Source organism: Fusibacter sp. QWL-12 (assembly GCF_058683495.1).
Window position 1 is genome coordinate 1,438,659 of the sequence record NZ_CM178745.1, and the last position, 57,671, is coordinate 1,496,329.

Annotated in this window: 59 protein-coding genes and 1 riboswitch (2 of these 60 cut by a window edge); of the genes, 4 read left to right on the top strand and 55 right to left on the bottom strand. The window is 37.5% G+C overall.

The window, feature by feature from the left end; all coding sequences use genetic code 11:
- Both AC4PID_RS07255 and AC4PID_RS07260 read left to right on the top strand, forming a co-directional pair.
- Window positions 1-370, top strand: the final stretch of a protein-coding gene (locus AC4PID_RS07255; RefSeq protein WP_492134903.1) for a glycosyltransferase. The gene continues 1,166 nt to the left of window position 1, outside the view; only the last 370 of its 1,536 coding nucleotides appear in the window; the start codon falls outside the window, past its left edge; its stop codon occupies window positions 368-370.
- A gap of 105 nt (window positions 371-475) precedes the next feature.
- The gene (locus tag AC4PID_RS07260) at window positions 476-2,161 is read left to right on the top strand and encodes a flagellin N-terminal helical domain-containing protein (RefSeq protein ID WP_492134904.1); all 1,686 of its coding nucleotides are present in this window, start codon (window positions 476-478) and stop codon (window positions 2,159-2,161) included.
- 57 nt (window positions 2,162-2,218) lie between these two features.
- Here the strand turns inward: AC4PID_RS07260 and AC4PID_RS07265 are convergent, their stop codons facing one another.
- The 19 genes from AC4PID_RS07265 to metK all read right to left on the bottom strand — a co-directional run bounded on the left by AC4PID_RS07265 (window position 2,219) and on the right by metK (window position 21,383).
- Complete coding sequence (locus AC4PID_RS07265) at window positions 2,219-3,349, bottom strand: N-acetyl sugar amidotransferase (protein ID WP_492134905.1); 1,131 nt, start codon at window positions 3,347-3,349, stop codon at window positions 2,219-2,221.
- An 8-nt stretch (window positions 3,350-3,357) separates the two neighbouring features.
- Window positions 3,358-4,110: an AglZ/HisF2 family acetamidino modification protein gene (locus AC4PID_RS07270; protein WP_492134906.1), complete on the bottom strand. Its 753-nt coding sequence runs from the start codon at window positions 4,108-4,110 to the stop codon at window positions 3,358-3,360.
- Window positions 4,104-4,673 carry an imidazole glycerol phosphate synthase subunit HisH gene (gene hisH / locus AC4PID_RS07275; protein WP_492134907.1) on the bottom strand — a complete coding sequence of 190 codons (570 nt, stop codon included), beginning with the start codon at window positions 4,671-4,673 and terminating at the stop codon, window positions 4,104-4,106. The genes AC4PID_RS07270 and hisH overlap by 7 nt, the downstream gene beginning before the upstream one ends.
- A gap of 86 nt (window positions 4,674-4,759) precedes the next feature.
- Window positions 4,760-5,305, bottom strand: a complete 546-nt coding sequence (locus tag AC4PID_RS07280; RefSeq protein ID WP_492134908.1) for an acyltransferase — start codon at window positions 5,303-5,305, stop codon at window positions 4,760-4,762.
- Window positions 5,295-6,428, bottom strand: coding sequence for a DegT/DnrJ/EryC1/StrS family aminotransferase (locus tag AC4PID_RS07285; protein WP_492134909.1), 1,134 nt, complete (start codon window positions 6,426-6,428; stop codon window positions 5,295-5,297). Before AC4PID_RS07285 ends, AC4PID_RS07280 begins: the two co-directional genes overlap by 11 nt.
- A gap of 17 nt (window positions 6,429-6,445) precedes the next feature.
- Window positions 6,446-7,444, bottom strand: a complete 999-nt coding sequence (locus AC4PID_RS07290; RefSeq protein ID WP_492134910.1) for an NAD-dependent epimerase/dehydratase family protein — start codon at window positions 7,442-7,444, stop codon at window positions 6,446-6,448.
- Window positions 7,434-9,491: a glycosyltransferase gene (locus AC4PID_RS07295; protein ID WP_492134911.1), complete on the bottom strand. Its 2,058-nt coding sequence runs from the start codon at window positions 9,489-9,491 to the stop codon at window positions 7,434-7,436. Before AC4PID_RS07295 ends, AC4PID_RS07290 begins: the two co-directional genes overlap by 11 nt.
- 92 nt (window positions 9,492-9,583) lie before the next feature.
- Window positions 9,584-10,765, bottom strand: a complete 1,182-nt coding sequence (locus tag AC4PID_RS07300) for a flagellin N-terminal helical domain-containing protein (protein ID WP_492134912.1) — start codon at window positions 10,763-10,765, stop codon at window positions 9,584-9,586.
- A 164-nt stretch (window positions 10,766-10,929) separates the two neighbouring features.
- Window positions 10,930-11,157 carry a carbon storage regulator CsrA gene (gene csrA / locus AC4PID_RS07305; protein ID WP_492134913.1) on the bottom strand — a complete coding sequence of 76 codons (228 nt, stop codon included), beginning with the start codon at window positions 11,155-11,157 and terminating at the stop codon, window positions 10,930-10,932.
- Window positions 11,158-11,159: 2 nt separating this feature from the next.
- The gene (gene fliW / locus AC4PID_RS07310; protein ID WP_492134914.1) at window positions 11,160-11,606 is read right to left on the bottom strand and encodes a flagellar assembly protein FliW; all 447 of its coding nucleotides are present in this window, start codon (window positions 11,604-11,606) and stop codon (window positions 11,160-11,162) included.
- Between the two features lie 9 nt (window positions 11,607-11,615).
- Window positions 11,616-12,185 carry a DUF6470 family protein gene (locus tag AC4PID_RS07315; protein WP_492134915.1) on the bottom strand — a complete coding sequence of 190 codons (570 nt, stop codon included), beginning with the start codon at window positions 12,183-12,185 and terminating at the stop codon, window positions 11,616-11,618.
- Window positions 12,186-12,193: 8 nt separating this feature from the next.
- Window positions 12,194-13,792 (bottom strand): flagellar hook-associated protein FlgL, encoded by a 1,599-nt coding sequence (gene flgL / locus AC4PID_RS07320; RefSeq protein WP_492134916.1) that lies wholly within the window; start codon window positions 13,790-13,792, stop codon window positions 12,194-12,196.
- Window positions 13,793-13,802: 10 nt separating this feature from the next.
- Entirely contained in the window at window positions 13,803-15,455 is a 1,653-nt protein-coding gene (gene flgK / locus AC4PID_RS07325) for a flagellar hook-associated protein FlgK (RefSeq protein WP_492134917.1), read from the bottom strand.
- Window positions 15,456-15,551: 96 nt separating this feature from the next.
- On the bottom strand, window positions 15,552-16,046 hold the full coding sequence (locus tag AC4PID_RS07330) for a flagellar protein FlgN (protein ID WP_492134918.1): 495 nt from the start codon (window positions 16,044-16,046) through the stop codon (window positions 15,552-15,554).
- Window positions 16,047-16,117: 71 nt separating this feature from the next.
- A complete protein-coding gene (flgM, locus tag AC4PID_RS07335; RefSeq protein ID WP_492134919.1) occupies window positions 16,118-16,405 on the bottom strand; it encodes a flagellar biosynthesis anti-sigma factor FlgM in 288 nt (95 codons plus the stop codon).
- Between the two features lie 74 nt (window positions 16,406-16,479).
- Window positions 16,480-16,896: a hypothetical protein gene (locus AC4PID_RS07340; protein ID WP_492134920.1), complete on the bottom strand. Its 417-nt coding sequence runs from the start codon at window positions 16,894-16,896 to the stop codon at window positions 16,480-16,482.
- A gap of 9 nt (window positions 16,897-16,905) precedes the next feature.
- Window positions 16,906-17,676 carry a ComFC family protein gene (locus AC4PID_RS07345; protein WP_492134921.1) on the bottom strand — a complete coding sequence of 257 codons (771 nt, stop codon included), beginning with the start codon at window positions 17,674-17,676 and terminating at the stop codon, window positions 16,906-16,908.
- 15 nt (window positions 17,677-17,691) lie between these two features.
- Window positions 17,692-19,911 (bottom strand): SF1B family DNA helicase RecD2, encoded by a 2,220-nt coding sequence (gene recD2, locus AC4PID_RS07350; protein WP_492134922.1) that lies wholly within the window; start codon window positions 19,909-19,911, stop codon window positions 17,692-17,694.
- Between the two features lie 278 nt (window positions 19,912-20,189).
- Window positions 20,190-21,383 (bottom strand): methionine adenosyltransferase, encoded by a 1,194-nt coding sequence (gene metK / locus AC4PID_RS07355; RefSeq protein WP_492134923.1) that lies wholly within the window; start codon window positions 21,381-21,383, stop codon window positions 20,190-20,192.
- Window positions 21,384-21,496: 113 nt separating this feature from the next.
- Window positions 21,497-21,596, bottom strand: a riboswitch (SAM riboswitch).
- A gap of 199 nt (window positions 21,597-21,795) precedes the next feature.
- Here metK and AC4PID_RS07360 point away from each other — a divergent pair.
- Complete coding sequence (locus AC4PID_RS07360; protein ID WP_492134924.1) at window positions 21,796-21,999, top strand: hypothetical protein; 204 nt, start codon at window positions 21,796-21,798, stop codon at window positions 21,997-21,999.
- Window positions 22,000-22,145: 146 nt separating this feature from the next.
- Here AC4PID_RS07360 and AC4PID_RS07365 read toward each other — a convergent pair whose 3' ends face one another.
- The 35 genes from AC4PID_RS07365 to rho all read right to left on the bottom strand — a co-directional run bounded on the left by AC4PID_RS07365 (window position 22,146) and on the right by rho (window position 55,340).
- Window positions 22,146-23,276: a hypothetical protein gene (locus AC4PID_RS07365; protein WP_492134925.1), complete on the bottom strand. Its 1,131-nt coding sequence runs from the start codon at window positions 23,274-23,276 to the stop codon at window positions 22,146-22,148.
- Window positions 23,276-24,946: a phospho-sugar mutase gene (locus tag AC4PID_RS07370; RefSeq protein ID WP_492134926.1), complete on the bottom strand. Its 1,671-nt coding sequence runs from the start codon at window positions 24,944-24,946 to the stop codon at window positions 23,276-23,278. The genes AC4PID_RS07365 and AC4PID_RS07370 overlap by 1 nt, the downstream gene beginning before the upstream one ends.
- Before the next feature lie 61 nt (window positions 24,947-25,007).
- On the bottom strand, window positions 25,008-26,243 hold the full coding sequence (locus AC4PID_RS07375) for a patatin-like phospholipase family protein (protein WP_492134927.1): 1,236 nt from the start codon (window positions 26,241-26,243) through the stop codon (window positions 25,008-25,010).
- A gap of 100 nt (window positions 26,244-26,343) precedes the next feature.
- Window positions 26,344-26,754 carry a rod-binding protein gene (locus tag AC4PID_RS07380; protein WP_492134928.1) on the bottom strand — a complete coding sequence of 137 codons (411 nt, stop codon included), beginning with the start codon at window positions 26,752-26,754 and terminating at the stop codon, window positions 26,344-26,346.
- A 54-nt stretch (window positions 26,755-26,808) separates the two neighbouring features.
- Entirely contained in the window at window positions 26,809-27,603 is a 795-nt protein-coding gene (gene flgG / locus AC4PID_RS07385; protein ID WP_492134929.1) for a flagellar basal-body rod protein FlgG, read from the bottom strand.
- A 12-nt stretch (window positions 27,604-27,615) separates the two neighbouring features.
- Window positions 27,616-28,689 (bottom strand): flagellar hook-basal body protein, encoded by a 1,074-nt coding sequence (locus AC4PID_RS07390; protein WP_492134930.1) that lies wholly within the window; start codon window positions 28,687-28,689, stop codon window positions 27,616-27,618.
- A gap of 487 nt (window positions 28,690-29,176) precedes the next feature.
- Complete coding sequence (locus AC4PID_RS07395) at window positions 29,177-29,728, bottom strand: GNAT family N-acetyltransferase (RefSeq protein WP_492134931.1); 552 nt, start codon at window positions 29,726-29,728, stop codon at window positions 29,177-29,179.
- A gap of 52 nt (window positions 29,729-29,780) precedes the next feature.
- Window positions 29,781-30,602: a carboxylating nicotinate-nucleotide diphosphorylase gene (gene nadC, locus AC4PID_RS07400; protein WP_492134932.1), complete on the bottom strand. Its 822-nt coding sequence runs from the start codon at window positions 30,600-30,602 to the stop codon at window positions 29,781-29,783.
- A complete protein-coding gene (locus AC4PID_RS07405) occupies window positions 30,589-32,070 on the bottom strand; it encodes an L-aspartate oxidase (protein WP_492134933.1) in 1,482 nt (493 codons plus the stop codon). Before AC4PID_RS07405 ends, nadC begins: the two co-directional genes overlap by 14 nt.
- 9 nt (window positions 32,071-32,079) lie before the next feature.
- Window positions 32,080-33,030, bottom strand: a complete 951-nt coding sequence (nadA, locus tag AC4PID_RS07410) for a quinolinate synthase NadA (protein WP_492134934.1) — start codon at window positions 33,028-33,030, stop codon at window positions 32,080-32,082.
- A gap of 135 nt (window positions 33,031-33,165) precedes the next feature.
- Entirely contained in the window at window positions 33,166-34,194 is a 1,029-nt protein-coding gene (locus AC4PID_RS07415; RefSeq protein ID WP_492134935.1) for a rod shape-determining protein, read from the bottom strand.
- Window positions 34,195-34,259: 65 nt separating this feature from the next.
- Window positions 34,260-35,522: a UDP-N-acetylglucosamine 1-carboxyvinyltransferase gene (gene murA / locus AC4PID_RS07420; protein WP_492134936.1), complete on the bottom strand. Its 1,263-nt coding sequence runs from the start codon at window positions 35,520-35,522 to the stop codon at window positions 34,260-34,262.
- A gap of 333 nt (window positions 35,523-35,855) precedes the next feature.
- A complete protein-coding gene (locus AC4PID_RS07425; protein ID WP_492134937.1) occupies window positions 35,856-36,269 on the bottom strand; it encodes a F0F1 ATP synthase subunit epsilon in 414 nt (137 codons plus the stop codon).
- Between the two features lie 11 nt (window positions 36,270-36,280).
- Entirely contained in the window at window positions 36,281-37,687 is a 1,407-nt protein-coding gene (gene atpD, locus AC4PID_RS07430; RefSeq protein WP_492134938.1) for a F0F1 ATP synthase subunit beta, read from the bottom strand.
- A 21-nt stretch (window positions 37,688-37,708) separates the two neighbouring features.
- A complete protein-coding gene (gene atpG, locus AC4PID_RS07435) occupies window positions 37,709-38,566 on the bottom strand; it encodes an ATP synthase F1 subunit gamma (RefSeq protein WP_492134939.1) in 858 nt (285 codons plus the stop codon).
- A gap of 27 nt (window positions 38,567-38,593) precedes the next feature.
- On the bottom strand, window positions 38,594-40,105 hold the full coding sequence (gene atpA / locus AC4PID_RS07440; RefSeq protein WP_492134940.1) for a F0F1 ATP synthase subunit alpha: 1,512 nt from the start codon (window positions 40,103-40,105) through the stop codon (window positions 38,594-38,596).
- 16 nt (window positions 40,106-40,121) lie between these two features.
- The gene (locus tag AC4PID_RS07445; RefSeq protein WP_492134941.1) at window positions 40,122-40,664 is read right to left on the bottom strand and encodes a F0F1 ATP synthase subunit delta; all 543 of its coding nucleotides are present in this window, start codon (window positions 40,662-40,664) and stop codon (window positions 40,122-40,124) included.
- Entirely contained in the window at window positions 40,652-41,185 is a 534-nt protein-coding gene (atpF, locus tag AC4PID_RS07450) for a F0F1 ATP synthase subunit B (protein WP_492134942.1), read from the bottom strand. The genes AC4PID_RS07445 and atpF overlap by 13 nt, the downstream gene beginning before the upstream one ends.
- Before the next feature lie 28 nt (window positions 41,186-41,213).
- Complete coding sequence (gene atpE / locus AC4PID_RS07455; protein WP_492134943.1) at window positions 41,214-41,483, bottom strand: ATP synthase F0 subunit C; 270 nt, start codon at window positions 41,481-41,483, stop codon at window positions 41,214-41,216.
- A gap of 100 nt (window positions 41,484-41,583) precedes the next feature.
- The gene (gene atpE, locus AC4PID_RS07460; RefSeq protein ID WP_492134944.1) at window positions 41,584-42,129 is read right to left on the bottom strand and encodes an ATP synthase F0 subunit C; all 546 of its coding nucleotides are present in this window, start codon (window positions 42,127-42,129) and stop codon (window positions 41,584-41,586) included.
- Window positions 42,130-42,153: 24 nt separating this feature from the next.
- Window positions 42,154-42,882 carry a F0F1 ATP synthase subunit A gene (gene atpB / locus AC4PID_RS07465; RefSeq protein WP_492134945.1) on the bottom strand — a complete coding sequence of 243 codons (729 nt, stop codon included), beginning with the start codon at window positions 42,880-42,882 and terminating at the stop codon, window positions 42,154-42,156.
- Complete coding sequence (locus AC4PID_RS07470; RefSeq protein ID WP_492134946.1) at window positions 42,863-43,282, bottom strand: ATP synthase subunit I; 420 nt, start codon at window positions 43,280-43,282, stop codon at window positions 42,863-42,865. Before AC4PID_RS07470 ends, atpB begins: the two co-directional genes overlap by 20 nt.
- A gap of 124 nt (window positions 43,283-43,406) precedes the next feature.
- Window positions 43,407-43,763 (bottom strand): AtpZ/AtpI family protein, encoded by a 357-nt coding sequence (locus AC4PID_RS07475; protein ID WP_492134947.1) that lies wholly within the window; start codon window positions 43,761-43,763, stop codon window positions 43,407-43,409.
- 94 nt (window positions 43,764-43,857) lie between these two features.
- A complete protein-coding gene (gene wecB / locus AC4PID_RS07480) occupies window positions 43,858-44,967 on the bottom strand; it encodes a non-hydrolyzing UDP-N-acetylglucosamine 2-epimerase (protein WP_492134948.1) in 1,110 nt (369 codons plus the stop codon).
- 88 nt (window positions 44,968-45,055) lie between these two features.
- Window positions 45,056-46,075, bottom strand: a complete 1,020-nt coding sequence (locus AC4PID_RS07485; RefSeq protein ID WP_492134949.1) for an MraY family glycosyltransferase — start codon at window positions 46,073-46,075, stop codon at window positions 45,056-45,058.
- Between the two features lie 12 nt (window positions 46,076-46,087).
- On the bottom strand, window positions 46,088-46,717 hold the full coding sequence (upp, locus tag AC4PID_RS07490; protein WP_492134950.1) for a uracil phosphoribosyltransferase: 630 nt from the start codon (window positions 46,715-46,717) through the stop codon (window positions 46,088-46,090).
- A 10-nt stretch (window positions 46,718-46,727) separates the two neighbouring features.
- On the bottom strand, window positions 46,728-47,174 hold the full coding sequence (gene rpiB / locus AC4PID_RS07495) for a ribose 5-phosphate isomerase B (RefSeq protein WP_492134951.1): 447 nt from the start codon (window positions 47,172-47,174) through the stop codon (window positions 46,728-46,730).
- A 67-nt stretch (window positions 47,175-47,241) separates the two neighbouring features.
- Entirely contained in the window at window positions 47,242-48,345 is a 1,104-nt protein-coding gene (locus AC4PID_RS07500) for an L-threonylcarbamoyladenylate synthase (protein WP_492134952.1), read from the bottom strand.
- Between the two features lie 271 nt (window positions 48,346-48,616).
- Window positions 48,617-49,777 carry a cation:proton antiporter gene (locus AC4PID_RS07505; RefSeq protein WP_492134953.1) on the bottom strand — a complete coding sequence of 387 codons (1,161 nt, stop codon included), beginning with the start codon at window positions 49,775-49,777 and terminating at the stop codon, window positions 48,617-48,619.
- 78 nt (window positions 49,778-49,855) lie between these two features.
- Window positions 49,856-50,926, bottom strand: a complete 1,071-nt coding sequence (gene prfA / locus AC4PID_RS07510; RefSeq protein WP_492134954.1) for a peptide chain release factor 1 — start codon at window positions 50,924-50,926, stop codon at window positions 49,856-49,858.
- A gap of 18 nt (window positions 50,927-50,944) precedes the next feature.
- The gene (gene prmC, locus AC4PID_RS07515; protein WP_492134955.1) at window positions 50,945-51,781 is read right to left on the bottom strand and encodes a peptide chain release factor N(5)-glutamine methyltransferase; all 837 of its coding nucleotides are present in this window, start codon (window positions 51,779-51,781) and stop codon (window positions 50,945-50,947) included.
- Between the two features lie 2 nt (window positions 51,782-51,783).
- Window positions 51,784-52,719, bottom strand: coding sequence for a DUF1385 domain-containing protein (locus AC4PID_RS07520; protein WP_492134956.1), 936 nt, complete (start codon window positions 52,717-52,719; stop codon window positions 51,784-51,786).
- Window positions 52,716-53,312, bottom strand: coding sequence for a thymidine kinase (locus AC4PID_RS07525; protein WP_492134957.1), 597 nt, complete (start codon window positions 53,310-53,312; stop codon window positions 52,716-52,718). The genes AC4PID_RS07520 and AC4PID_RS07525 overlap by 4 nt, the downstream gene beginning before the upstream one ends.
- Window positions 53,313-53,538: 226 nt before the next feature.
- Window positions 53,539-53,739, bottom strand: a complete 201-nt coding sequence (gene rpmE, locus AC4PID_RS07530) for a 50S ribosomal protein L31 (protein WP_492134958.1) — start codon at window positions 53,737-53,739, stop codon at window positions 53,539-53,541.
- Between the two features lie 110 nt (window positions 53,740-53,849).
- Window positions 53,850-55,340, bottom strand: a complete 1,491-nt coding sequence (gene rho / locus AC4PID_RS07535; protein ID WP_492134959.1) for a transcription termination factor Rho — start codon at window positions 55,338-55,340, stop codon at window positions 53,850-53,852.
- A 235-nt stretch (window positions 55,341-55,575) separates the two neighbouring features.
- On the opposite strand from rho, the gene AC4PID_RS07540 reads away from it, so the two are divergent.
- Complete coding sequence (locus tag AC4PID_RS07540; RefSeq protein WP_492134960.1) at window positions 55,576-57,450, top strand: stalk domain-containing protein; 1,875 nt, start codon at window positions 55,576-55,578, stop codon at window positions 57,448-57,450.
- A gap of 116 nt (window positions 57,451-57,566) precedes the next feature.
- On the opposite strand, the gene kce is transcribed toward AC4PID_RS07540, so the two are convergent.
- Window positions 57,567-57,671 carry the final stretch of a 3-keto-5-aminohexanoate cleavage enzyme gene (kce, locus tag AC4PID_RS07545; protein ID WP_492134961.1) on the bottom strand. 708 nt of this gene lie beyond the right edge of the window, so only the last 105 of its 813 coding nucleotides appear in the window; its start codon lies off the right edge, out of view; the stop codon is at window positions 57,567-57,569.

Consider the following 57,671-nt stretch of genomic DNA (forward strand, 5'->3'; position numbering starts at 1 on the left):
AAAAAAATATGCAATCGACTATCATAGAATTGAGAAAACAGATCACGATGAGGCCATGAAACAGTATGGAAATGCAGACATCGTCTTAGATGAGCTAATTATAGGTACTTATGGTAGCTTAACAATGGAATGCTTATCAATGGGAAGATGTGTTGCTACTTTTATTAATCCTTCTTTCCAGACCCCTCATAATGAAACGATTCCTGTTTTAAATGTAACGGTTGATACGGTTGAAGCTCAACTTGAAAAACTAATCCTCTCCTTTGACCTTAGAAGTGAGCTTTCTAAATTAGGTCGCCAATACGTTGAAAGAAACAACACATTAGAAACCATTGGTGCTCAATTGCTTAAAATTTACAAGTCTATATAATGATCAGATTTTGATAAATTTTGATAAAAAAGATATTACCTTAATTTAAAAATATGCCGATAATATCTTATAGGGTTTTGCTTAAGCCGCTACAAGGAGGTAGAGATGAGAATAGTCAATAATCTCAGTGCGCTAAACGCCCAAAGGATTGGGACCTTAGCAGTTAAAGCCCAAGCAAACTCGATAGAAAAGCTCTCTTCCGGGTATCGAATCAACCGAGCATCAGATGATGCAGCTGGTCTTTCGATATCAGAAAAGATGCGAGGTCAGATCAGAGGTTTAAGTCAGGCTTCAAGAAATGCTACAGATGCGATTTCGATGATTCAAACTGCTGAAGGTGCTGCATCAAGTGTTCACGATATGCTTCAAAGAATGAGGCAACTCGCTGTACAAAGTTCAAATGGCACCCTAACAGAAAGTGATCGAGGTCAAATCAACATTGAAATTCAGCAGTTGATTAAACAGGTTGATGTAGTAGCTAACACAACTGAGTTTAACACCATCAAATTACTTGATTCAAATACCGCGTCTAGTTTTGCAGGTATTTCTCAATCCAGTTTAGATGTGTTATCCTCAAAGCTACCAGGTTGGATTAATGATGGTTTGGTTGCCATAAGCAATCAACTTGGAATTGATCTCCCAGATAGCCCGGTCAATAGACCAATGAGCATAAGTTATTATTATGATTCTGGTTCTACAACTGGCGCTTCAATGGGAACAGCTGATGGTGGGGCTACTTTAACATTGAGTGTTAATCTCTACGCATTTTTCGATGGCTCTGGCAACTTAAAATCTGAAGGTGTTCTGGATACTCTGATCGCACATGAAGTTGTTCATGCGCTTCAGTTTACTGAAATGCCTTATGCAACAACTGGTGGTGGTGAAGCCAATGAAAATTGGTTCACTGAAGGTTTAGCAATGACAATCCAAGGTGGAAACTTATTTGCTGTAACTGATCATAATGTCAATTTAGTTGATCCATTTGATGGTGATTATCGCTCTGCTTTTGAAGCTGTAAAAGTATTGCATGAGATCACCGATGGTGGTATTTCGGCATTTATTGATCGACTTGAAGCTGGAGACACTTTAGATCAAGCATTTGCAAACACGACTCAGAATATTGCAGGAACTGAACTCGCAGCTGCAACCGGCTCTGCTGATTTTGGAACAGTTGCCGCATTTATCGCCTGGTATAACAACAATGGTGCAAACGGTGTCCTCAGTTATCTTAATACGAGTGGCGACTTTTTAAACACTGTTTCTGGAGCGATAACAAATGGTTCTGTAAAAGGATCAACAAGTGCGCTTACACTTGATCAGACCATTACCAATGGTACTGGTCTCTCTGATGTCAACACGCATTATGCATTGAACTTTTTGAACAAGGGCAGTAGTAACCCTGATTTTTATTATCAGGTTGGTGCGAACTCCGGTCAAAACGTCACAATGGTTAAAGCGAATATGACTGCAAAGGGACTGGGAATCGACCAATTGGACTATACCACTGTAACTGGTTCGCAAAGTGCTATTGGCGCAGTTGATTCTGCAATCAGCATTGTATCGGGGATTAGAACCGTCTATGGAGCAATGCAAAACAGGCTGGAACACACTATTAAAAATTTAGATAATGCGACAGAAAATATTCAGTCTGCAGAATCTAGAATTCGTGATCTCGATATGGCTAAGGAAATGATGACGTTTACTAAAACGAACATCTTAACTAGCACATATCAAGCGATGCTATCGCAAGCTAATCAGGCACCTCAAAGTATATTACAACTCATTAGATAGCAAAATAAGCATGGGAGCTAGCTCCCATGCTTACATATTTTTTTGATAAATCACTATTTAGTCATGCTTAATCGTATATTTCTCATAAAATGATTTTGGAACCAATTCAAGTTTTTGCATAACGTAGAAGAACGGTCTTAATCTTTCAAATAATTGTTTATACGTTTTAAAATCCTTATAAGTTTTAATAGGCAGATTCATCACTTCTTCAAACTCGTCATCTGAAAAACCAAGTCTTTTCTTAACCAGCTCAAACACACCATCTTCTAAAAAAGGCGCCTCTGCCAACATCGCTTTGCCTTCTTCTTTCGTCATTTGACCGTGTCGAACTAAAGCAGCAACCTCATTTACCCTTTGATCTAATTTAAATCGCTTAGGCATAAAATAGCTATGATAAAAAGCAGTAAATCGATTTTCTAAATGATGACCGCCATACCATTGCCATCCATATTTTTCTTGTAAGAATTTTTTAGCCTCTGCTTTGTTATAGTCAATATAATACAGTGGCCTTACTCTTTTTATCCTATTAAAAACCATCCATTTCAAGAATTTATGAAACCACAGATTCGGAAATGTTTTCATAGGTAGTTTGCCGTATGCTTTGTGAACACTTTCAATATACTTGCCATCCATGTACAAGTGACCCAAAGGGGTAATGCCTTCTGTTCTAAATGAATGCCCATCAATTACATACTTAATTTTATATTTTTCACAAGCGATGTACATCGTCGTAGCGAGTCCAATATCAGTTGGTGTTTCTATATCTGGAACACCCGCAAGTAAAAATGAACGATATAAATCATCATACTCTTTATTATCAACTACTAAAGTAAATAACTCTATATCCAGTTGGTCTAGCATCGTTTTAATATTTTGTGTTGCTATGGCAGAATTCCAAGTATTGTCAAAATGTACCGCAAGAGGTCTAAGGCCCAGCTCCTTCATTAAATGTAGTAGATACGAAGAATCACAGCCACCACTAACGCCTATTGCGCAGTCAAACTGCTTGCCTTTACCTGCTTTCTTGATGTCTTCAGCTAACTTTTCTAATCTTTGTCTACCTTCTGCTCCAATGGGATAAGTTTCATCAAAGAGATCAGATTGTTTGCAATAGTTGCACACACCTTCTTCATCAAAAACAATATTTGGCATTGCATCTGTATACGTGCATCTTGTACATTCTTTCATAGGTTACCTCATCTCATTTTTTCGATTTCTGCATTTGGATAATTGATTAAAACGCCTCTAAATTGGCTTTTATATACGAATAAACTCCCAGCTGCTAATGCTTGTATGCCCAAATTAAAAGCTTTTTCTAAATCCGACAATTCACCTGCACCGCCAATAGCAATAACGGGCATATTTAGTTTTTCTAAAGCATAAGCAATTAAGTCCAAATTATAGCCTTGCATCATACCATCTCTAGAAATATCATTGATAAGTACCTCACCTACATTCAACTGATTTAGTTGAGATAATACCTCTTCGAATGATTTTGATGCTTTTTTCTTGCCATTATAGAGAAACACCTCATATTTACCAAACAAGTTTTTCTTAACATCAATAGATACGACTACGCTTTGAGCACCAAAGTACTCAATTGCCTTAGCTATCATTCCAGAATCTTCAAATAAAAGACTGTTGATAATAATTTTTTCAACACCAATTTTAAATATTTTAGCCATTTGCTCGATTGTTTTTACACCGCCACCATATGCAAGGGGGACAAAGCTTTCATCGACAATCTTTGCAATCAAATCAAAATTTGGTTCTCTTCCTTCAGTAGTAGCTGTTATATCTAAAAGCACAAGTTCATCAACTTCGCAGTCATTAAAGATCTTAACTGCATTAATGGGATCACCAATATAGTTATAATCCTTAAACTTTACACTTTTAACAAGTGACTCACCTTTTAATAGTAAGCAAGGCATTACTCTTTTTTTTAGCATATGCCCTCCATTCTTGCAAAGTTATCCAATAATTTTTTACCGAACCGATGACTCTTTTCAGGATGAAATTGAACGCCTATGATATTGTCTTTTTTAAAACCAGAAACAAATGGGTTACAATACTCTGTGATCAAAATGATATCACTTTGATTCTTACATTTGACATAGTACGAGTGTACAAAGTAATATCTAAAAGTCTTATCAAACCCCTCTGTAATTACAGAGGCATTTTCAACACTCACTTCATTCCATCCCATATGTGGGATACGATACTGATTATTATCAAAGTCAAACTTTACAGTCTCAGCGTCAATCCAACCAAAACCTTTTAGTTTCCCTTCTTCACTTGACTTAGTCATCAATTGCATACCTAAGCAAATTCCTAGAATCGGCTTTTTATCTTTAAGGACAAGTTGATTCAAAATATCTATCAAGCCGCAATCTTCAAGCGCCTGCATTGCAGAATCAAAGCTGCCAACACCCGGCAAAATTAATTTGTCTGCCATCGATAACACTTCATAATCCTTTGTGATTACAGACTCATGTCCTAGTTTTTTTAGCATATTTTTTATTGATCCTGTATTTCCAAAACCATAATCAATTATTGCAATCATGCCCTTCATCTCACTTTATCGCTATATTTAGCTCATTATTTAAAAAACTTATATCGGGGTACACCATCACTGATTTCAATGGTACCGATTAATTTTGCTGGCGTACCTGCAATGATGCTATAATCAGGAAACGATTTATTCACATAGCTATTTGCACCAATCACAGAATGATTACCAATTTTTACACCTTTGTCAATGACACATTGACTCCCAATATAAACACAATCACCAATTTCAGTCTTACTATGGACATACTCTGCATTGCCTCTTGTGATTACCCAATCTAAAGAACTGTGCGTATAAATTTGAACCCCTGAGGAGATGTTACAATATGCACCAATTTCAAGGCCTCCAGTTCCATCCAATAATGTAAATGGACCAATCCAAGTCTTTTCACCTACTTTGACATCTCCAAAAACATATGACGAATCATATATGTTTGCCCCTTTCGAAAAGCCTAAGCGTTCTGCTTTTTCCCAACGGTCATTGAGATACTCATTTCTAGGTAAAACACGGTTGTACTTCTTCTCTAGTTCAGATTCTTTTATCTCAATTTGTCTGATCAGTTCATTAATATCCATAGCTTGCCTCTAGACATAGTAGCACTTCATTACAAATCGTCTTAATGTCTTCTTCACTTAATCCTTGATGCAAAGGCAAACATAGCCCTTGCCTGTAAAGCTTTGTACTAATTGGCGTTTTTTCAGCATATAAATTGCCATATTTTTCTTTGTAGTATTGTGTTTCTAGCAATGAATAGGCACCGTAATTGCTTTCAATTTCTTTCAATTTTAGGTTTTCCTTTAGCATATCTCTATTAACTCGATCGTCTAAAACAATCATAAAGGATTGCCATGTATGTCCCTCTTGATCCTTTGGTAAATGAATCATTGGGTGCTTTAAATACGTTCTATAAATTAATTGTAGTGCTCTTCGCTTTGAAATCCAGTCATCAAAATGCTGTAGTTGACCAATGCCTAATACCGCTTGAAAATTTGTCAATCTATAGTTAAGTCCTGGGACGACAAAATCAATATGACCGTTTACCATATCCATACCATGATTTCTAAAAGTTTTACACTTTTTTATCAAGTCTTTGTTATTAGAAACGACTGCGCCACCTTCGCCAGTCGTAATCGCTTTTCTGGGATGAAATGAAAAACAGCCTATATCTGAAAGCAATCCAACCTTACTTTTTTCAAATTCAGTACCGAATGCACAAGCTGCATCCTCAATTACAAACAGTCCATTTCCTTTTGCAAATGCAATAATTTGATTCATATCTGCTGATGCACCAAATTCATGTACTACAATAATACCAACAATGTCATAATCATTTTTAAATGAATCATAAGTGTTTCTCAACGATTTGACAGACATCGTATAATCATCCTCATTGACATCAACAAAAATTGGTATTGCCCCTATCTGCTCAACCACATTGACGGTTGCAGGGAAAGTGAAGCTAGGTACCATGATCGCTTTATTCTTAGGTACATTTAAAGAAAGTAAAGCAAGATGTAAGCTTGCTGTACAAGATGAAGTTACCGCCACTTGTTCTTTCTCTACACCAAGATATGACGCTATGTCTGCTTCAAAGGTTTCACATGACGCACCATGCACCAACATTTTTGACTTCAAAACATCTTCAACCATTTTAATCTGATGGTCATCTATCCTCGGGTCTGCTAATCTATATTTCATACGCTCACCTTTTCAATCTAAGCTTTAAACATTTCAGGATAATCCGGCATTAAAATATTATTTGCTTTATACCATTCGCTCGTTCTTCGTATACCTTCTTCTAGATCAACTTGTGCTTCTATTCCCAATAAATGATTCATTTTGTCCACTTTGGGGATTCTAAGATCAATATCAGCAGACAAAGGACTTCTGAAGACGATTTTTGATTTAGAGTTTAATACTCTACAAACTGTTTGTGCTAACCCGTATATTGTAGTAATATCTCTGGCATTTCCAATATTAAATGATTCTCCAATCGCCTCTGGCTTTGTGATACATGCGAGCAATCCATTAATCATGTCATCTATATAGCACCAAGCTCTAATCTGTGTACCATCACCGAAAATAAGCAGATCATCCCCTCTTAGAGCCTTTCTGATAAATATCTGAATTGCACCTTCTCCAATTTGTCCTGGACCGTATATATTAAAAGGTCTTACTGTAACCGTCGGAAGGCCATATTTTTTGTGATAAGCTTCGGTAAAGTGCTCTCCCGTTAGTTTGCTTACTGCGTAAGTCCATCTCGCTTCTCCAGCGACGCCAGTAACCATATTGTCACTTTCTTCTGATTTATACGCATGTGTACCAAAGACTTCAGAGGTTGAAAACTCAACAAAACGATCAAGTCCTTTTTCTAAGTGGACTTCCTTTGCAGCTTCAAGTACATTGTAAGTTCCAATAACATTAACGGTCATGGTTCTTACAGGATCCTTTACTGTATTATCTATACCTGCAATTGCAGCCGCATGTATCACAATGTCTGCGCCTTTCATTGCCTTTTTTAGATGCTCACCATCTAAAATGTCACCTTCAATCAAGGTTAAATTCTTATGATTGGCATATTTCTTAGATTGCAATGAGTTCCGCTCTAATTTATCGTATACAACAATCTGATTTTCATCTATAAGTTGATCAATTAAGGTTGAACCAATAAACCCTGCGCCACCTGTTATAAAAATTGTTTTATTATTTATCATTGTTTCCCCCTAGTAGTATTAATACAAAATCAAAATACAAACTATTCTTTATTAATTGACTGGCCTCATTAATAATAGAGTGTACCTCGTTGATTCTTCCATTTTCAATTAATACTTTAATTTGCCCAATTAATTCACTTTCTAAATTTGCTAATCCATCATTGATCGTCCTATTAGTAGAGTACTTGTCCAATATGAACGATACAATATTTGACATGCTTAAGAATTGATGTGATATTGTTTTGATATACCGTCCTAATTCTACTGGATTGAATGAACTTAAAGACTTAAAAAGATAGATGAAGAATAATTCTTCCTCTGTTAGTTCCTTAGGGAATATCGGATTAAAAATAAATGCTCTCGAATATTTAGTATCTATATGTTTTAAACCTGTTGATATATACTTTAGAACAATGAGTTCAGATTTTACACTTTCATATTTAAGCGTTAAAAACCTATATATCATTTTTTGGACTGTTAGATTAACCAAATTTTCAGCACTGTATAATCCGATATAATTGATTAGCACCTCAGATAAATCCTGATATTTACTTTCACAGAAAGCAAGCATCTCATAGATTTCTGTTTCACTTGAATTTATTAATAAAGGATTAATATTCTTATTTGATTTGAAAGCAAAATAAATGAATTCGGAATTACAAGGATGTTCAATTAACCTTCCTTTTTCTAAAAATTCATCCACAAGAAAATCCTGTGTTGAATTTTGGATTTCTTGTGCAATTCTCATTTGTACCAATGTTGTATATGGATGATCAAATTTTAAGATGCTATCCACAATTTTATTAGAATCCTTCCTAAAAGTTTCAATTAACTCGACTAAAAGGTTGGTATATTGAGGCATCTTATTTACATATTCTACTGCTATATCGATTGCACTAGTTCTAATACAAAGCTCAAGATACATTTTTTCAATCTTGGTTTTCAATTGGCCCAAACTATTTGAGTGTTTCTGAATCAATTGGCTTACATAATCAAGGGATTTAGTAAACTCACTATCCTGATAATAAACAACTGCAAGATTATTTAATGCTTCCACTACAGATTCCTCATTATTTGTTGCAAGCTGTACTCTCAAATCTCTTCTAATTTCAAGTTCTTGAAATCTATCTTTCAGTTTAAAGTATGCTTCATATGCTTTGATACCTTCCTGGTTGTTACCATCCATAAACAAGGCATTCGCTTTATAAAAGTATATGTCAAAATTCTCAGGTTCGATTTTCAAACCGACATCTGATATTTTAATTGCTTCTTCATAATAAGCATTCATTATTAGACTTTTAATTAATTGCACAATTACGTAAGAATGCTGTTTTAGTAGCTTATTAGAATGTTTAATCTTATCATACGCTTTGTTGATTTCAAAAAGAGATTTATTATGATCACCATGCATATGATAGGTTACGGATAGTTGATAAATATAATAGATATTATCAGGATTTTTTTTAAGTTCTTCAATCAGCAAGGTTGATGTTCTAATAAACTTCTTCTCCATTAGTTCGTTGTCATCAGCATTATAGCCATAATGATATAGTATGCTGTCAATTTCCTCGGTTAGCCCACTTGTTATAGCAACATTATGAACGACACCTTCATAACGAAAATTGCCATCGTTTAAAAATAGTCGCTGAGATAATAATTCAGTCGCGACTCTACCCTTTTGATTTCTTCGAACGTTGATAAGTTTAATCGCACCACATGTCACTTTAGGATTATGAGGTTTGTTTAAAAATTTAACGATTTCTTCTGGTTTTTCCAGTTCTTCATCTGCATCAATTATCAAAACCCATTTGCCAGTAGCATATGAAATCGAGATATTTCTCATTTCTGCAAAATTATTGTTCCATGGGTGATGATATATTTTACCCGTATACTCAGATGCAATCTTTACCGTATTGTCCTCAGAACCCGTATCGACAATAATCAATTCACTATCAACTTGATCTAACAATGGTTTTAAACTCGATAAACATCTATTTAAATTCATTTCTTCATTTTTTACCATCATACAAATACTAAGTATCATCATTTGTCCCCCTAATTCTTTGATAGTGACTTTTATATAAAATCCCTAAAAAATAGCCACCCTCGAAGGGAGGATGGCTTTTTTCATGAGAAAAATTATCTCAATAATTGTAGAACACCTTGAGGTGCTTGGTTAGCTTGAGCCAACATAGCTTGAGCAGCTTGAGTAAGGATGTTGTTCTTAGTGAACGTCATCATTTCTTTCGCCATATCTACGTCACGGATACGTGATTCAGAAGCTTGTAAGTTCTCAGCAGCTGTATCAACGTTCTTAATAGTATGTTCAAGTCTGTTTTGCATAGCACCAAGTGCAGATCTTTGTGAAGAAACTTTTTCAAGAGCACCTTGAATTGTTTCGATTGCAACAGCTGCACCAAACTTGCTACTGATGTCAACAGTGTCAACACCAAGAGCAGCTGATCTCATATCACCCATAGAAACGAATGCTGTTTGACCAGAGTTTGCACCGATTTGAGCCATAACTGAAGTACCAAGAGATGCTGCAGCAGCTTCAAATTTACCAAATACTAATGTAATAGATTCGCCAACTTTCATGTTAGCATCTAAACCAGTAACTTGAAGAGAAGTTGCTTGACCTGCTGTAATTGCAGTTGTTAACTCAATTGAGTTAGTTGTTAATGTGATATCAGTCGAAACGCTTCCGTCAGGACCAATGATTTTGTAGTCGCCTGCAGCGTAAGTAGTTGCTTGACCATCATCAGAAACTCTGATAATCATATAAGCGCCATTTACTGCTGAAGAAGCTGCGATAGTAGAATCTGCAGTAGATGTTACGATTGATAAAGAAGAGTTGTTGTTAACTCTAATTGTACCATCAACTTGATCAGAAACACCTTTTGCAGAACCTTCAAGAAGTTTCTTTGTATTGAACTCAGTAGTATTACCAATTCTATCAAGTTCGTTTACAAGTTGTTTAACTTCGTTTTGAAGTGCTGTTCTATCAGCATCTGTATTTGTATCATTTGCTGATTGAACTGATAATTCTCTCATACGTTGTAAAATAGCATGAGATTCATTTAATGCACCTTCAGCTGTTTGAATCAAAGAAATTGTATCTTGAGCATTTCTAGATGCTTGATCAAGACCTCTGATTTGGCCTCTCATTTTTTCAGAGATTGCAAGACCAGCAGCGTCATCGCCAGCACGGTTGATTCTGTAACCTGATGATAATTTTTCAATTGATTTTGCGCCTGAAGCGTTGTTGATACCCAATTGTCTGTGGGTGTTCATTGCCATTAAGTTGTTATTAATTCTCATAATTTTCCTCCTTGAGTTTGTAAAGTCAGAATCCTTTCTGACTAATTTGAGAGCCTCTCTATATCGGCCGCTATAAAGTGGTCATCTAAAATAATTATCGGTGAATCTCTAAAATACTTTAGTTTTTTTATAAAAAAAGTTATTAATATTCTTAGTGTCTGCCTCTATTTATTTTTCATCTTTTCAGATAAAACCTTTAATCCATTCGAAGACTTAACCGCCTCAATATTTGCACTTAAAATCTTCTCATAAACTTCACTTCTATGAATTTCTACGTTTTTTGGTGCGTTAATCCCAAGCTTCACTTTTCCTTCTTCGATAGCGATAACTTGAATTTCAATATTATCATTTATTATAATACTTTCATCTTTTTTGCGAGTTAATATAAGCATGATTATTCCTCACTTTTCTTAGTGAAAATTGGATATTTTACATCGTCATATTCGTGAAGTAAAACTTGCTTACCAATTTTATCCTTTGTATTGATAATGATTGGGGCCACAATATTAATGGTCGTATTTTCAACATTGTCTGGAATGGTTACAATACTAAGGGCAATAATATTTTTCAAATCCTCTTCACTCTGTAATTTAAGCGCTTCAACATCATACTCAGAAATTTCAAAGTCATAGTTTTCAACAAATAAAAAAGGATCGGTTACAACAAAAGCCAACTCAGGTGTATGTTCTGATTGTAGCGTATTAAATGGGAAATTCACATCACCTGAAGGAATTAATACAAATGCATTTTCATCGTCAAATCCTGGGATGCCATTTGGAAACTTAATTACAGCTTCCTGATCGTATTCTAAATCACCAAATTGAGAAGTTTTTAGCAACATTGTAGCCTCCTATACCATAAATTTAAATTTTGGTTCTTCATACCTGAAACTAACAGAGTTGTACTGACTTACAGAAAATTGAACCTGATAAGGCGTATAACTCAAATTAACGGGTTGTGGACTAGAATTATTAGTTACACTACCTCTTTTAAGCGAATAATTAACCGATCCCTTTTCAAGGGTAATCGTAGGCCTTGTGGTTGGAATAGCTGCATAATTGAACTCTTTGTCAAACATATCATATGCATTATTTAAAGCTTGCTCAGGTATTGGATCCACTTCTGTATGGATATTTATAAACTCATTACCCTGACTCACTATCCTTGAAACACCACCCTGCACAATTTCTCTTGAGTAGGCAATATTGTCCTCCATAAAGGCTCTAATATTTTTTAATCCCGCCTCTGCAAAAGGCTGAGTCTGATCAATCCTGATTTGCGGCTTAACCGTTTGCATTTCTAATAATGGCTGCTCCGAGCTAATTGACAGCGTCAGAGCTGCGTTACCAGACTGAGAAATACTCGCAGGAGTTGTACTAACATTTAAAATTAAGGGTTGTTGGGTAATTTGGATAGGCATATTGCCTCCTATCTAATAAAGTCTACCAAGCTCGGTTGAATTACTTTTGATCCAACGGATAAAGACGCTCTATAAACGTTCTCCAAGTTTTTAAAATACATTATCGCTTCAGCCATATCCACGTCTTGTACTTTACTTAGTAAGCTTGTAAAGGTAATTTCATTCTCTTCTACTCTATTCTTGATAAAGTCCACACGGTTTGACTTACCACCAATTTCACCTGCGACTGTCATTACTCTATCTAGATGCAAATCTAATTTATCAAGTGCGGTTTGCAGCCCAGCATCATCATTGGTTGCCAATGCATTGATAAAGTTATCAATATCCGTTATCATTTCACTACTGTTAGCAACAACAAAATCAGTTGATATCGAATGTGATTGCCCATCGTTTGTTCCAGAAAGCGTAAAATCAATTGTACCACCGCTCACTGCGGATACGGTTACTAGGCCAGCTGGGGTGAAGACAGCGTTCACTTGATTTTGCATTTCCGTTTGTAGATCAGCCACATTATTTAATGTCGAAAAATCAACTGTAAACACATTTCTCACATCATCTACTTGAACCACAAATTGATGTGTGCCTGTTTCTGCTAAAACGTCAGCATCAGTAAAAGTACCCGTACCACTTACGGTTCCAGTGGTACCATCGATTCCAGGTGTAATTGAAACCGTTGCAAACCCAGCAGAAGCTGTGGTATCTGTTATCGTTTGTGCAGCGCCGTAGGTCTTTGATCCAATTACCAATTGATTATTTAGATCAAAATAGATATCCGCTACATTCCCAAGTTGATTAACACCGTCAGATGCACTTGATATAGCTGCAATCAATCGATCTTTAGTCATTGGATTTAAGGGTGAATGATCTAATATACTTTCATCAACGTTATAAGTAGAACCATTAATAGTAATATCAAGGACATTACCTGGTGCTGAAAAATCATAATTTAGATTTACGTTAGCCACTAATTGTGTCTGCGTTGCTTTACCAGTTGTAGCTGTATCTCGAACCATTTTTCCATCAAAAAAGTTATTGCTATTGATGATTCCAAATAAGTCTACTGGATGAACGCCAACGGTCATTACTTCTCCTACCGCCACTTCATAACCTATCGCGTGCTTTAAATCATTTCGTTCAGAGGTCAAATCTATGTTGTAGCTGCCATCATCAGCAAATAGCTTCTTATTGGTTTCAAGTCCAGAAAAAACATATCTACCTGCACTTGTGGCATTTCCTGAAACCAATACTTCTTTACGTAGCTCAGAAATCTCTGATTTGATTTTATCTCGATCAGCAGCAGTATTGGTACCATTTGCAGCTTTAACTGCAAGCTCTCTCATTCTTTGCAAAATGTCTTTAATATTCATTAAAGAGCTTTCAGACACCTCTAACCAACCAAGAGCATCATCAATATTTTTCTGATATTGTTGCGTCTCTCTAATATCGGTTTTATATTTGAGTACCTGAGTAATTCCAACAGGGTCATCAGAAGGACGATGTATTCTTTTGCCCGTTGAAAGTTCAGTTTGTTTTTTTGACATCGCAACTAAGTTGTTGTTTGAATTCCAAAGCATGTCTTTCACAAGCATCGTATTAGTTATTCTCATAATTTAACTCCTATCTACCTACTGTTCCCAGTCGATTGACCACAAGATCTAACATCTCGTCAAATACATTTACCATTCTCGCATTGGCATTATATGCCGTTTGATATTTAATCATATTCGCCATTTCCTCATCAAGTGAAACACCCATAATAGAGTCTCTCGCAGTTGAGTATTCGTTTGTTAACAGCGCTTGATTGGTCGCTACTCTATTTGCTTCAGCTGCATCGACCCCTAAGTTTGAAACAAGTGATTTAATATAATCTTCTGGAGCACCCCATTCATAAAGCGTTACATTATGTCTTGTTTCAATCATTTTTAGTATATTAGAACCGTCACCTGGTATGTCTTCAAGTCTAACAGCTGCCGCAATTTTATTAAGATCTTCTAGATCTTTGGCAATAGTAATTTCCGATGCTTTGACTCGATCGACAACATAATACTTACCATCAATCATCTTAACTGTTTTATCTTGATAGCTTGGGTTATTTTCAATTAATGTTTTAATATTCGAAGCGATCTTATCTTGTTGTTCATCTTCAGGCAATGCAGAAACACCGCTCATAACAGATGAAGTAACTTCAATTGCGGCTTGACCATCAAAGCCCTTGGTTAAAAGATAATTCTTATATTCAGCAGTGGTCATATTATTGATTGTGAACATATAATAGCCTGTACTACCATCTAAACCATAACCATCCTGATGAATTTGATTGAACGTATCGCTGAAGGTATCAACGAATTCATTTAATTTATCTACATAATAAGGAATACCCTTATTATCTCCATCGATATTGTCTCTTACATTTTTTAAGCCTAGTACTTTACCTGAGCTAACATTGAGTTTATTACCATTTGACCATTGGACATCTAATATGCCATCGCCATCATCAGCGTTTAGCTTGTCTTCTCTCGGTACTAATTCCAGTGTGTCTGCACGATAATGTGCAACAAGCTGTTGTCCACCTACTAAAACATAAAATCTATTTTGATCATCCTCATAGTAATCGATGTTAACCAGCTCTGATAATTTGTCTAATAACACATTTCTCTGATCGCGTACGTCATTTGCAATTCCACCTTCAAGTTCAGCTTTATAGATGGTCTCATTGAGCTTTGCAATTTGATCTGCATAAGCATTTACTTCTTCAACAGCTGATTTAAACTGAAAGTTCAAGTCTGCCTGAAGATCTTTGAGCATCGTCGATATACGCTGAACACCTTCTGAAAGTGCAATCGTATTTTGTCTTACAAGTGTACGCGCTGTTAAGTTTTCAGGATTCTTTTGAAGACTTTGTAATGACTCGTAATACTGATCTAAAAGCTCTGCTATACTTGAATCTGATGGCTCATTAAAAATCCCTTCAAGCTCAGTGAGAACGCTTGCTCTGGCATCCCACTCACCCTTAACACTGGTTTCTACTCTATATTTAAAGTCTAAGTAGCTATCTCTTACCTGTTTAACCGCAGTAACATCTACCCCAACACCAAGTGTGCCCATGCCACCGGGAAGTACTTGAGGCTTATATGCCACTGTATTCATAACTTGTCTTGAGTAGCCCTCTGTATTTGCATTAGCGATATTGTGCGATACAATTCCAAGTGACCTTTGATTTGCAAAAAGTCCGGAAAGCGCTGTATTTAATCCAAGAAAACCAGATGACATATAACTCTCCTATCTTAAAATAATGCCTATAAATCCATCAGAAATTTAGGCACATGTTTTACTTACCTACTAGAATTTTAATTCGCATTTCATCTATTAAACGCGAGCATCAAATAAGCTTCTTCGATCATTTTCTTCCGAATCCGCTTTTTTGCTATAGACACCACTATCGAGACCCGATTGAGTTAACAAATTAATGTTCATGTTAATTAACTCTAATCGTTCTTCTAATAAAACACTGTTAAAGCGCGTCTCTTCATTCACAGTTTTTACCAGAACCAACAATTGATTCTTAGCTTCGAGCACTTTATTTTTTGCATCTACACTTAAAAGCTGTGCCAATTGAGTTACATTTTCAACAAAATCCAGTTTCTCTTCTCTCATGATTTTGTCGACTACTTTTTCCCTTAGTTCTTCAAGTTTAAATAGAGATACAATTAATCCTTGCTCTTCATTGACCATTGATTGCAATTGATCAATATCTTGTGCCTTTATCACTTCTCTTTTTTGCTTTGCTATATTTAGTAAATCTCTATAGATTTCAGATTCTTTATCTAAGGTCTGCACCAATTGCTCAACACTTTTTGACATAGAATACACTCCTAATAAATTAATAACCGGACGAAACGTCCGGTAGTTGTTTGGGGGATAAGAAATCGGCTTTAAATTTTCTTAGCGTCGATACCGGAAAAAATTTTATCAACTATATCTTCCGCTGTTGGCTTATAATTACCAGAAGCCATAAGCTGTTTAATTTCCTCTAATTTATCAGTTCTAACATCAGGTACATCAGATAACGCTTTTCTAGCGATCTGAATTTCTCTAGCTGCACTAGAAATCTCAACTTTGTCACTTGCTTTTACAACTTTATCAGTTGCTTCAGTTTTCTTAACAGATTTTCCATAAGTCTGTAAGACGTTTTGAATATTCATTTGATTTGATATCTTCATATAAAACACCCCCGTAGGCCGATTTCTCTACTAGGTATATCGGCATATACGGGGGTAAGTTTAGCACTATTTTATTATTTTTTTCGATCAATTTCTCGAATGTGCATCCCAGCACCTTTCTTTTCGATCTCGTCTGCAGTAATTCCCTTCTTTAGACCGTCCGATAATTCTCGTATACATTTACCACAGAATCTACCGCCATCCGTTGGCGCATCGCATCTCTCGCAGAAGGATATGTTAGCATGTTCTGATAAAACAATTCTACCTTCTCTGATCCATCTGAGAATTAGCTCACTTTCAATACCCGTGTTAGAGCTTACTTCCTTAATGCTTGAAGATGGATTATCATAAATATACTCTCGAACGACAGAAAAGCCTTCATCCGCACTTTCATTACATCTGGAACATAAGGTTGCACCATCAACTGATGAAAACAAACGATTACATTTTTTACAGTTTATTAGAACACTAGATTTTCCTTCTTCAGTCATATTCGCCTCCTATTCAACCGCCCTCGCAACTGTTACGCAGTCGATGATCTCACATCCAGATTCATATAGAACCTTTGCACAGGCATTTAATGTTGATCCCGTAGTATATATATCGTCAATTAAAAGGATTTTTTTACCTTTTACTAGATTTTGATACTTTCGGTCTAGTACGAAAACATCCCTCAAAATCCGCTTACGCTCTTCTCTTCCAATGGCTTTCAGCTTTTTTGTATGTTTTATACGCTTTAGTAAATTAGTCGGAACATTTATCTTTATAACCTTAAGTAGCTCCGCTGTTATGAGCTCAGACTGATTGTACCCTCTTTGCCATTTTCTAATTTTATGAATCGGAACTGGAACGATATAATCATACTTAGATTCAAAACTATCATCATTGAGTACTTTTGCTAAATAGCGTCCCATTTGAACCGATTGATAGGCATCACCTTTATATTTCAGCTTCATTAAAGATACCTTAATGCTCCCTTCATATAAAGCATATGACTTATGTTTTCTAAAATAATGGAAGGATTCCTGGCATTCTTTGCATTTGTATCTGTATTCCGATAGCTGTTCATAGACATACTCAATTGGTTTACCACACTTTGAACAAACATTGCTTTCTATCTTTATTAATTGCTGCATACAGTCGTCACAATAAACTTCCTGACTTCTTGGTTCGAGCTCAGCATCACATGCATGGCAAGTTAAATTCTGAGGAAACACACTCTCTAAAAACGTTTGGTGTATATCAGAAAATAGTTTTCTTATATTCATCATATTCCCCTCTTCATCTTATTCCCCAATCATCATAGAAAGTAACGCAAGTTTCTGAGAAAGTCCTGAATTTCGTTTTGCTTCATGCGTTCTCTGGATCATCTGAGACAATGCACGCTTTTCCCCAACAAGCACAACCAGCTCTCTAGCACGAGTGATGGCCGTATAAAGAATATTTCGACTCATCAGCATTGGCGGAATAAATGCCATCGGCATAATTACTGCTTTAAATTCACTCCCTTGACTTTTATGCACTGTAATTGCATAGGCTAAAGTAAGTTCATCCAGGGCAGAAAAGTCATATACAGCCTCTCTTTCAAGATCAAATAGAACCGTCATCGTACGATCAATTAGATCGATTTCCTTAATAAAACCTATATCACCATTAAAAACGCCTTTTCCCTCTTCTGCCCATTTGGTCGTCCATTCGATGTTATAGTTATTCTTTATCTGCATGACTTTATCGCCTGTTCTAAAGATCCGCTTGCCATTGTGATACTCTGCTTTCTTATCACTCATAGGATTAATAACTGCTTGTAAAACTTCGTTGAGCACGTCAATTCCCACACCGCTACCTTTGACTGGTGAAATTACTTGTATGTCCTCAAGAGGGTTTAAATTGTAGTAGCTTGGGAGACGATCTTTAATGAGTGATTTGATTTCTTCGACAATGTCCTCCGCTTTAGTGCGATTCATAAAGAAAAAATCCTTATCTGATCGATTTAAAATCGGTTGCTCCCCCTTGTTGATCATATGCGCATTTAAGGCGATTAATGAAGTTTCCTCTTGTCTGAAAATCTCATTTAAAGCGACTTTAGGAATCCACTCACAAGAAAGTAGATCTTTCAAAACTGCCCCCGGACCTACAGAAGGTAGCTGATCCGCATCCCCCACAAAGATAAGGTGTGCACCGGTCGGTACCGCATCTAAAAATCGGTACATTAGCAGGATGTCCACCATAGAAATTTCATCGATGATAATAACATCTGCCTTTAAAGGATCGTCCGAATTTTTCTGAAACTGATTTTCACCTTGAAACTCCAATAATCTGTGAATGGTCTTTGATTCTCTTTGTGTTGCCTCTGTCATCCTTTTAGCAGCTCGACCTGTCGGTGCAGCCAGTAGAATTTCTTTACCAACTGATTCAAAGATACCGATGATTGCATTAATGATAGTGGTTTTTCCCGTTCCAGGCCCACCCGTTAAAACAAACACGCCACTTTTGATGGATTCTGCCACAGCTTCTTTTTGTTTTTCTGCAAGCAAAATGCCTCTTGTACTTTCAAATTCTTCAATATATCTTTCAACATAAGTATGTTTAATTTCACTTGCCTCTGCCTGTATGTTTAACAGTTTACTCGCAACTTGTCCCTCTGCATAATACAAGGCTGGCAAATAGTAAATGCTTTTCCCATCAGAATCACCCGCTCTAACAACATCGCCTTCGACGATTAACTCTGTCAGTCTTGATTCAATCTCTTCAGTTTTAACTCTTAGTTCAAGCTTCACACTGCTTATGAGATAGTCCTCATAGGTAAAAGTATTACCATTACCCGCTTCTTTATTAAGCATATATAAAATCCCTGACCCAATACGATAAGGTGAATGAAAGTCGATCCCCATTCGCATCGCGAGCTGATCGGCTTGTTTAAACCCAACACCTACCAGTTCGTCAGCAAGTATATACGGGTTTTTTGAGACGATTGCTATCGCTTCTTGACCAAACTTTCTATAAATCTTCATCGCCAAATTGATGGAAATAGACAAGTTTTGAAAATAGATGATAAAATCACGTAGCTCATACTGTTCTTTATAAGATAGAATAATCTGTTCTAGCTTTTTCGGACCTATTCCAGCTATCTCCAGAAGTTTTTCAGGCTCATATTGTATGACATCAAGTGTTCGCTCTCCAAAAGCTGAAACGAGCAATCCGGCAGTAGACTCACCTATGCCTTTGATGATACCTGAAGAAAGGTAGTTATAGATCTCATCCTTTTCCGTTGGCTTTAAATGCTCTGCGTGTTTCACATTTAGTTGCTCACCATAGAAATTATGGACCTCCATAACCCCAGTTACACGGATGTGGTCCCCTTCTTTTAAAAATGGGATGAGTCCCTTGATGCAGATTAACTCATTATATATATCTATATTGGCAATCACATAACCATTTTCTTCATTATAATAGATGATATCCTCTACGATACCTTCATAAATTTCATAATCGTCATTCCGATTCACTGAGCACCTCTAAAATACGAACTTATGTTCATAGTTTAACATAATTTTACATTAAAATCATTAGTCAACACTTAATCTGTATGTACTTGTAGCTACTTTCGTCTAATAGATAAAAACAACTCTCTTCAGAGGACCGGTCCTCGTTACCCTGCGGAGCCTCCTACGAGAGTTTTTTTATCTATTAGACTTATATTGCAAATAGGTAAAATAAAACCTCTCAAAGCAGATTGCTTTAAGAGGTTCATAATTAAAATGTTCTATAGGCTTCTACGTTACTATTACGCGTTAAAAGCTTCTTTTCTTAAAATTTCAGCTTTGTCTGTTCTTTCCCATGGTAAATCGATATCAGTTCTACCAAAGTGACCATATGCTGCAGTTTGTTTGTAGATTGGGCGTCTTAAGCCTAAATCTCTGATGATTGCACCTGGTCTTAAGTCAAAGTGTTTTTCCACTAAATCGTTGATTAAATCTTCAGATACTTTTGCAGTACCGAAAGTTTCAACTAAGATAGAAACTGGGTGTGCAACACCGATTGCATAGGCAAGTTCGATTTCACATTTTGACGCGAGGCCAGCAGCAACAACGTTTTTAGCAACGTATCTTGCAGCGTAAGCAGCAGAACGGTCAACCTTTGTAGGGTCTTTTCCAGAGAATGCACCACCACCATGTCTTGCATATCCACCGTAAGTGTCAACGATGATTTTTCTACCAGTTAAACCAGCATCCCCTTGAGGACCACCGATTACGAATCTACCAGTCGGGTTAACTAAAATTCTAGTATCAACAAATAAATCTGCTGGAATGATTGGCTTAATAACGTGTTCAATTAAATCTGCTTCAATTTGCTCTCTTTTTACTTTTGCACTGTGTTGTGTCGAGATTAGAACTGTATCAATTCTGCTTGGTTTACCGTTCTCATCATATTCAACGGTTACTTGTGTTTTACCATCTGGTCTTAGGTAAGATAAAGTACCATCTTTTCTAACTTCAGATAATCTTCTCGCTAATTTATGCGCTAAAGAAATCGGTAATGGCATTAATTCTTCAGTTTCATCACATGCAAATCCAAACATGATGCCTTGGTCGCCAGCACCTACTGCTTCAACCTCGTCGTTCATTTGTCCTTCTTTGCTTTCAAGTGCTTGATCAACACCCATTGCGATATCATCTGACTGTTTGTCAATCGCAACTAAAACACCACATGTGTCGCCGTCAAAACCGTATTTCGCTCTTGTATATCCAATTTCTTTAATTGTTTGTCTAACAATGCCTTGAATATCAACATAGCAATTTGTAGTAATTTCACCGGCAATAAGCACCAACCCTGTTGTTACAGAGGTTTCACATGCAACTCTAGCTGTTGGATCTTGCTCAAAAATCGCATCCAAAATCGAGTCAGAAATTTGGTCACAAATTTTATCAGGATGACCCTCAGTTACAGACTCAGAAGTAAATAATCTTTTTCTTGACATTAAATACACCTCCAATGATCTAGTGCTGCTAACGCAGCGGAATCCTTTAATCGCATTTGATGAATCGTAGGCATAAAAAAACCTCTTCACAAGAAGAGGGTGTATTTTCTACAACCTCATCTTCCAGGTATCCATACCTGTAGGATTTAGCACCGTGTATAACCGGTTGCTGGACTTCATAGGGCCTATTCCCTCCATCGCTCTTGATAAGGATTACTATTAAATTTACTTGACTATAGTATCACAAGGTTTTGTGAATTACAATAATATTATTATAAACATTCCGAAATATTTTTAATACAATCTTGACACAACTGCCAAATAAGCATAAACTAATTTGTGGAAATGCCGATATTCAAGTTATAGATAAAGTCAATTGCCCCATTTTCTTTAATAGATTGAGGAGTTATAAATGAACTACGTTGAACGTATTATGGCTGAAATTGAATCTAGGTCATTCCAACTGAGACAGTTGAGGCAAAAAAACGCCGTTTTTGCTTGTCAGGAAGTTGAAAAAGAAATTGATCTTTTGAAAAAGGAACTTCTGAGATACAAAGCTTATGAATCTGGAAAAGTTAATCACATTTATATTGAACCGACTGTGAAAAACAATTAAACCTATATAAATAACAATACCCCATTTTAAACAAATGGGGTATTTTAATGTCAATTATTATCCAGTATGAAGCAATATTCTTTGAAAAAACTTATCAGTAGTTACATTCATTTAAAATCTTATCCTATGAATCATCCGAATAACCGCTACTGAGATAAAAAGTCAAAAATGGTATCGTAGCCACTATTGATATATGAGTACAATACAGGATCGTCGGTTTTCAGTTCACAGATAAACTGTAAGCTTTCTTCATATAAATTTTGATCCTGGAGCATTTGATCGATACTTAATAGATTTTCTTCAACCAAAGAAGCAACTAAAAAATGACCTGATCTTGAGAAAAAATACATGGCGTAGATATCCCCATTCAAATAATATGGGTTTTGATTGACGTGTCCATTATCCTTATTAAACTCGATATATAAATTGCCTTGATAGTAAGTCTGCTTCATCATCTCCGGATTGCTTTTAGAGAATCTTCGCTCGAAGAAATGATCCGTCACTTGACTGACGATAATATGCTCAGACTTGTTGAGATTAAAAGCCGCTTCGATACTAGAAAGGGTCAATGACTCTGTATGAACTAAGCCAACTACCAAGTTTGTCGATTTTGATAGCTCGACATCAAAGAGCATCAACTTGTACTTTTCATCAAAATCAATTAAGGCTTCCACTCGATAATGTGCAATCTTTGTATCTTCAGAGACCAGTTTAATCGTGTTTTTAATTAGCGTATAAGGTAGTTCAAGACAGTGAAGTTCAACCTCGTATTGCGGATCAATTAGTATTTTAGCTGCTATGAAGTCTTTTCCCACCAAACGCATCATCAGATAGTTGATAATTGCGATATTCGTGTCTAATTTAGGTGCTAATCTAATATAGAGTTCCGCTTGTTTCACTGCATTTAAATGATCTTCCCAGCTATAAAAAGTCTCTGAGAAAGCGTCGAAATCCACATGTGTTTCGACGCTATTTTTATCGACTGCATAAGCTGAAAGAACAAGGTGGTAGAATGCTTCCTCTGTTATTTCTATAAAGTCTCCACCTAAGCCACCAGTCACCATCAATATCAGATTTTCCAACTCCTGATCACTGGGTTCTATTAAATGGTATATGCCATCTATACCGTAGACCTCATAATCCAAGTGGTATATTTGAACGATCTCTCGAAGTCCTTCGTCTAGAAATCTTGCGACAACCCCGACAACACCCATCAACCTCGTGTTCGTCGCTTCAGCCTTTACAAATTTTAATTGAGATGTTTTCACATCAAACATTAGCTAAGAACCTTCTCTAACATGTGTGTTTTATAATAATCCAACTTTTGTTTAGCTTTAACAGCGTCTGCATCACAAATAGAGAAATAGACTTTTAGCTTAGGCTCAGTACCAGAAGGACGCAATACCATCCAAGACAAATCATCTAAATAGAATTTGATGACATCTGATTTTGGAAGTCCTGTTTCATCGATGAGATAGTCTATTTTTGACTGATACTTAAAGAGGTCATCTGACGCCTCTCTAAAGCGTGCCATAATCGCTTTCATTTGTTCGCCACCTTCTTTGCCTTCAAAGGTTTTCGAGATTGTCTCATCTACAAAATACCCATGACGCTTATAGATGCTTTCAAGTACTTCACTTAAAGATTGTCCTTTGCTGAGGTAATACTCTGCCATTTCGATCGCCATTAAAGTCCCCATTACAGCGTCTTTGTCTCTGACATGAGGATCAAAGAGATAGCCATAGCTTTCTTCATAGCCCATAACAAATAAACTTGGATCTTTTTCGATTTGTTCTCCAATAAATTTGAAACCCGTTAGTGTTTTTCTAAGTGATACGCCAAAAAACTCAGCTTGTGCCTTTGCCAAATCCGAAGAAACAACTGTGTTAACAATGAAATGCTCTTTCGAAAGATCTTTTCTAGATGAAAGGACATATTCCACAAATAAAGAACCAATTTGATTGCCATTGATTGCTTTATAATGATTACCATCTTTAATCATTAAACCGATTCTATCACAGTCTGGATCCGTTGCAATTAATAAATCGGCATCGTACTTTGTCGCTGTTTTTATTGCGTATTCAAACGCTTCAACGTTCTCAGGATTCGGTTGGTTACAGGTTGGGAATTCTCCGTCTGGAGCCATTTGCTCATCTACTTTAATTAAGTTTGAGAATGACATTTCCTTTAATACTCTCGAAATGGTATGTCCACCTGTACCATGTAAAGGCGTATAGACGACTTTTAAATTAGATGTTTTTAGTAACTCTGGTCTGAAGGTTACCTTTTTAACCATTTCAATATATGGTAAATCCACCTCTTCGTTTATCACTTTGAGAAGTTTATTTTCTACTGCGATTTTACGATCCATAATTTTTACTTGTTCAAAATCTGTAATCGCCTCAACATGTTCTACTAAAGCATCTGCAAGATGTGGCACCAATTGGCAGCCAGTTTCATCATATACCTTATATCCGTTGTATTGTGGTGGGTTGTGGCTTGCGGTAATCATAACGCCACCCATGCATTTTAACTCTCTTACAGCAAAAGAAAGCTCTGGTGTCGTTCTCACATCATCAAATACATATGCCGTAACACCATTAGCAGCCATAACTCGAGCCGTTTCCATGGCAAACTCTAATGATTTTCTTCTAGAGTCATAAGCGATGACAACTGATTTATCAAATTTTGTTGTATCAATAGTATCTCTTCTCTCTAATAGAAAATTAACAAAGCCTTGAGTTGCCTTACGTACAATGTATCGATTGATACGATTTCTTCCAGCGCCGATAACACCCCTCATCCCAGCTGTTCCAAATTCTAAATCTTTATAAAATCGATCCTCAATTTCTTCAGGATTATTTTCTATCGCTTTCAATTCTTCTCTAAATGCCTCATCAAAATAAGAATCATTCAACCACTTTAAATAATACGCTTCAGCGTTCATAACGTCTCCTTTCAGTTGACTTTTCAACAATTTTACCATAAAAAAAGTAATATTGCACGATTTAGGTGTGTGAATTCTCTGGCTTCAACACCATCATATACAGGTGGATTAACAGTTCTGTTCTCAAATTTTTGGGAAACAACAAAAACCCTTTATTGGGGATCGCATTGATCAATAATTTTGAAAGCTCATCTTTTACCATTGGAATCTGTTGCTCATTTAAGTAATAAGCATCTACACGACTAACGAGCGCCTCATAGGTCATAATTTCAAATCGATTGATACCTGCCTGTTCCGCTAAAAACTCATAATAGCCTAAAATTAATGCGCTATAATCTTCAGATTTGTCTATCTTTAGTAAATCTGCAATCAAAGGCAATAACTCTTCAAATAGCATTCTATGACTTGAAAAATCACTTCCTATAAAAGTCCCAATTTTAACTAACACTTCTGAACTTAAACCTACAAGTCTAGCTAAAACACTTAACTCATCTGGCATATTCGTAATATAATACCTCTTGCCATAAAGTTTTTTTAGAACGCGCATCGCATCAAAATAGCCCAGCTCTATGTGTCTTTTAGCTTTTTCCAAATCAATTTCAAGTACTTTACCCAAATCATCCGAGGGTTCAATATAGATGACTTTTTCTCTATCTTTTTTACTTATTTTTTTGATACGCCCCATTCCAAAAACTCTTACTGCATATATGAGATCATAGTTTTTCTCAAGTAAAAGTGATATGGGAAGATTGTCGTAAAATGCGCCATCAATCACGCGCTTACCTCCGACAAAGTGATCCTGAAAAGTAGGTAAGCTTGCTGAGGCTAAAATATAGTCATGCAACTCTCCTATCGGAATTTGATCGACAAAAACCTCAATCGGTTTAAGATCTGTTAATGAGACACTTACAAGACCGAAAGCTTTATTGGAATTCCGGAGCTTTTTTTCATCTATCAACATTGCTAGTTTATCCTTAAGTGGCGATATATTAAAACCACGATTGACCACCACTTCATCTACCATTCGCTTGATTATATTGGGATCTAAAGGCACTTTGTTTTTTGCAATTTGTTCCAAAATGTTTGGATCCCCATCGATAATATCGGTAATCGTTGTAGACAACCATATTTGCTCAAGGGTATCTAATTGATCCATTGCCGCGAATGCACCATTGATCGCTCCAATTGATGTCCCAACAATACCGTCATATTCTACACCACATTCTTTAAGTGCTTTTAGTACACCCACATGAAATGCACCTTTAGCACCGCCACCTTCTAAAGCAACACCTATCATAATGCCTCCTTGTACCTATCCATTATATACCAACTTTCTGCGTAGATAATAAAAAAAAATTAAAGCCACTGCAAATTCAATAATTGCAATGGCTTTATATTTATCCTTGAATGTCTACATGAGCATCTTCAATTTCGCTTGGCTCAACTTCATCTGGGTCGACTGATTGATAGACCTTTAGCATATTGTTATAAATCATATCTGCTAGTCCGACGCCACCAGTTTTACTAATAGACTTTGACATTTCTTCATCTAGCATTTCTTCGAAGGTGGTTCTAGCTTGACTTTTCTCAACCAAGCCACCATCTTGAATGGTTTTTCTCATCTCTTTAAAAAGCGTATTAACAAAGTATGCTTCAAACTCCTGACTTGCTTCTTTAAGCTTATCAAGGTCTTTAGAAGAAGCTGCCTGCTCCAGCTTGTCTTTAAAGGACTCAACTTCTGCAGTTTCTTTCTCCCCTGTTAAGCTCGATTGATAGGTACTGCTTAACGTCGTTGCATCTATTTTCATATTTGCTCACATCCTTAGGTACAAATTAATCTATTCACTCGCTCTGAGTTTTAATTATCTTTTTAGATTGTTGGCGATTTCAAGCATTCTATCCGCAGTTTGAATGGATTTCGAATTGATTTCATAAGCTCTTTCAGCTGTGATTAAGTTAATCATTTCATCAACGATCTGAACATTTGAATTTTCGATAAATCCTTGCCACACTTCTGTTTTATCGCCTTCTTCCACACCTTCAAATGCAGCGCCAGAAGCAGTTGTTTCCTTATATAAGTTTTTACCAACTGATTCAAGACCTGCTGGATTGACGAATTTATTCAACGAAATCTGACCAATATCTTCATATTCTTCGCCGCCATCTCGTTTAACTCGGATAAATCCTTGGCTGTCTATGCTCAGTTCAGATACATTTTCACCTAGCACGATATTACCATCTATGCCTTGAACATAATAGCCATCAGAGGTTACCAATACCGCACCTTCTTCTGTCGAAGCGATCTTGAAACTACCATCTTTAGTATATCTCGTATTGCCATTGTTATCGATGACTTTAAAAAAGTGTTCCCCATTAATCGCCAAGTCTGTAGGCGTTTCAGTTTGTTGAAGATTGCCAGTTGTAAAATCTCTCAATGTAGCTGAAATCATTACACCGTGTCCAATCTCTATAGGGACAGGTCTACCCTCATCAGCAAGTTTTGCACTTTGATCTAGTCTTTCATACATAATATCTTTAAATTCGACACGTTGGTTTTTAAAACCGATTGTATTCACATTCGCTAAGTTATTAGATATTGTATCAATTTTAAGCTGAAGGTTTTTCATACCCGAAGCTGCTGACCACATCGCTTTCATAATTTACGCCTCCTAGACTCTTCCTAGTTCAGTAACACATTTACCAATCATATCATCAATTGTCGTAATTACTTTTTGACTTGTTTCATAATTACGGTTCATTTCAATAAGAGAAATCATTTCAGTTACAGCATCTGTATTTGAGCTTTCACGGTAACCTTGAATGATTTCACCTTCAAAATCAACCTTTTCACCCGTCATAGTAGGTTGTTCTAAATAATAGCTGGTACCCACTTTATATAAATCGCCCATATTTGTAAATGAGGTCATTTTTATCTTATCTGTAATCTCGCCATTTTGGATCACTTCACCAAACTCATTAACGCTAAAATTGCTATCTTCAATAAGGATTGGCCCATTTAGTCCAACGAGCTTTGCACCATCAAAATTTACAAGTTCACCAGCATTATTTATGGTAAATACACCATCACGCGTATAATATTCACCATTTGACGTGCTGACACTAAAAAAACCGTTGCCTTTTATCGCAAGATCATATGGATTATTTGTCATCTCAAGTTGGCCTTGTTCAAAATCCGTCATAACATAGTAGCCTTTAATTCCTGCGCTGATGGTCCCGATGTCGTTGGGGCCAATGCCAACCAATAAATTGTCTGTAGTCGCACCACCGACGAGGATGTTACCAGAATCGTCTAAAGTGAACTCGTTGTCACCAACATAAATCGATTGACCTTTGTTATTGAGCACCAAATCCCCTTTTAAATAATCAATAGAACCACCAATATTTTTTTGAATGGTTCTTAAATAGCCGTCCTTGTCTTTGAAGAAAATCATGCTCTTTGCATAATGAACGCCATTTTCAGTATCGACTCTAAAGTAGCCGTTAGTCGTTTCTGCATAAACTTCTCCATCTGTTGTGGTTGAAGTTACAGATCCCGTACCTGATTCTACCGGATACATTGAACCGTTTATTCGCGTCAATAGCCTTGCATTAAACGACTCCACCTGAACTCTGTCTTTCTTAAATCCAGTTGAATTAACGTTCGCAAGGTTATTGCCTATTACGTCCATCTTGTTTATATTTGTAATCATGCTTGAAGCACCGATGTATAAACCTTTTATCATAATTTCCTCCAAATTGCATTCACAAATGTTATCGTCATTCATTTTCCAAAACTTTAGAGCAATTTAAGGATATTTGAGGCAAAATTGATATTTTTATAAGTGTATATACAGAATTTATAATTGTTAAATTGTAAACTATTAAGTATTTCTATAGTGCACTTTCACATATTATGATTGGTTCGATTGACGTAATTTTATCATTGTGTTATATTTTAAGAGGTTAAAATACCATACCCTTTATTAATTTCAATTTCCTCATTTTTGGAATGACCGTCCGTTCGCGTCATTCCACCTTTTTTTTTAAATTCTAAAACCCAATTACTTCTTTTAAATATGAAATTATAACAACTGTCTTGATGGACAGTTTTTTTTATATGGTGCTGATTATACTTAATCTCATCTTAACTTAGGTCTAAAAAAGGGTTTAATAGTTTGTTATAAAACAAACTATTAAACCCTTAAATTCAATCATTTTTCCGTTTCATATTTAAAGTACCATAAACTCTTCTTTTAACATTCTAAAGTCATACTGATCATGTAGGGTACCGTTTAAAAGCAATGATTTCACTTTACTTGCTTCCTTAACAAAATTATTCTTTTCAGCAACTTTTATGCTACCAATATTTTGCGCACTACAAGATAGCTCAAATTTCAAGATATCAAATTTATCAAACCCATACGCTACAACTGCCTTAACTGCTTCTGTCGCAACACCTTGCCCCCAATATCTTTGGTCAATAAAGTAACCAATGTTTACAACAGCACCTTCTTCTGTATGATGAATCACTCTAAAACCGACCTCTCCAATATATGCGCCTGTACTTTGATCGGTGATGGCATAATAGAACTTCTTTCGCTTTTCTTTCTTTGACTCCATTAACGCATCAAAGAAAAGCTCCAATGTCTCATCTTTACTTTCAGGATACGCATCTGGCATCCAACACACGACTTCTTTATCTTGAGTCAAATTATAAAAGTTCTCAAAATCAGATTCTAGATAGTCGCGTATTAGAAGTCTTTCAGAGTATATAATTGTCATAGTAGCCCCCAAGATTCATTTTTTTTATTATACTACTAATCCCAATATTAAACTATTCAAATCTGAGACTTAAGTCCATCGCTTTTACAGAATGCGTCAAAGCACCTATAGAGATTATATCCACCCCTGTCTTTGCCACATCACATAAACGATCCAAGCTCATGTTGCCACTCGCTTCTAATAAACAATCTTCTCTTTTAAGCTTAACACAGCTCATCATATCTTCATTCGACATATTATCAAGCATGATTATATCTGCACCTGCAGCTTGAGCAGTAATAAAATCAGAAACAGATTCAACCTCAATTTCAATTTTTATCGTATGTGGCACGTATTTTTTTGCTTTTAAGATCGCATTTTCAATACTCCCACAAGCTTTAATATGATTGTCTTTTATCAGTACACCATCAGATAAATTGTATCTGTGATTGTAGCCACCCCCCTGCCTTACAGCTTGCTTATCCAGAAATCTTAGGCCAGGAACGGTTTTACGTGTATCTACAATCCTTGTATTGGTTCCTTTTACAGCATCAACACATGCTTGTGTCAAACTTGCTATACCAGACATTCTTTGAAGTAGATTTAACGCCACTCGTTCTGCAGTTAAAATCGATTTCGTTCGACCTTTAACTCTACAGATAATATCACCCTTACTTAGTCGATCACCATTTGATTTATACTTTTCAAAATAAATGGAGCGATCAATATATTCAAACGCTGCCTGGAATACCTCTATTCCAGATAAAACACCATTATCCTTAGAGATAAGCACTGCAGTAGTTACATCAGAATCAGTAAATATAGCTTCGCTCGTTAGATCAACTGAACTGATGTCTTCTTCATATGCCATCTGAAGTATTTTATTTATTTGCATTATTCTTCTCCTCTAATGTCTCATTTATCATTTTCTGAAAAGCCTTAAGTGCATTGTTCGCTCTAATATCATCCACATTTATGACGACATATTCTTCTGGATTTTGCATCAAGGAGTCGATCTGAGCTTTCATTAAAGCAATTTGTTCATAATTTTTGTTAACTGCCATGTTATTGTCCATCCAAATGGATAGTTCATCAATTTTTACATTGTAGTGTGGGATTTTTCTAGCATGATCCAAATGAACCTGAACCATTTTTTCATGCCCACGTTTCATTTCGTTAATTTCCTTTGCTGTTATTTTTGAAAATACGAGTGCCTCAAGCAGCGAATTACTCGCTAAGCGATTTTTACCGTGCACCCCTGTATGCGCACACTCACCAACAGCATAAATATTTTCATGCGAGGTTCTTCCAAACTGATCCACATCAATCCCACCCATTGTATAATGTGCACCCGGTGCAACTGGTATCAAATCTTTGTCTAAGTTTAAGCCTTCTTGATTACAATAAGCTGTTATTTTACTGAACTTTTGCATCATTTTCTTCTGGCCAATATGACGAACATCCAAATAAAGATAAGGTAGCTCTTGTTGACTCAGCTCTTTAATCATAGCAGAAGATACGATGTCTCTAGGTGCAAGTTCTAGTTTGTGATGGTATTGATTCATAAATCTATTCCCATTTTGATTGAGTAGCATACCACTTTCACCTCTTACAGCTTCTGAAACAAGAAAACCTTCTTGTTGTCCTTTAAGGTTATAAAAAACCGTAGGGTGAAATTGAATCCAGCTGACATGGCTTAACTTTAGCCCTAAATCAATTGCTAACGCTAAGCCATCATATCCTATGGATTTATTACTGGTTCTGTGATAAAGTTTTGAAATACCACCTGTAGCAAAAACGACTTTTGCACCAAGAAAATGATTCATATTTTTTAAGGTAGTGGCATCTGTCAATGTCGAAATCGAATGCACCAAGAATCCCTCTTGGTGGGAGTTGATCTGATAGGCTAAGCAATTTTCAAAAAAAGTGATGTTGGGTCTACTCTTCAGATTAAACCACAAAGTATCCATAACGGCTTCCCCAGAACGATCACCTGCCTTCATAATTCTAGGAAAACTATGTGCACCTTCTAGACCTAACGCAAATTCTCCCTTTTTGTTTTTATCAAATGGTACCCCTAACGCTACCAAATCTTGAATAACACTAGAGCCTTCCTTTACCATCAGCTCAACTCGTTTCTTATCGTTAAAGCCATGTCCCGCTACCATTGTATCCTCAAAATGATGCATCCAACCATCGTCTTTTCCCACTGCTGCTGCAATTCCGCCCTGTGCAAGATAGCTGTTCGCCTCTTTACTTAAACCAGAGTTTAAAATAAGTACGTTAAGGTCAGCATCTAGATTAATTGCCAAAAAAAGACTTGCGATTCCACTTCCAAGTATAATGACATCGTACTTTTTCATTTCCATAAATCACGACCGTTCTAACATAGCTTTAATGGCTTGACTGGCAGAGGCTTGAATTTCCTCTTCTATAAAAATCTCTCCTGTTTGGTTAACAAGCGTGTCAATAACATCATCAAGAGTTGTTTTCTTCATGTTTGGACACACCATTGCTTCATCAAGTAGATAAAAACGCTTGCTAGGGAATTGTTTCTTTAATGTCTCTACCACACCGAGCTCAGTCCCTATTATAAACGCCTCACAATCGCTCTCTTCACAAGTTTTGATAATTTGTGCAGTACTGCCAATAACATCCGCTAATGCAACAACTTCAGGTCTACATTCCGGATGGATTAAAACGAGTGCCTCTGGATACTTTTCTTTCATAGACAACACAGCGTCAGCTTCCACACGGTGATGCGTCGGGCAAAAGCCACGCCATAAATGAATGTTTTTTGATGGCACATGCTTCTGAACGTAACTTCCTAAATTTTGATCTGGAACAAAAATTATTTCATTCTCAGACAGTCCACTCACTATTTTTATCGCATTTGATGAAGTGCAACAAATATCACTTATAGACTTAACCTCCGCCGAAGTGTTGACATAGCTTACAATAGCCGCCTCGGGATGTTCTAACTTTTTCTCTAAAACCCATTCTTTCGTGGCCATATCTGCCATTGGACAGCCTGCATTTTGATTCGGAAGAAAAACCCTTTTGTCAGGAGAAAGTAGTTTTGCTGATTCAGCCATAAAATGAACACCACAAAAAATGATAAAATCAGACGTTTCTTGTGATGCTTTTCTAGATAACTCCAATGAATCACCAATAAAATCCGCCACTTCTTTAACTGCCATACTTTGGTAGTGATGTGCTAATATCACTGCCCTTTTTTCCAGCTTTAATTTCTTTATTACTTCTATTTTTTCATCGATCGATTCTGCTGTAATGTGTTCCAATTTTAAACTCAATTGTGACATTTTGTACCTCCGTTATTCCTGTATATACACTTGTATATTCATAAAACCCTCACCACTATACCATACCTCGCCAAAAACTTCAACAAACTAAAAAACCCTCTGTGAGTATTACCTCGCAAAGGGTTAATCTTTAACTTATAAATATTTCTTTTTTGCTGTGGTCATCATGTTTTTCTCAAGGATATCCAAATGTTCAAGTGACATACCTGTGCCTTTTGCAACACAGCTAACTGCATCATCAGCAATAAAGGTTGGAATTCCAGTTCTTTTTTCGATCAATTTGTTGAGACCATGTAAAAGTGATCCGCCACCCGTCATGACAATTCCTCTTGAACTAATATCAGAAGCGAGCTCAGGTGGTGTTTTTTCTAGAACAAAGTGAACCGCATCGGCAACTGAGTTAACAACTTCTTGTAATGCTTCCTGCATCTCTTCACTTGAGATAGAGATGTTCTTTGGTAAACCGGTTATAAGGTCTCTTCCTCGACAGTCCATCTTAATTGACTTCGTTCTTGGATAAGCAGTGCCTACATTAATTTTCAGTTCTTCAGCCGTTCTTTCCCCTATTAGTAGATTGTGCTTTTTACGCATGTATTTGATGATTGCTTCATCAAATTTATCACCTGCTACCTTGATGGAAGTGCTAACAACGATGCCACCTAAAGAAATGACTGCAATATCTGATGTACCACCACCGATATCAATTACCATATTGCCATCTGGTTTTGTAATATCAAGACCAGCACCAATAGCAGCAGCAATTGGCTCTTCAATTAGAAATGTTTTTCCTCCACCGGCTTCCATGGTTGCATCTAAAACCGCTCTTTTTTCAACTTCTGTAACACCACTTGGCACACAGATGATAATTTTAGGCTTAAATAATCTTCTTCTACCACAAGTTTTATTTATGAAATAGCGTAACATACGCTCTGTAACATCATAGTCCGAAATAACACCGTCTTTAAGTGGTCTTATCGCAACGATATTACCAGGTGTACGACCCAGCATTTTACGCGCTTCATTACCAACCGCTAAAACGCGATCTGTATTTTTATCAATAGCAACCACAGATGGCTCTCTTAATACAATGCCTTTTCCTTTTATGTAGACGAGTACACTCGCCGTACCTAAGTCTATACCGATTTCCGAACCAACACCGAACATCGCGTTCCACCTTCCATTAGTTAGTTTTATCAAAATTCATTACATTTATAGATGTTCGCAGATAGCTAAATCTCAACGCGTTTGATTTTACCACCTAAGCTTACAAGATCTTTTTCGATTTGTGGATAGCCTCTATCGATGTGATAAATCTCATCGATTTCTGTGATACCTTCTGCTACAAGTCCTGCAAGTACCAAAGCAGCACCTGCTCTTAAGTCAGTCGCTTTTACTTGAGCGCCTTGTAATGAATCAACACCCTGAATGACAGCACTATGGCCTTCAATTTTAACATTTGCACCCATGCGATTGATCTCAGCGACATGTCTAAAACGGTTCTCAAATACCGTTTCAGATATGACACTTGTTCCTTCACTAATCGCTAAAAGCGCCATAAATTGAGCTTGTGCATCCGTTGGAAAACCAGGATATGGAAGCGTTGTCACATCGACAGACTTAAGCGGACCATCCGTATAAACTCTGATACGATCGTCTTCGTCTTCAACTGTAACTCCCATTTCACGTAATTTTGCTGTGACTGGCTTAACGTGACTTGAAACAACATTCTCTATTGTAATATCACCTTTAGTAATAGCAGCTGCTACCATATATGTCGCTGCGATGATACGATCTGGTATCGTTTGATGTTTCGCACCTTTAAGGGAAGTAACCCCATTAATACGAATGGTATCTGTACCGGCACCTTTAACATTAGCACCCATTTCATTGAGGAAATTCGCTAGATCAATGATTTCAGGCTCTTTTGCAGCATTTTGAATCAGCGTTTGACCTTTTGCCATCGTCGCTGCCATCATGATATTTTCAGTTGCACCCACACTTGGAAAGTCGAGGTAAATTTCAGAACCAACCAGACCATTATCTGCTGTTGCTTCTATATAACCATGGCCTAAAGTAACTTCAGCACCTAATGCTTGAAAACCCTTTAAGTGAAGGTCAATCGGTCTTGCTCCAATCGCACAACCACCCGGCATCGAAACTTTTGCAATCCCTTTTTTAGCAAGTAATGGACCTAACACTAAAAAAGAAGCACGCATCTTTTGAATCAAATCATAAGGTGCTTCACATTTTAAGTCCTCTGCTGGGTAAGTCTCTATCACTTCAGTTTCTCTGTTATAATCTACTCTTAAGCCTAATGACTCGAGGAGAGTCGCCATAACCTCTACATCAAGTAACTCTGGTACACTTTCTATGGTACAGCTATCATCTGCTAATATCGATGCAGCCATTAATTTTAATACCGAATTTTTTGCGCCTTTTATCTTTACGGTGCCTCTAAGCGGCCCGCTCTTCTCTACCAATAACTTTGCCAAATGGATCCTCCTATCATATAGATGATATTATGCTGAGACTCTATCTAAAGTAATTTCATAATTCACAACTGGATATAGTAAACCAGTTAAAACTGGTCATAGTCATTTATTATTATATATAAAAAAGGGCATACTATCTATACCTTTTTATCTTTTTTTGTATAATATTACTTATTAATGAGGGAAAATAGGACTAAGTTCACAAATCATTGGTAACGATTTCAGATTACCTTGTAATAAAGTATGACAAATGAAAATCTTCTGGTACGGAAAAATAAAAAGAGAATCTCATTTGAGATTCTCTTTTATCAGTGACGTATGATGTCGTCACCATTATTTGTTGAGTTCATATAACCTAATACGGTTAATCGCTCTTTCAAGTGCAAGTCTCGCTCTAAGAATATCGACGCCTTTTTCAGGGCCTTCTTGAATGCGGGTCTCTGCACGTTTCTTCGCTTCTAGTGCTCTATCAACGTCAATTTCATCTACCCATTCTGCGGAATCGATTACCACTGTAACTTTTTCTTCATTGACAGTTAAGAATCCAGCAGAACAAGCAGCCCACTTAAAGGATTGGTCGTCTTGGCGTACGCGCATACTGCCAACTTTCAGTGGTGCAACCAGAGGTTCATGGTCATATAAAATTCCGATATCACCTTCTGTTGTCTTTAAGATCACCATGTCGGTTTCGCCTTCAAAGAAGACGCGATCTGGCGTTACAACATCAAGCTTGAATTTTTTGCCCATCCTGACACCTCCTATTGTGCTTGACTTTTCTTATACTTTTCAACGACATCTTCGATGCCACCACAGTACAGGAAGAATTGCTCAGGAATTTCATCGTGAGAACCATCAAGGATTTCTCTAAAGCTTCTGATAGTTTCCTTAACTGGAACATAGACACCTTTAGATCCTGTAAATTGCTCAGCAACCGTAAATGGTTGTGATAAAAATCTTTGAATTTTTCTTGCACGGCTTACGACGAGCTTATCATTATCTGAAAGTTCATCCATACCGAGGATTGCGATGATATCTTGTAACTCGTTGTATCTTTGAAGAATTTCTTGGACTTCACGAGCAACTTGATAATGTTCGTTACCAACAACATCAGGTGTAAGAATACGAGAAGATGAATCCAGTGGATCAACCGCAGGATAGATACCTAACTCAGAAATCTTACGCGAAAGAACTGTAGTTGCGTCCAAGTGGCTGAATGTCGTCGCTGGCGCTGGGTCAGTTAAGTCATCCGCAGGTACATAAACCGCTTGAACCGATGTGATAGAACCTTTATTTGTCGAAGTGATTCTCTCTTGAAGTGCACCCATATCGGTAGCAAGTGTTGGCTGGTAACCAACGGCACTTGGCATACGACCAAGAAGTGCCGACACCTCAGAACCTGCTTGTGTAAATCTAAAGATATTATCGATAAATAAAAGAACGTCCTTGCCCTCTTGATCTCTGAAGTACTCAGCCATCGTAAGACCTGTTAAGGCTACCCTCATTCTCGCTCCAGGTGGTTCATTCATCTGTCCGAATACAAGCGCAGTTTTTTCAATAACGCCTGAGTCTTTCATTTCATGATAAAGGTCATTACCTTCTCTTGTACGCTCGCCTACGCCAGCAAATACAGATAAACCACCGTGATTAGTTGCAATGTTGTTAATTAACTCTTGGATGATTACCGTTTTACCAACGCCTGCACCACCGAAGAGACCGATTTTACCACCTTTAGAATAAGGTGCGATCAAATCGACAACTTTGATACCTGTTTCAAGCATTTCTGCACTTGTACCTTGTTCAGCAAATGCAGGTGCCTCTCTATGAATTGGCCAGAATTCAGCATTTGATTTCTCAATTTGGCCTTGTTCATCTATTGTTTCACCTAGTACGTTGATCAATCGACCCAATGTCGGTTTTCCAACCGGCACAGAGATCGGTGCACCTGTAGATACTGCATCGATTCCTCTAATAAGTCCATCTGTTGAACTCATAGCAACGGCTCTAACTGTGTTACCACCGATGTGTTGCATAACCTCTGCAACAACATGAACCTCTTTATAATCAATTACGACAGCATCATAAATATTAGGAAGCTGATCCGCTTCAAACCTAATATCGAGTACAGGTCCGATGATTTGAACGATTTTACCAATCGTTTGATCCATACTCTTACACTCCTTTACGAATTATTTTAGTGCTTCAGCACCACCGACGATTTCAGAGATTTCTTGAGTGATTGCAGCTTGTCTCGCTTGGTTGAACGACAGTGTAAGGTCTTCAATGATTTCCTCTGCGTTATCAGAAGCATTCTCCATAGCGATTCTTCTTGCAGCTTGTTCAGCAGCAGAAGATTCGATAAGACCACCGAAAAGTGTACTTTCTACATATTTTGGAATGATGTAATGAAGTACTTCCTCTGGTGAAGGCTCGTAATTGATGTACTCTGACGGGCCTTCTCCTTCTACAACTTCTGGACGTTCAATTGGTAACAACAGTAAATCTGTTGCTACTTGTGAGATGGAGCTTACAAATCTCGTGTAAATAAAATGAATAGAATCTACCTCGCCTTTTTCTAGCATACTGGTCGCAGTTTTTGCGATTTGTACAGCATGAATAAACTCTGGTTTTTCAGAAATATATAAGAAGCTGTCGACGACATTGTAACCATTTTGCTTCAATACGTCATTCGCTCTTTTTCCGACAGCGATGTACTTCGCATTTTCTTTGTCGGTTACATTTTCAATCGATTTTTTAATCGCGTTGATGTTGTAACCACCACAGAGACCTCTATCTGAGCTGACCACAATGTAAAGTGGTTTATGGCTAACTCCAGAAGAGACAAACTTACTCTTAATGCTTTTATCAGCGCTTAAGATATCGTGTACAGCCGTTTGAATCGTGTCGAAATAAGGTTTGGTGATATCCATTCTATCTCTTGCACGTTTAAGCTTTGCAGTTGAGACGAGCTCGAAAGCCTTGGTGATCTGCATGGTGCTGTTGACACTTCGAATTTTACGCTTAATATCGCGTGTACTACTTGCCATGTTCAATCCCTCCTACAAGGAAGCTTATTATTCTACTACAAAGCTTTTCTTAAATTCTAAAATTGCCGCTTTTAACGCTTCTTCAACATCAGCAGTCATTTCACCTTTTTCGATGATTGATTTTCCGATTTCAGGATGATTTAACTTTAAGAACTCAATTAAACCACTTTCGAACTTAGAAATGTGTGCAACTGCAATGTCTGTCATAAACTTGTTGACGATTGCATAAATCACCATAACTTGCTCTTCAACTGCCATCGGTCTGTATTGAGGCTGCTTTAATACCATCATTAATCTCTCACCATGCTCAAGTGTCGCTTTTGTATCCTTATCAAGTTCAGAACCGAACTGTGCGAAGGCTGCAAGCTCTCTGTATTGAGCGAGTTCAAGTTTAATTTTTGAAGCGACTTTCTTCATCGCTTTAATTTGAGCATCCCCACCAACACGCGATACAGAGATACCAGCATTAACCGCTGGTCTTTGTCCTGAGAAGAAAAGTTCTGACTCAAGGTAAATCTGACCATCTGTAATAGAAATTACGTTTGTTGGAATGTAAGCAGATACGTCACCTGCTTGTGTTTCAATGATTGGTAACGCTGTGATTGAGCCTGCACCTAACTTATCTGAAAGTTTAGCAGCACGCTCAAGTAATCTACTGTGTAGGTAGAAAACGTCACCTGGGTAAGCTTCACGTCCTGGTGGTCTCCTAAGAAGCAAGGACATTGCACGATAGGCAACGGCGTGTTTGGACAGGTCATCATAGATAATGAGGACGTGTTTGCCATTATACATTAACTCTTCAGCCATTGTAACGCCTGCATATGGTGCAATATATTGAAGTGGCGCTGGATCAGATGCGGTCGCAGAAACGACACATGTATAATCCATTGCACCGTGGTCTTCTAATTGCTTAACGATTTGAGCAACCGTTGAAGTCTTTTGTCCAATTGCTACATAGATACAGTAGACATCGGTATTTTTTTGATTGATGATTGTATCAATCGCGATAGCCGTTTTACCTGTTTGTCTATCGCCGATGATTAATTCACGTTGACCTCTTCCGATAGGAATCATAGAGTCAATCGCTTTAATACCTGTTTGAAGTGGTTCATGAACTGACTTTCTGTCAATAACTCCAGATGCTTTTACTTCAATCGGTCTAGTTTTCGTCGAAGCAATTGGGCCTTTGCCATCAAGTGGCTGACCTAATGAGTTAACAACACGACCAAACATTTCCATACCAACTGGTACTTCAACAACGCGTTCAGTTCTCTTTACGAGGTCCCCTTCTTTAATCTTTTCGTCTGAGCCAAATAGAACAACACCGACACTATCTTCTTCTAAGTTTAGAACCATGCCGTAAACTTCAAATGGGAATTCAAGAAGCTCACCTGACATACAATTTTGGAGACCATGGACTCTTGCGATACCATCGCCAACTTGAAGAACAGTACCAGTATCCTCTACTTGAAGCTTAGACTCATATTTCTTAATCTGTGCTTTAATCACAGAACTAATTTCTTCTGGTCTTAGATTCATGTCTTGCACACTCCTACTAAATAATTATTTGAGTTAGCCCCTCGAGCATACCTTCTAGTTTAAATTTAACGGAACCATCGATAACTTTATCACCTAATCTTACGACCAAACCACCCAAAAGCTCTGGGTTGATCTGTGTCGATAACACGATTTCTTTTCCAGTCATATTCTTTAGATTATTCACTAAAGTATTTAACTGATCTTCTGATAAAGGCACAACGGATTCTACTGTGACTTTGACTACGCCTTTGTATTCATCAACGCGTCTATCAAAATCCCATTTAATAGAAAGTAAGTCGGATCCTCTCTTCTTGTCCATGATAATTTTCAAGAAATTGAGTAGTGTTTGGGATACTTGGTCACCAAAGGTTTCTTGAAGTACAGCTTTCTTTTCTTCAATATTTACCTTCGGTGTTTTTAGAATTTCGTAAAAGTCTGGATACTCTTTTAAGATCGACTCCACAAAATCAAATTCACTTTGAACCAAATCTAAGCGTCCTTCCTCAACAGCGACATCAAATATCGCTTCCGAATAAGTTTTGCTTACTAATTCTGCCATTGAGTCTCACCTACTTCACTTATGAACTTATTGATAAGTTCTTTGTGATCTGCTTCGTTGAGATCTTTCTCTACAACTTTTGAAGCAGCAAGTATCGTAAGCTCAGAAATCTGACCTTTTAACTCATTAACCGCTTTTACGCGTTCTCTTTCAAGTTCTCTATGTGCATTAAGCTTCATAGTATCCACTTCGGTTTCAGCCGCTTTAACGATTTCAAAAGCTCTGTTTTCAGCACGTTGCGTGTATTTTTTAACGATTTCTTTGCCTTCATCATCAGCATGAGTCAATTTCGCTTCATAATCCGCTTTAAGCTGTTGTGCTTCTAAATCCAAGTTTTTAGCTGCTTGAATTTGATTTTTGATTTCGTTTTCACGCTTTTCCATGAATGCTGTAACTGGACCGAAAAGGAACTTTCTGAGAATCAAGTAAAGAATGAGTGTATTGATCAGCTGGAACACAAATGTCCAGTCTGGACTCACAAGTCCCAATCTAAGACTTGAGTTTACAATATCGATACTCATGTATTACCTCCCGTTTATTTCGGTTTTATTAGAGCATGTTTACAAGTGGGTTAGCGAATAATAAAATTAATGCGATAACAAGACCATAGATACCAGTTGTCTCTGCAACTGCTGCACCAAGTAGCATTGTTCTAACGATGTCACCTTGTGACTCAGGTTGTCTACCAACTGCTTCAGCACCTTTACCAGCTGCGAAACCTTGTCCGATACCAGGGCCGATACCTGCGATCATAGCAAGACCTGCGCCAATTGCTGATGCTGCTAATACAAGAGCTTTACCTGTAATTAATGTTTCCATAAAAAGATCCTCCCTTGATAATTATGATTCATATTTGATTAAAACTTGTCGCCTACTTGCTTGGAATTCATCCACTAAGGCGACGGCTAGAAAATTACGCCTATAACAACGGATTAGCAAAGAGTAATACAAGAGCGATTACAAGTGCATAAATACCTGTTGTTTGCGCAACTGCTTGACCTACAAGCATCGTTCTAACGATCTGAGATTGCATCTTCGGTCTTTTACCAGTGGCTTCTGTACCTTTGCCGGCAGCGTAACCTTGACCGATTCCAGGTCCAACTCCAGCGATCATCGCCAGACCTGCACCTATGGCAGAAGCCATAATCACTAAGGCATTGCCTTCCAAATTGATCAAAGGATTTCCGAAGAGCATAATTAGCGCAACTACAAGTGCCAAGATACCTGAAGTTTCTGCAACAGCAGCTCCAAGTAACATAACCATTGTGGTTTCACGAAGCGACTTAGGATTTCTCGATACCGCTTCTGCGCCTTTTCCCGCTGCATATCCCTGACCTACGCCAGGACCTATACCGGCAATCATCGCGAAACCCGCGCCAATTGCCGAGGCTGCTAGAACAATCGCCTTAGGTTCAAAACTCATCAGCCAATTTAAAAAATCCATTATAAAATTGCTACTTTCCATGAGTTCACCTCTCTAAGTACTCTCTTATTCCATTGCCCCAGAAATAAATACCATTGTCAGCATTGTAAAAATAAACGACTGTAACAGACCTGCGAACAAGTCAAAATAAATGTGAAGCACTGCAGGTAAACCTGCTTGGAGTAACGGAATTGTAAGTCCAAACAGCATTTCTGTAAAGCTTCCTAACGCACCATACAACAACGACATGATGATGACCCCTGCAGATATGTTTCCGAATAGACGGAAACCCAGCGAAATTGGGTTTGCCAGTTCACCAACGATATTGAGTGGCAACAGAAACGGCATAGGTTGTAAAAACCCTTTCGAATAGCCGCCAAGTCCTTTGCTTTTGACGCCAAATACTTGAGTCAATACAAAGGTTGTGATCGAGAGACACATAGTCGTGTTAAGATCTGCTGTAGGGGGCCTAAACCCTAAGAGACCTATAATGTTGGAAATCCCTATAAATAATAGAAGCGTTCCTACAAAAGGTGCCCACATGTAATTTCTCTCTCCCATGTTTTGCTTGGTGAGGTTATTAATAGTCGAAACAAGTTGTTCTACAACGAGTTGTAGTCCCTTTGGCTCTTTCTTCATGTTGCGCGTCGCTATTATCGAAAAGACAAATAGTACGGCAATTATAAGCCAAGTGACGGTAACCGTTTCCGAAACTGGGATATCGCCAATACCAGGTATACCTTCGATGGTAAATGCGATGCGTGGTCCAAAACCTTCACTGCCCACTAGATTCATCCTCCTTTCTTCTTAGAATGTTTCTGAAAAAACGTTTATCTCCTAAAAAATTGCCCATTAGGATGATAATCTTGATGATAACGAGGCCTAGGATTGTTCCTAATACATTTATATAAGGTGCGACGATCGATACATAAAGAACGATCGCTGTCACAATATACCTAATAAAATACTTAATAACAGTAAAAGACTGTGCCTTATCCGACTGCATTTGTACCGCACGACTTAGCGTATTGGATAACTCCATAAAATTGAGTCCACTGATTGCAGATCCAAAGATTACGCCTAAAATAAAAGGCTTCGGATCCTTTATGGCGATAAACAAAACGCCTATAATGATGGCGTCTACAATTAGAAGCCAAGTCATGATTCTTTTTTGTGTTTGTTTTAAAGCGTTCATTTTGCCACCTTTTTTATCATTCCCATTATTATATCATTTAACAATTCATTTGATAATTCCTCTTTTTGTTTACACTTTTTCAAATATTCTGATATTTAAAGCTAAACGATGAGGGCTCTCTGATTTATTGATCTCTCTTATCACGTATATCTTCATCAGAGTCAATGGCTTTATTTTGCTCAGTACTATCCTTATTTTTCTCGAGAGACTTCTCAAAATTATGGACATAAGATGAAGGACTTTCTTTACTTTCATATTCTTTACTCTTTTGCATTGAGAGCACATACAAATTTCGAAAAGAGGAACCAACACCTAGAAGAACAAAAATAATAAGGAATATGCCATTGGTTTTAAAAAAACGGTCCAAAAAAGCTCCGAGCAAAACACCCCCAAAAATGGGGACTAGCATCATAATTCCAACTTGAGAAATTAGTGCTAAGTTCTGCAATATGCTTTTGTTGGATTTTTTATTACCAAACATATTCCTTCACCTCAAATAATTGTCATAATACAAGAACAATACCATTTATTATAACACATTTTATGTTAAGCCAAAATATATAGTTAAATTTTTATCAATTTTTCCAATTGCGCAAAGCTTGGATAATTCTCTGGCATGCATGACCGTCGCCATAAGGATTCATCGCCTCTGACATCGTCTGATAATGCTCAGCATCGACAATTAACTTTTCCGTTTCGCGATAAATGTCTTCTTTTTCGATTCCAGCTATGACAACCGTTCCTGCATCAACTGCTTCTGGTCGTTCAGTTTCAGTGCGCAAAACAACAACAGGTTTACCAAGTGCTGGTGCTTCTTCTTGTATACCACCCGAATCTGTCATAATAAGATATGACTTTGCCTCTAAATTTGCAAAATCCTCGTAGCTTAATGGCTCAATTAAGTGAATTCTATGATGTTGATCTAGATATTTTCTTGCGACGGATCTAACAGCTGGATTTAAATGCATCGGAAAAACCAACTCAACATCTTCATGTGCTTCAATTAAGTCTCTAATGGCACCGAAAATATTTTCCATTGGCTGTCCTAAATTTTCTCTTCTATGCGCTGTCAAAGCGATAACCTTATGACTTTCAAAATCGATTTTATTCAACATTTCGCTTTCGAAAGTATAATTTTCATCAATTACTTCGAATAATGCGTCGATTACAGTATTCCCTGTTTTGTAAACTACTTGTGGATTAATACCCTCTTTTATTAAGTTATCAACATTTCCTTGAGTAGCAGCGAAATGTATGCTCGCAATTCTAGTGGTTAATAAGCGATTCATTTCTTCCGGATATGGGCTGTACATGTTAAAACTTCTAAGTCCTGCCTCAACATGACCCACAGGAATCTGAGCGTAAAAAGCTGCAAGTGCGCCAGATAAAGTTGTGGATGTATCCCCATGCACCAGTACGACATCTGGCTTTTCTTTCTTTAACACCTCTTCAACACCAAGCAAAACCCTTGACGTTATTTCACTTAATGACTGACCGGATTTCATAATGTTTAAATCATAATCTGGCTGAATCTCAAAAAGATCTAAAACTTGATCAAGCATCTCTCTATGCTGTGCTGTAACACAAACGATAGACTGCATATCACTTTCTCTCTCAATTGCTTTTACAAGTGGCGCCATCTTAATCGCCTCAGGTCTGGTTCCAAAAAGTGTCATTATTTTCATAAAATCCTCCTAGGTGAAGTCATCATATGTTAAAAAAAGCCCTCGAACAAATCGAAGGCTTTAATAAATCGTTATCATGTGAAAATGATTAACCATTTTTTTTCTGCATTATCAGCGTCCGATTAATAGGTATAAAAGTTACAATTGCAGCTAATATCAACAAAACTAATGCATGCATCCAGTTTTGTTTTAATAATGCAATCGCACCAGCACCTAATAGTGCAGAAATTAAATACATTGATAAAACGGTTTTTCTTTGCCCTAATCCCATAGACATTAATCTGTGATGTAAATGGCCTTTGTCAGCTTCCATTATAGGGCGTTTGTTAATCAGTCTTCTTAAGATGGCAAATGCAGTATCAAAAATTGGTATACCAAGCGCTAAGATTGGTACGACAACGGTTATCGCCGTTGCACTTTTAAGTGCTCCATCAATTGAAATGGCAGATAAAACCAAACCTAAGAACAATGCGCCCGCATCTCCCATAAAGATCTTTGCAGGGTTAAAGTTATATGGTAAAAACCCTATAGAGCTGCCCGCTAAGATCAATGTGATCATTGCTGCATCGTATTGATGATTCAAAATGGCAATATAGCTCAGTGTAACTGCTGCTATCGCTGAAATCCCAGCCGCAAGTCCATCTAACCCATCGATCAGGTTAACTGTATTCGTCACGCCAACGATCCAAATCATTGAAATAGGTAACGCAAAATGCTGCAAGAAGATAAAATCAGATTTACCAAAGAAATTTGTAAAGAAAGTGATTTCATAACCCGATTTCACCAAGATAAAAGCTGCTGCAATTTGAAACAATAGCTTTAGCTTCGCGCCTAATGGTTTAATATCATCGATCATCCCTGTGACGAGCATCACACAAGAAGCGATAAATAACCCTATGAGTTTTGTCGTTTCAACATTGGAAAAAAGAAACATGCTCACGAAAAAGCCTGAGAATATAGCGATACCACCCCAAAGCGGCATTGGCTTTTTGTGCATGCGTCGATCATCCTTCGGAACGTCCACTGCACCTAGTTTGTTGGCAAGCTTAATGACAAATGGCGTCATTATAAAGCTGATTAACCCTGCGATAATTGCTGGAATATACATTAAACACCTCGACTATTTTGTGCCGAATAAACGGTCTCCCGCATCTCCTAATCCTGGCACGATGTAAGCGTGATCGTTGAGTTTTTCATCGATTGACGCAATATAAATGTTAACATCAGGATGTGCAGCTTGAACTGCCGAAATACCTTCTGGACAGCCAATTAAGCAAACCAAACGAATGCTCTCTGCACCTCTGTCTTTTAAGAATTGAATCGCTGCATTAGCAGAACCACCTGTTGCAAGCATTGGGTCAACCACAATAAGATCTCTTTCATTGATATCTGTTGGCAACTTACAATAGTATTCAACAGGCTCTAATGTTTCCGGATCACGATAAAGACCAATATGGCCGACTTTAGCAGCTGGTAAAAGATTTAAGAAACCGTCAACCATTCCAAGACCCGCTCTTAAGATTGGTACGATACCTAATTTTCTTCCTGAGAGCATTTTTGTCTTAGTTTTACAGATTGGTGTTTCAATTTCAACCTCTTCAAGTGATAGATCTCTTGTTACTTCATATGCAAGAAGCATAGAAACTTCTTTAACGAGCTCTCTGAACTCTTTTGATCCTGTATTTTTATCTCTGATCAAGCTTAATTTATGTTGGATCAATGGATGATTCATTTCAAATACTGTACTCATACTGCACCTCTTATAAATATTTTGATTCGATTTCGAATATTTTTGCTACGCGACCTTCGTGTCTGCCGCCTTCAAATTCTGCGTCAAAGAATGCATCGACAATTTTAAGTGCCAACCCTTCTCCAACAACGCGTTCTCCTAGAGCGATGATATTTGCATTGTTATGCTTTCTCGCCATTTCAGCACTGAATGTATCGCTAACTGGTGCAGCGATAATACCTTTTACTTTATTGGCTGCGATAGAAATGCCAAGCCCTGTACCACACACCAGAACACCTAACTCACATTCTCCTGATGTAATGGCATTCGCCACTTTGAGTGCATAATCCGGATAATCACAGGATTCTTTGCATTCAACGCCGAAATCTACAACCTCATAGCCCCTCTCAACTAAATGTGCCTTAATGACAAGTCTTAGATTAAATCCGCCATGGTCTGAGCCCATTGCAACTTTCATTTGCAACCTCCTTATTCATTTTCAAAATTCCTAATCCATTATAAAATCTATAGATATAAAAAGCAAATTAAATTCTCGTTACTTTACCTTCCGCCGCTTTTTTCAATCGATTCATAATTGCCTCACCCAAACCGGTTTCTTCAACGCCTCTAGCGATAATTTGCGTGCAACCAACCGAATCAAAAGTTCTCAGTGACTCAAATAATATTTTTGCATACTCCGTCAGATCTTTAGATGATCCAGCGCTGATAATATAGTAGCTTTTATCTTCAATACCTTCTAGTGCAACCATGCGTTCTAACACTGATGCCTCTTCACCAAAAGTAAGGATCCCTAGCTTTTCATTATCTACTTGCGCGCAATTGACTACTGCTTCAAAAAGATGTTTAACAATCTCTGTTGGACTACCAATACAAACTACCACTGTTGCATTTGGCGCATAATGACGATATTTCATCCCTGGTGCTTTTGCGACGCCATCAGTTTCAATTTTATCTTTTGTAATTGCAGCATCAAACTCACATGCACCAACCACCTCTTTGATCATTTCACAAGTGACTTTACCAGGTCTTAAAATAACCGGAACCTCACCAGTGACGTCTAAAACTGTGGACTCTAAACCAACCTCTGCCGAATCACCTGCAACGATATAGTCAACGCGTCCCATCAAATCCTCGATTACAGTTTTAGCCTGTGTGGGACTTGGTTTACCAGAAAGATTGGCTGACGGCGCTGCGATTGGTTTACCCGATAATCTAATGAGCTCTAGTGCAACAGGATTTGAAGGCATTCTGATTCCTACGGTTGATAAACCACCAGTGACCTTTAAAGGAACCCTCTCATTTTTTTTCATTACAAAGGTAATTGGACCTGGCCAGAAAGCATCCATTAACTTGTGAACATTTGGTCTTATTTCTATGACAAGTTCATGCAGCATCTCCAAAGATGCGATGTGCACGATTAAGGGATTATCAGAAGGTCTTCCTTTTGCTTCATAGATTGCATCAACAGCGCTTTCAGATAGCGCATCCGCTCCGAGGCCATATACAGTCTCTGTGGGGAAGGCAACCGTTCCGCCATTAGAAAGGCACACAGCAGCATCTTTTAGTATTTCACTTAGCACTTCGTGCGTCATCTCTTCTTTTACATTTATAATTGTCGTATTTCTCATATCACTATTCCTCTGATTCAACCTCAATTTGATTGTGGCTTAATAAAAATCTTCGGACGTCGAGTCCTCTGATTTTGCCACAACAAAGTTGTGGCTTAATAAAAATCTTCGGACATCGAGTCCTGCGATTTTGCCACAACAGAGTTGTGGCTTAATAAAAATCTTCGGACATCGAGTCCTGCGATTTTGCCACAACAGAGTTGTGGCTATATAAGAAAAAACCTCGGATTGCTCCTCAGTTTTTAGTCAAAATTCATCTTGCGACCGATAGTTATAGCCGCACTAATGTTTCTCTATTAAATGCCCATTTTAAAAGCATTGGTGTAATCAAAGTTGAAACCAACACCATTGAAATGGTAGCTGCCATTCCAGATTCACTCAAAATACCCATTTGAACACCATAGTTGGCAACGATGATGGCTACCTCTGCCCTAGGAATCATACCAATCCCAATTTGAAGCGATTGTGCCTGATTGAACCCAGAAACTCTAGCGCCAAAACCACAGCCAATTATTTTACCGATTGACCCTAAGATGACCAGTAAAAGACCTATACTTGTCGCTCTAATTGCCGCCTCTAAATTGATGTCCATTCCGATCGATAAAAAGAAAATCGGTGTAAACATCATTTCAGAAATTTTATTAATATCATGCGATACTTTATGTTTATAGGTGGTCATAGAAAATATGACGCCTGCAAAATAAGCACCTGTTATCGCAGCAACACCAAACTCTTCAGATATAAATGCCAACGCAAGGCAAATAATTAATGCGGCGACATCTATTTTTTCACTTAAGTCATATCTTTCTTTTAGCCACTTAATCGCTTTTAAAGTAACAAAACCCACCACTGTAATCACTAAGAACAAAAGCGCAACTTCAATAACGACTTGACTCACCGAATGTGAAAGTCCAGGTCTGACGATACCTACTAAGATGGTTAACAGAACGATACCAATGACATCATCGATAATTGCAGCACCTAAAATCATTACACCTTGATGAGACTTTAGCTTGTCCATTTCCTTAAGTGTCTGTACAGATATACTTACCGACGTTGCCGTCGTCACGATGCCCAAAAACAACGCAGCTGTCTGGTCAATGCTTGGAAACAACAGTTGCACACCAAAAAATACCAGTATTGCTGGTGCAACAACACCGCCCATCGCTATCAAAGAGGATGTTTTTAAGCTTCTTCTAAGCTCATCCACATCTGTTTCAAGACCTGCGATAAACATCAGCATGATTACGCCGATTTGAGCAAAGGATTGAAGCGAATGCGTCTTCTCTATCAATCCAAATCCCATTAAAATCCCTGCGATAATCTGACCTAATACGGCTGGTTGCTTTAGCTTTGTACTGATTTTTCCTGCTGCATGCGCAACAAATAACAAAACCGCCAATTGTAAGATAAATAAATAATCACTATCCATAAATCCCCCCAACTTATGGAGACTACCTCAACTTACCAACGTTTATAGTATACGCCTTTTTTATAGGACTCACAAGGTTTACACTTCTTCAAGTGCTTTTAAAGCTTCTGTTTGGAAGAATGTGGTCAACTCATCGATCATTTCATCGATTTCACCTTGCATGTAACTGTCTAACTTATACATTGTAATTGGAATACGGTGATCTGTAATTCTTGCTTGTGGGAAATTGTAAGTTCTAATTTTAGCACTTCTATCACCAGTACCAACTTGACTTCTTCTTTCTGCAGCGATTTGCTCGTTTTGTTTCGTGAGCTCGATCTCATAAAGTCTTGCTTTTAAAACTTGCATCGCCTTCTCTTTATTGGACAATTGTGATTTACCATCCTGGCAGCTAACCACAAGCCCCGTCGGTAAATGCGTAATTCTTACCGCTGAGTCGGTTGTATTTACCGACTGTCCACCATTACCAGAAGATCTAAACACGTCGATTCTTAAATCATTTTGATTGATGTTAACTTCGACATCATCCACTTCAGGTAATACAGCAACCGTAGCAGTAGATGTGTGAATTCTACCACCCGACTCCGTTTGTGGAATTCTTTGAACACGGTGTGTACCGCTTTCATATTTCAACTTAGAATAAGCACCATTTCCTTTAATTAGGATTGAAGCTTCTTTAATCCCGCCAACACCCGTTTCATTCGTGTTGAGCAATTCAACTTTCCATCTTTTTCTTTCCGCAAAGCGAATATAGAGTCTTAAGAGCTCTGCAGCAAATAAACCAGCTTCATCGCCACCGGCACCTGCTCTAATCTCTAATATAACGTCTCTTTCATCATTCGGGTCTTTAGGAAGTAATAGCTTTTTAACTTCCATTTCTAGCACTTCAACCTTTTCTTCTAAGTCAGCCAACTCGATCTTCGCTAATTCTCGAATCTCTTCATCGCCTTCTTCGAGCATTTCTTTTGCTTCTTCTATCCCGTTTACAACTTCCTTGTATTCGCGATACTTAAGTACAATACTTGATAACTCCGAATGTTCTTTCATCAGTCTTTGCCATAATTTTTGATCGTTGATTACCTCAGGATCAGAAAGCTTAAGGCCAAGCTCTTCATATTTTTCTTCTATGAATTTCAACTTATCAAACATGCTAAAATCCTCCAACTCTTATCTTTGTCCATATATAAATCTCGGAATACCATTCAAATCTGAAAAATGGTCTACCGATTTAAAATCATTTTCTTTCAATAAAGCTTCAATCGCTTCATATTGATTGTGTCCCGCTTCAAAGTAAAGATACCCATTAGGATTTAAGTGTTCCTTCGCTTTGGGAATCAATCTTCTATAAATATCCAAACCGTCTTCGCCTGCAAAAAGTGCAATGTGAGGTTCATACTCTGTGACCTCTGGTTCAAGTGTCTCTAAATCACCGATTGGAATATAGGGTGGATTTGAAACAATCAAATCGAACTTACCTTCAATGTTTTCAAACAGATCACTGAGTACAAACTGAACCCGTTCAGATACATTGTGAAAAATGGCGTTCTTTTTCGCAACCTCAATCGCATTCTCCGATATGTCACTCCCTACGACACTTGAAAAAGGAAAGTGCATAGCGAGTGTTATCGCTATCGCGCCACTGCCGACACCAATATCAAGAATCTTCGGATTTGGAATCTTTATCGTGTTAATAATCCGTTCGACAAGTGTCTCTGTTTCTGGTCTAGGGATTAAAACAGATTCATTTACAAAATAGTCAAATCCATAAAAGCCTTGTTTTTGGACTAAGTATTGTAGTGGCACGCGCTTTATTCGACCTGTCACAAAGTCATCGATACGTCTTTGCTCGTCTTGAGAAAGCAATCTCTGTTTCGCCAGAACCAGTTCAATCGGCTCAACATCAAGCACATGACAAAGTATGACCTTAGCTTCATACTGCCAAGCATCTGTAATCGGCATTAAACTCTTTTCAATTTCTTTTTGTTTGGTATATAAAGTAATCATAACTAAAAAGTAGGATCCGCCTCATCTAAAACACTTTTAAAAGCTGCAATAGCAACCTCAAGTTGCTTGTCATCTGGTTCCTTAGTGGTAATTTTTTGCATCATTAAGCCTGGATAACTAAGCGCTCTAACAATTGGATGTGTTGATTTTCCAGCGATACGAATCATTTCATATGAAAGACCTGCAACCACTGGAAAGAGTAACAGTTTAATTAAAAGCCTTACGATAACACTGTTCCAACTGATGAACGTAAAAATAATAATACTGATCATTAAAACAAAGAAGATAAAGCTCGTGCCACATCTAGGATGTAACGTCGTAAAGGTTCTTGCGTTTTCAACCGTTACCTCTTTACCACTTTCGAAACAATGAATGGTTTTATGTTCTGCACCGTGGTATTGAAAGACTCTTTTTATGTCTTTCATCTGTGAGATTACCACGATATAGGTGACGAAAACAACAATTTTCATAACGCCTTCAACTGCACTTAGTAATAAAGTGTTTGTGATGACGCCTCTTAAAAATCCAACAATAGCCGTTGGCAATGCTCCGAATAAAAGAAGTGCAAATATCACTGCAAAAACGATAGAGAATCCTAAAAGAATATCATCTGCTTTTTTTCCAAACTTTTCATTCAACCAAAGCTCAAATTTGCCTTTTTCTTCAGTGCCATCTCCCTCAGCAAAAAACTCAGCTGAATACGTTAATGCTCTTACCCCTATAATCATAGAAGAAATAAGTGCAACAATTCCTCTGATCATAGGCAGTTTGAAGATAGGATGCGAAAAATGCTTGCTAATAGGATCAACCTTTAATTCGATTTCACCGTTAGGCTTTCTAACCGCAATCCCGATTTTGTCTTTCCCTCTCATCATTACCCCTTCAATCAGTGCTTGTCCACCGATCGAAGTATATTCTACATTTTTTTGTTCACTCATAAAGTCACCTTCGATTCCTTGTACTTGAAATAGCAATCCGCACATAAAGATTCGTACTCAACATGGTTTTCACCATCTATCGCCACTTGTTCACCTTCAAATACAAAATCACCATTTATTTTTCTACCATTAAGAATCGCCTTTCTACCACAACGGCAGATGGTTTTTAGTTCTTCTAGACTATGTGCCAACAGCAACAATCTTTCCGAGCCTTCAAAACCCTTCATTAAAAAGTCAGTTCTAAGACCATAGCAGATAACAGGAATATCTTGTTTAACGGCTATTTCGAAAAACTGATCAATCTGACCTTTCGTGAAGAATTGCGCTTCATCGACTAATATACAATCTATTTTACCGTGACGCTCACGCCACGCCATTACTTCCTCAATAACATTTGCTTCCTTTTTAACGATAACATCGACTTGCTTCGTTATTCCCAATCTTGAGACGACTTGATCGCCGCCTTTTGTATCTGTGTAGGGCTTAATAATGATCGCCTGCATACCACGTTCGGTGTAGTTGTGCATTACTTGCATCAGTGCAGTTGATTTTCCACAATTCATTGCGCCATATCTAAAGTATAACTTTGACATTTCAAGCTCCTCAATTTATAGTTTTATTCTATTTTAACACAATCGTATTTATAATAATAAAAATTTATAGTAAACAAATCTTAAGCCACGCTTCTTCTTTGTTCAATAAACCTTGTCAATATAAATAAAAATCTTTGGATACGTCACCCTCAGATTTTACATCAACTTTTTTGCAGCTAAATAAAAAAGGTTAGGACTACCCCATCCTAACCTAATTACAAGCGACTTATTTAAGATTGTATTTTTCCTTAAACTTCTCAGCTCTACCGCCACGCTCAACTGATTTAGCTGTACCAGTGAAGAATGGATGGCATTCAGAACAAATTTCAATTCTGATCTCATCTTTTGTAGAACCTGTTGTGAAAGTATTGCCGCATGCGCAATGTACTTCAACTTTTTTGTAGTCTGGATGAATTGACTGTTTCATTATGTTCACCTCTCTCCTTATTAATTTATCTCAAGTTTCAATATTCAAATTTCAAGCCTTATCATTGTAACACACTCTATTTAATAATTCAACCTAAAAAACAAAATCTTTTAATCTTTTGCTAAAATTTGAAAAAAGCTATGATTGTCTTTTGTAGAGAGTAAAGTATCAATAAACTTCTCGACAATTTCAGAGTTGTTATAGCGGTCGAGATTTCTTCTAATTCGCCAGATACCTTCAAGCTCTTCCGTATTTAAAATAAACTCTTCTCTTCTCGTTCCCGACTTACGTATATCAATAGAAGGAAAAATTCTCTTCTCAGACAATTTACGATCTAAAATCAGCTCCATATTGCCAGTGCCTTTAAACTCCTCAAAGATAACATCGTCCATCCTAGAGCCAGTTTCAACAAGTGCCGTTGCAAGGATCGTCAACGATCCACCCTCTTCAATATTTCTTGCTGCGCCAAAGAATCGCTTCGGTCGATGCAGCGCATTGGGATCAAGTCCACCAGAAAGGGTTTTACCACTAGATGGCATAACGAGGTTATAAGCTCTTGCTAAACGTGTGATACTATCCAGCAAAATAACGACGTCTTTTTTCTGCTCAACTAAAGCTTTCGCTCTATGAAGGACCATTTCAGCTACCTTAACATGATGTGAAGGCAGCTCATCAAAAGTACTATAAATAACATCCGCATTGATCGAACGCTTCATATCCGTTACTTCTTCCGGACGTTCATCGATTAAAAGAACAATCAACTCTACCTCTGGATGATTTTTTGAGATGGCTTTAGCGATCTTTTGAAGTAAAATCGTCTTACCAGATTTCGGTGGTGCAACGATTAATCCCCTCTGTCCTTTACCGATTGGCGAAACAATATCGATAATCCGCATCGCATGATCCTTATAGTCGCCAGAAAGTCTAAAGCGCTCATTTGGATAAAGTGGTGTCAAATCGTCAAACCTAGGTCGTCTGAACCCTGAAATCGGGCGCATGCCATTGATAGACTTCACATAAAGCAAAGCTCTAAAGCGTTCACCAGCATTTGGCTCACGAGTTGAACCTAGTATTTTATCTCCCGTTCTCATAGAGAATTTTCTAATTTGCGAATTGGATACGTAGACATCTTGATCACTGGTTAAAAAGTTTTCAAATCTCAAAAACCCATAGCCTTGCTCTGTGATTTCAAGGACACCTTCCACCTCTTCAACTGCGCCATCCTTGTGTTTATAAATTCGCTTTTGCTCTTTAGAAGCTTCAGCAACCTGACCTTCATATTTGATGTTTTCTTCAGAGGCTCCAGCATCCTTTGATAGTGCTTCTTGTGCTCTTATCTCAAGTGCACCTTCATCATCGCCAATTTCTGCCTCAGAATCCTCTTCATCCTCGGTTGTTTCATCCTCTTCAGCCACATCTTCATCTTCAATTTCCGGCTCATAAACAAAGGGTTCATCGTCATTCTCTTGAGGCACATTTCCGCCAATAATGAGATCAATCAGTTCATCTTTTTTCAGCTTCTCAAAACCAGCCAACCCCATTACCTTGGCAATTTCCTTAAGGTCAGCAACTTTTTTCTTCTGAAGTGTTCTTATATCCATATCGCCTCCATCTATTACCGCACAACTTTAAAAGGCTTTGCGAATTTTTCGAAAAGTCCTTAGCATTCAACTAAAATTAAGTAAATATATTAATAATTGGGAATTTAATAATTAATAGAAATGTAAATAAAAAAAGAGTAAATTATGATATAGTCTAATTAAGCTACAAACTTTATAAAGAGTTATAGCAACATACTAACACACTTTAAGAATCGAATCAAATGGTGAGCATATAATGAAAAGAAATCTATTATTCGCAAGTTTGTTTTTAGTCCTTTTTTTTGGTGGCAGTACGTCCTTTGCTGCGCCGACCATGGGCGAAAACGTCGTTCAGGGCGACATCTCACTTGCAGGTCAACACATCGCTTTTGAAACCGGCAGTTTTGTTATAAACGGAGAGATCATGGTATCTGCAAAAACCTTGTGTGAAAAGTTAGGAACGCAGGTATTTACAGTAGAAAAAACAGGACAGGTAATCGTCTATAGAGACAACATCTTCATGAAATTTTCTCCAAATCAAGCGACGGCATATGTAAATGGCAAAGCTAAAACCATGCCTGTAAGTGCCATCTTATATAAGGGTGAGCTATTGATTCCTGCATCCTTCGCTGCTAAAACACTTGAAATGAGCTACAGCACAGTAGCTTCATCTGAGCTGGCCATCGATTACAGAGAGAACTTACTCGAATATCAACAGATTGGTTTCAGACACTTTAAACGCATCAATCTATCCAACTGGGGTGTCAGCTTCTACGTGCCTGAATACTGGCAAAAACTAAGTGAAGCAGAAGAACTTTATGGCGTTGAGGATCCTTTTGAAACCTATTATTTTGATGTGAAATTTTATCCACTTGGCAAGCAGTATTCGCGTGCTGTTTTGACAGAATCGCTCCTTACAGACTTAAAATTTAAGTATGGCGATGATTTTCAAAGACTTTCTAACACAACACAGACCATCAATGGCTACAAGGCGGATGCCATCTATTATGATCTAATAGAAAATGGGATTACGAATCACTATGTTTCTTACGTCTTTTTCGAACAAAACAACGGCTACATTTTGACTGGAAAATTCCCTCAAACCTCTAACGAAGTAGATGCATACGATCTGATTGACGATATCATCGGGACATTTTCTATCATTAAGCTTTCAATCAACGATCAACTAGAGCACTATACAGAGCTCCCACACTTCTTCGAAATTGGCATGTCATTAAATAGTCAAATTTACTCAAATATGCCGGTTGAAAATCAGTTTTTATTTTCAGGAAGTATCGATCCTGAATCAGGGGTTAAAGGCTTTCATATTATCGTTTCAAAGGGTTCAGAAGAAATAGATTATTATGTTCCTGTGGAAGATGGACAATACAACAGTAAAATTTATACACCATTTGGTCTAGGCAAACACAACATCACCATTTATACGGATCTATCTGACGGCACAGAGGATATCTACACGTTACCTAGCGGTGGTGTTACTGAAAATTATGCTGAAGAACCTTCAGATGTAACAAATGCTCTGACAGAGGATACGATAGATGGTTTATCTGAAGAGGAAGCAATCACTTTAGATGAAATTGTTACAAACGCTCTATTGATGAACTTCGATATGAATACCGAAGACATGGTTATGAAATTTAGTTTGCTCAATACTTCAAGTGATGCTATCAAGTATCTTCTTCCTTCAGAGTATGTGAACTACGATGCACTTGCGGTATACAGCATATCAAATGGTCTGACTTATAATTTGACCAATCAATTTGCAAAGGCAAAAACACTCTACGGCTACGTAACTTCTACCTACGCGTACAGCAATACCGTCCACGGAGAAGGGCTACTCAATATGCAACAGCTACTTACAGTGAAAGAAGCCAATGCAATTGAGCTCTGCTTTGTCTACACAGGATTACTAAGATCAGTCGATATTCCAGCAAGAGTGGTCAGAGGCATTTCAGAGGAAGGCATTGAATACTGGGTTGAAACGTATATCAACGGCGCATGGTACGTATCCGCCATTTCACTTGAAAATGGAAATGCTTTTGATTACTTCAACTTGAACCGCAACATCTTCTATGAACCATTCAGTTCTGTTGAGCTGCTGCCTTTCTAAAAGGTAAACAACTTATATACTAGTAACTCCATTATATTTTAAAAAAAATCAGAGGTGATGATCACCTCTGATTTTTATATTCTGAAACATATATCTTCCCTAACTTACCAACTTTATTACTTTAAGCCCAAAATTGCTCTCGCTTCATCTGGTGTGGCCACTTCACGACCCATCTCTTTAGCGATTCTGACAATTCTTTCAACCAACTGCGCATTTGATTT

Excerpts from the sequence above, each read along its gene's own strand:
- AC4PID_RS07260 (WP_492134904.1), top strand. The coding sequence starts at position 476 with ATGAGAATAGTCAATAATCTCAGTGCGCTAAACGCCCAAAGGATTGGG.
- AC4PID_RS07265 (WP_492134905.1), bottom strand. The coding sequence starts at position 3,349 with ATGAAAGAATGTACAAGATGCACGTATACAGATGCAATGCCAAATATT.
- AC4PID_RS07270 (WP_492134906.1), bottom strand. The coding sequence starts at position 4,110 with ATGCTAAAAAAAAGAGTAATGCCTTGCTTACTATTAAAAGGTGAGTCA.
- hisH (WP_492134907.1), bottom strand. The coding sequence starts at position 4,673 with ATGCTAAAAAAACTAGGACATGAGTCTGTAATCACAAAGGATTATGAA.
- AC4PID_RS07280 (WP_492134908.1), bottom strand. The coding sequence starts at position 5,305 with ATGGATATTAATGAACTGATCAGACAAATTGAGATAAAAGAATCTGAA.
- AC4PID_RS07285 (WP_492134909.1), bottom strand. The coding sequence starts at position 6,428 with ATGAAATATAGATTAGCAGACCCGAGGATAGATGACCATCAGATTAAA.
- AC4PID_RS07290 (WP_492134910.1), bottom strand. The coding sequence starts at position 7,444 with ATGATAAATAATAAAACAATTTTTATAACAGGTGGCGCAGGGTTTATT.
- AC4PID_RS07295 (WP_492134911.1), bottom strand. The coding sequence starts at position 9,491 with ATGATGATACTTAGTATTTGTATGATGGTAAAAAATGAAGAAATGAAT.
- AC4PID_RS07300 (WP_492134912.1), bottom strand. The coding sequence starts at position 10,765 with ATGAGAATTAATAACAACTTAATGGCAATGAACACCCACAGACAATTG.
- csrA (WP_492134913.1), bottom strand. The coding sequence starts at position 11,157 with ATGCTTATATTAACTCGCAAAAAAGATGAAAGTATTATAATAAATGAT.
- fliW (WP_492134914.1), bottom strand. The coding sequence starts at position 11,606 with ATGTTGCTAAAAACTTCTCAATTTGGTGATTTAGAATACGATCAGGAA.
- AC4PID_RS07315 (WP_492134915.1), bottom strand. The coding sequence starts at position 12,185 with ATGCCTATCCAAATTACCCAACAACCCTTAATTTTAAATGTTAGTACA.
- flgL (WP_492134916.1), bottom strand. The coding sequence starts at position 13,792 with ATGAGAATAACTAATACGATGCTTGTGAAAGACATGCTTTGGAATTCA.
- flgK (WP_492134917.1), bottom strand. The coding sequence starts at position 15,455 with ATGTCATCTGGTTTTCTTGGATTAAATACAGCGCTTTCCGGACTTTTT.
- AC4PID_RS07330 (WP_492134918.1), bottom strand. The coding sequence starts at position 16,046 with ATGTCAAAAAGTGTTGAGCAATTGGTGCAGACCTTAGATAAAGAATCT.
- flgM (WP_492134919.1), bottom strand. The coding sequence starts at position 16,405 with ATGAAGATATCAAATCAAATGAATATTCAAAACGTCTTACAGACTTAT.
- AC4PID_RS07340 (WP_492134920.1), bottom strand. The coding sequence starts at position 16,896 with ATGACTGAAGAAGGAAAATCTAGTGTTCTAATAAACTGTAAAAAATGT.
- AC4PID_RS07345 (WP_492134921.1), bottom strand. The coding sequence starts at position 17,676 with ATGATGAATATAAGAAAACTATTTTCTGATATACACCAAACGTTTTTA.
- metK (WP_492134923.1), bottom strand. The coding sequence starts at position 21,383 with ATGTCAAGAAAAAGATTATTTACTTCTGAGTCTGTAACTGAGGGTCAT.
- AC4PID_RS07360 (WP_492134924.1), top strand. The coding sequence starts at position 21,796 with ATGAACTACGTTGAACGTATTATGGCTGAAATTGAATCTAGGTCATTC.
- AC4PID_RS07365 (WP_492134925.1), bottom strand. The coding sequence starts at position 23,276 with ATGTTTGATGTGAAAACATCTCAATTAAAATTTGTAAAGGCTGAAGCG.
- AC4PID_RS07370 (WP_492134926.1), bottom strand. The coding sequence starts at position 24,946 with ATGAACGCTGAAGCGTATTATTTAAAGTGGTTGAATGATTCTTATTTT.
- AC4PID_RS07375 (WP_492134927.1), bottom strand. The coding sequence starts at position 26,243 with ATGATAGGTGTTGCTTTAGAAGGTGGCGGTGCTAAAGGTGCATTTCAT.
- AC4PID_RS07380 (WP_492134928.1), bottom strand. The coding sequence starts at position 26,754 with ATGAAAATAGATGCAACGACGTTAAGCAGTACCTATCAATCGAGCTTA.
- flgG (WP_492134929.1), bottom strand. The coding sequence starts at position 27,603 with ATGAAAGCGATGTGGTCAGCAGCTTCGGGTATGAAAAACCTTCAGCTT.
- AC4PID_RS07390 (WP_492134930.1), bottom strand. The coding sequence starts at position 28,689 with ATGATAAAAGGTTTATACATCGGTGCTTCAAGCATGATTACAAATATA.
- AC4PID_RS07395 (WP_492134931.1), bottom strand. The coding sequence starts at position 29,728 with ATGACAATTATATACTCTGAAAGACTTCTAATACGCGACTATCTAGAA.
- nadC (WP_492134932.1), bottom strand. The coding sequence starts at position 30,602 with ATGCAAATAAATAAAATACTTCAGATGGCATATGAAGAAGACATCAGT.
- AC4PID_RS07405 (WP_492134933.1), bottom strand. The coding sequence starts at position 32,070 with ATGAAAAAGTACGATGTCATTATACTTGGAAGTGGAATCGCAAGTCTT.
- nadA (WP_492134934.1), bottom strand. The coding sequence starts at position 33,030 with ATGTCACAATTGAGTTTAAAATTGGAACACATTACAGCAGAATCGATC.
- AC4PID_RS07415 (WP_492134935.1), bottom strand. The coding sequence starts at position 34,194 with ATGTTCGGTGTTGGTTCGGAAATCGGTATAGACTTAGGTACGGCGAGT.
- AC4PID_RS07425 (WP_492134937.1), bottom strand. The coding sequence starts at position 36,269 with ATGGGCAAAAAATTCAAGCTTGATGTTGTAACGCCAGATCGCGTCTTC.
- atpD (WP_492134938.1), bottom strand. The coding sequence starts at position 37,687 with ATGGATCAAACGATTGGTAAAATCGTTCAAATCATCGGACCTGTACTC.
- atpG (WP_492134939.1), bottom strand. The coding sequence starts at position 38,566 with ATGGCAAGTAGTACACGCGATATTAAGCGTAAAATTCGAAGTGTCAAC.
- atpA (WP_492134940.1), bottom strand. The coding sequence starts at position 40,105 with ATGAATCTAAGACCAGAAGAAATTAGTTCTGTGATTAAAGCACAGATT.
- AC4PID_RS07445 (WP_492134941.1), bottom strand. The coding sequence starts at position 40,664 with ATGGCAGAATTAGTAAGCAAAACTTATTCGGAAGCGATATTTGATGTC.
- atpF (WP_492134942.1), bottom strand. The coding sequence starts at position 41,185 with ATGAGTATCGATATTGTAAACTCAAGTCTTAGATTGGGACTTGTGAGT.
- atpE (WP_492134943.1), bottom strand. The coding sequence starts at position 41,483 with ATGGAAACATTAATTACAGGTAAAGCTCTTGTATTAGCAGCATCAGCA.
- atpE (WP_492134944.1), bottom strand. The coding sequence starts at position 42,129 with ATGGAAAGTAGCAATTTTATAATGGATTTTTTAAATTGGCTGATGAGT.
- atpB (WP_492134945.1), bottom strand. The coding sequence starts at position 42,882 with ATGAATCTAGTGGGCAGTGAAGGTTTTGGACCACGCATCGCATTTACC.
- AC4PID_RS07470 (WP_492134946.1), bottom strand. The coding sequence starts at position 43,282 with ATGAACGCTTTAAAACAAACACAAAAAAGAATCATGACTTGGCTTCTA.
- AC4PID_RS07475 (WP_492134947.1), bottom strand. The coding sequence starts at position 43,763 with ATGTTTGGTAATAAAAAATCCAACAAAAGCATATTGCAGAACTTAGCA.
- wecB (WP_492134948.1), bottom strand. The coding sequence starts at position 44,967 with ATGAAAATAATGACACTTTTTGGAACCAGACCTGAGGCGATTAAGATG.
- AC4PID_RS07485 (WP_492134949.1), bottom strand. The coding sequence starts at position 46,075 with ATGTATATTCCAGCAATTATCGCAGGGTTAATCAGCTTTATAATGACG.
- upp (WP_492134950.1), bottom strand. The coding sequence starts at position 46,717 with ATGAGTACAGTATTTGAAATGAATCATCCATTGATCCAACATAAATTA.
- rpiB (WP_492134951.1), bottom strand. The coding sequence starts at position 47,174 with ATGAAAGTTGCAATGGGCTCAGACCATGGCGGATTTAATCTAAGACTT.
- AC4PID_RS07500 (WP_492134952.1), bottom strand. The coding sequence starts at position 48,345 with ATGAGAAATACGACAATTATAAATGTAAAAGAAGAGATGACGCACGAA.
- AC4PID_RS07505 (WP_492134953.1), bottom strand. The coding sequence starts at position 49,777 with ATGGATAGTGATTATTTATTTATCTTACAATTGGCGGTTTTGTTATTT.
- prfA (WP_492134954.1), bottom strand. The coding sequence starts at position 50,926 with ATGTTTGATAAGTTGAAATTCATAGAAGAAAAATATGAAGAGCTTGGC.
- prmC (WP_492134955.1), bottom strand. The coding sequence starts at position 51,781 with ATGATTACTTTATATACCAAACAAAAAGAAATTGAAAAGAGTTTAATG.
- AC4PID_RS07520 (WP_492134956.1), bottom strand. The coding sequence starts at position 52,719 with ATGAGTGAACAAAAAAATGTAGAATATACTTCGATCGGTGGACAAGCA.
- AC4PID_RS07525 (WP_492134957.1), bottom strand. The coding sequence starts at position 53,312 with ATGTCAAAGTTATACTTTAGATATGGCGCAATGAATTGTGGAAAATCA.
- rpmE (WP_492134958.1), bottom strand. The coding sequence starts at position 53,739 with ATGAAACAGTCAATTCATCCAGACTACAAAAAAGTTGAAGTACATTGC.
- rho (WP_492134959.1), bottom strand. The coding sequence starts at position 55,340 with ATGGATATAAGAACACTTCAGAAGAAAAAAGTTGCTGACCTTAAGGAA.
- AC4PID_RS07540 (WP_492134960.1), top strand. The coding sequence starts at position 55,576 with ATGAAAAGAAATCTATTATTCGCAAGTTTGTTTTTAGTCCTTTTTTTT.